This window comes from Allohahella marinimesophila (assembly GCF_039538005.1).
Lineage (GTDB): Bacteria > Pseudomonadota > Gammaproteobacteria > Pseudomonadales > Oleiphilaceae > Allohahella > Allohahella marinimesophila.
Genome location: NZ_BAABBO010000024.1, coordinates 1 through 57,671 on the forward strand (window position 1 = coordinate 1; position 57,671 = coordinate 57,671).

Here is a 57,671-nt window from a genome sequence, read left to right on the forward strand (position 1 = left end):
GGGCTTAACTGACTGGCATTAGCTCTACAAGGAGCCGCTTTTTTTTACCTGATGATATCACTCGCTGTGTTAGCGCTTCGCATCTCGACGCACAGCTGAGGTGGAGAAGTCCTGCTCTTTCAGTCGCGGTTCGAAATCTCTAGGTCGCTCCTTGTTGTCCAGGCCCTCCACGAAGTATCTGCCGCTGTCCAGATCGTAAGTGACCTCTGCGGTGGTCCAGGGTACTGGTACGGTGTAATAATTGATCATATGGCCTTCGGCGAAGCGGGTAAGCTCCCCATCGTCGTTATGGCCTTCTTCCAGTACAACCTGCCAGGAGTCTTCATCGAAGTATAAAGTTCGCTTGGCAAACGCATGTTGTATGCCAGTCCGGCGCTCACCTTCAACTACCCAGACCCGGTGCAACTCGTAGCGCGTAAGGTCCTGATTGATATGACCCTTGCGGATAATGTCGCTTTCTCCGACATTACCTGAGTGCAGCTTATAAGCGTTGTAGGGAATCAAGATTTCCTTTTTGCCAACGAGACTCCATTCGTACTGGTCTGGAGCTCCGTTGTACATATCTATCTGGTCTATGAATTTGAGACCCTGGCTATTGGGAAACTCAGCGTCGTAGGCGAGATAGGGTGAGCGACGCAGACGACGCTCGCCGGCAACATACCGCCAGGCCTTGCGCGGTGAAGCGACCAGGTCGACGGATTCATGGATGAGGTTGATGGTGCCAGCCAGTTTCGCAGGAGCCAGCACTTCTGTCTTCAGCATGAACAGGTTGTTATCAATCTCGCGAATAGTCGCGCCTTCCGTGCTGTAGTTGAACAGGTATTCCTGCGAATACAGGATGGTGTTTGCAGCGCCATCCGGGCCGACTGTCGAAAACCCCGTTCGCATCGCGACTTCTTCTCCGCGAAAGCGCAGAACATGGTTCCAGACAATTTCTACAGCTTCCTGCGGAATCGGAAAGGGCGAAGTGGTGACAGCCTTGCGAACACCTGTGCCTCGCGGCATCAGCTCTGCCGTCGTGGCGTTCTTCTTCAGCGCATCGTAGACAAACTCCGGGTAGCTGGCCGAACGACGCGTAGGGTAGACGGGCATGGTATAAGTCGGATGCTTCTCGAACATGGCCTTGTGGCCTTTGGAGAGCATCGCCGCGTATTTGTCGACATTGTCAGCAGTGACCACAAAGCGCGTGCCGTCCTCTGCGTAGGGGTCGGCTTCGTGCTCGCCTTCTACATAGTTGGCAGGGGGGCTCGTAATCCCGCCTGTCCATGGAGGAATCACGCCATCTTTCGTCCCGCTCATTTCAGCACCGACTGGCGTCAGCGATGTGCCGAGCTTCTTGGCCTGCTCAGCGGACACCTTGGCCTGAACACCAACACTCGATAGGCAAAGCGCCGTCGCCGACAGCATTGCCAGGACAGCACCTTTACGTAACAGCAGCTTCGGCGAATGCGCACCGGCTTTCAAAGCGATCGAACTCATAGCATGTCCTTTCCGATTCATAGTCTGCACCTGCGAGAGGTGTAATGGCTTATCACAGAGTATAGGCAAAGAAAATCATCTTGCTATGAACGGGCAGCGTGAAGATTTTGATATACTTCAACGCAGGCAGGCTTGGCCGTAGCCCACCAATAGAGGATGTTCAGATGGCAGCACCAACCCTTACAGAGTGGCAATCGTTCATCAGCGCAAATATCTTCGGCGCAGAGCAGATGCAATTGCAGCAGCAAAAGGTCGACTCCCGGGCGCTACAGGACATTCATGAACGTGCCGCCTTGTTGTTTTTGCAGATGGCCTGGACCGGGCTGCTGCAATCGCTCGCCCGCCAGCAGGGTCTTCAGCTTGAGCGGCCCTCTCTCGATGCGCTAGAGCAGGAAATTGGACATGGCACTGCCGAAACGGGCGTATTGCGAAACCTGTTGGCAGAGCGGGATTCATGGCTGACGCTGATGCTCGAGGCTATAGCAGAGGTCAGTAGTGCTCATGCCGGCCAGGGCGCATCGAGAGAAAATGGCGTATCATCAGATGAAGAGGGGGGCGATGGTCTCATCGCCATGGTTGATCTTGGCGCGTCGTCGAGAGATCTCGCACGCTGGTCTGGAAGCCTGCGTGCCCTCGTATATCAACTGGAGAGTTCCAGCCTTGAATGCTGAAAATCAGCCCTCATAATGTGTCTACACATGTAGGAGATGACTATGCCTTCAGCACTATTTGAAATCATTCAGCTGTCGAATGGTAGCTTTGCACTTCAACAGATCGGTTCCTCCGGTGAACCCTTGCTGAAAATTGAATTCAGTGATGAAGCCAAGGCATTTCTGGAGAATCAGGACGCTCAGGTTGCTCGCGCCATGATTGGTGCTGCAATTCGGACCGTGGGGCAAATGCGGAGCTATGAGGTCACAGAGGAAACATTGTCTGCTGCGGACCTCGCCAGCAGCGTAGAAGGGTCAGATATCGATCCTGACGACGACACGGCTGTTCGGCGCGAAGCCTTCCGAAGAAAATTGGCCAGCCAGAAGGGTAGTGCGCAAAAGGATGGCAAATCGGATTATCGTCAGGTGAAGCCAGAGTCCCACTGGCTTCATTGATCTTCCGGCCTCCAGCGGACGCCGGAGGTCTGCCTAGATCGTGGTGCGTAACACGCCGATCACTTCGCCTTCAATTTCTGCGGAGCGGCTCGACAGGTCTATGCGCATTGTTTCGAAATCGCTGTTCGCTGGCTCGAGATAGAGGATATTATTTTCCTGCCGGATAGTCTTTACGGTCACTTCGTCATCAATTCGTACTACACCGATCGAGCCATTGCGAATCTCTGATGTCTTTTTGATGGCGAGAAGATCACCCTCCAGTATGCCCACGTCTTTCATGCTCAAGCCCCGTACGCGTAGCAGGAAATCTGGCAGTTGCGAGAACAGTCCTTTGTGGATATCAATGCGTTGTTCGATATTTTCAGTAGCAAGAATCGGGAATCCGGCAGCGACCGATCCAACAACTGGGACGCCGGGCTCCGGCTCATCGAGCAGTCGGATACCTCTGGAAGCCCCTGGTATCATCTCGATGGCACCTTTGCGGGCAAGCGCCTTGAGATGCTCTTCCGCTGCGTTGGCAGACTTGAAACCAATGATACCTGAGATTTCCGCACGGGTAGGCGGACGACCCTCCTCGAGAATATAAGTGCGGATCAGTTCAAGAATCTGGGCCTGGCGTCTGGTCAATCCTGTCATGAGAGATGTCCGTATACTGGTTATATAATCAATACTGTTAATGTATACACATCTCGCATGCATGTAAATACCTGAATATCAACCGGAAGCGGCCCCAAAGCCACTGGCCGTGCGCCTTGAATCCGTATCAACGCTCCTCATCTGGATCTGGATAACCAATGACCTTTCAGCAATTCGAATCCCTCAGCCTGTACGTTCTGGTTGGAGGGCTCATCATTTTCATGGGCTTCATCGTCTGGGACCTCGCCAAAAAGTCCAAGGCGGGGCGTTTTGGCACAGCGATTCTCTTTATCGCGTTGTTTCTGGGCGTGGTCGGCTTTGTGGTAAAGACCGTCCTAGTGGAGATCTTTAATGTCGGGGCTGGCTGATAGCGCAGACCCAACGCTTAGTCCCGCTGCGGAGCACGTTCACCAGGATAAAGCGACTCCGCCAGGCTTGCTGGCTGGGCATCATCGGCAGATTTGGACAGCCACTCTCCCGTGAAGTTGATGATCCTGACTTGCAGCTCGGCAGCTCTCGAATCGGCCGATCCTGTCGGACTGCCAAAACAGTGCTGCTGGAGGGTGGCAAGCTCGGCCTTGATCTTACCCAGCACCTGTTCACTACGCGCAACATTTGAGCGGCTGGTCTGCTTCTGGAGCCAGCTGGAATACACGCTGGCAAAGCTGCAGGGTGTCATGGCTTCGAACGCTGGTCGCTCCCTGCGCGCCCACTGCTGTTGAACGGATAGGCCTTCACGGGTTCCGGGTGCCTTTTCGTGGGGTGCCTGAAGCGCGCGTTGTCTGTAGTGCCAGGCCAGCCAGCCGAGTCCAAGGCACAATATCGCCAGAATCAGGCTGAGCAGTGGCCAGAACCTGCTGTACTCTCCAGCGGCAGTGGCTTCGCCAGGCGTAGCAGAATCAGGAGCCGTCACAGTCTGTCGCTCGGCGTCAGATTCGGCGCTATCTGATATCGGAGGTGGTGCGAGCGCAGCTTCGCCTGAACCACTTCCGCTCACCTCAAGTACGCGCTCAGGAAGAATGGCGACACGTTGCTCATCGTTCACCACGTCCCACCAGGGGATTCTGATTTCCGGCAATACGAAACGGCCTGGTCGTGTAGCGATCAGCGCATATTCCTGAGTTCGGACCCCGGTGATGCCGGCGGCATGCACTTCCTCGCTCGTTTCGGACTGGCCTGGATAAAGTCGCACCCCATCCGGGGTATCTACGTCGATGGGGGGCAGCGTAGCACTTTCAAGCCCGAGTCCCTGCAAGGTAATCGTCCGGGTAACCGACTCGCCGACCTGCAGCTTCGCGGTATCCGGCTCATAGGACTCCGAGACACTGAACCCCATGGCTGGAAGCCAGGTGCTGCCGCTGAATCTGGCTGGAGGATCCTTGATATCCACCGACACAGGTGGACTAGTCACCGTTTCGTAGTTGCCCCGCCCAAAGCGACGATTGACGAACCGGCCTGAAAACTTCACCGCCGGAATAGTCAGTTCACCACTGTCTTCTGCAAAAACAGCGTATTGTCGCTCCACGACCTCAAACCGTTTCCCCGCGCGCGTCTGGTTGTACTCCTTCTGCTTCTCGAGCTGCCGGAACAGCGCCCCTTTCACATTGGGGTGGGCCAGTTGTCCATCCACGAGTTCATTGCTGTAGAGCAGTTTGACGGTGAGGAGCATCTGCTCGCCAACGTAAGCGCTCTCCTTGTCTATCGTCATTTCGACCATCAGGTCACTGTCGGCCGGGTTCTTCGGCGCATCGCTGACCTTGAGCTCTATCGGATCGGTCGACTCGTCTTCAAGGCTCAGAGCGGGAATGGTGATATCGCCAGCTCGCTTCGGGCTCAGTGTATACGTCCAGGCGACCAGCGAATTGTTCACATTATTCTCAAACTGGACGCGATAGTTCTGCTGGCGATCAAGTATCTCGAAATCTTCTTCGAGCACACTGACTTCTGGGGAATCGATGTCCAGGGTATTGAGGTTGAACAGGCTGATGCCCAGCGAGGCATCGAGCTTGCTCGAAATTGTAAGCTGCACTGTTTCTCCCAGCGCCAGCTCGTTTCGATCCACCGAAGCCGTGAGCCCATCCGCAGCCATTGACGGGCTGCCGATCAGCATCAGACAGGACAGCCACAGCATAAGCAAGCCTCGGTGACGGCGGTTCAGGGCACGGTCTGATGTCGAGTAGCCATGACTGCTGCTGTTTCGATAATGCATTCTGTTCATTTCCCGATTCATTTCGCTGGTTGTCTCCCCGTTACCAGGGGTTGCTGCTTGCTGTGCCAGGTGAGGTCCGGGTTGCTGGTGCACCTGCCTCGTCCTGTCCGGATCCCGGTGCTCGCTGATCATATCGGCTGTCAGGGTTGCGGTATTGGTACAGGAACTTTCGTTGCAGCAACTCCCCGGGATCATCCGGAATCCGGCGTAGCCACTGCTCCTGCTGCTGCTCACTGAGATCATAAGTCGAGGCCTCTGCGCTAGCTGCAGCAGCATCGGGTAATTCCTCGCCGTCTCCACCTGACTGCTCGGCGGCGGCCTGTTTTGATTCGTCCTTGCCAGCCTGATCATCCGCCTGCTGCTGCCCTTCGGCCGGTGTCTGTTCGGTCTCATTGTCCTGCTGACCTGGGTCCTGGCTGGCGCTCTGGTCCCCGGGCTTGCCACCCTTCGATGAGTCCTGTTGTGTCCCGCCATCCTGTCCCTGACCGTCCTCTGAGGGCTCACCATCCGGCTTCTGCTCACCCTGGCCGCCTTCCTGCTCGGAATCCTCCTCGCCATCCTGCTGGTTCTTTTGCTGTTGTTGTTGCTGCTGCTTTTGTTGCTGCTGCTGTTGTTTCAGAAGCTCTTCGATCATGGCCCGATTTTCTCTGGCCACGTTCATGTCAGGGTCGAGTTCGAGGGCGGCATCATACGCGGCTATGGCCAGCTCGAGTTCACCAGCATAGGCGTGGGCGTTACCCTGGTTAAAGCGAGTAACCGGGTCAGGCGCCGCACTGGCAAGGGTTTCGGCAGCGGCACCGAAGGCCTTCATCTGATATTGGGCTGCGCCCCGCCTTGCAGCCTCACTATACAGCGCTGCAGCGGTAGCGAATTCGCCGGCCTGGTAAGCTTCGTCCGCGAGCTGGTCCTGACGCTGCCAGAGGCGTTCCCAGAACGATGGCATATTGGGCTGAACCTGTGCTTCGGTATCCGCTGGATTGTCATTCGTGTCCTCCGCTGCAGCATCAGTCGACGACAGTACCAGCACCGACGATGCCAGCCAGAGGCCGCCTGGCACCAGCAGCATTGGTCCGATGGCTGCGAGCAGAGCGCCGCGCCGGTGAAAGATCAGCCCCAGAATTGCCATGAGCGGCAACAGCCAGAAACCCTGGTCGATCCGCTGCTCTATGGTCTGATCACTGTCGGCCGCTTGGGTGGCAGCGGAAGCAGCGTTCAGCTCAGGCACGAGCCGGCGTAGATCACTGTCGTCGAACCGCGCCTCGGCCACACGATCGACGGACTGTGTCGAGACCAGCTTCTTTGCCGCCGCCAGGTCGGCTCGCGCAATGATGACTTCGCCACCGCGCTTGAGAAAGCCCTGATCCGGCAGGGAGATCGGCCCGCCAGACTCGGTGCCGAACGAGAGTACGGAGACGGCTACGCCTTGAGGCAAATCGGTACGAAGCGAGATCAGCGCCTCGAGATTCTCTGCTTCGATGCTGTCGGTCAGCAGCAGAATCCTGCCGCTTTCGAGTCCCGCCTGCCTGATCAGGTTGCTGGCCTCGAGCAGACCGAGACCGGGATTCGCGCCAGGGTCCGGCATGATGGCAGGATCCAGAGCCGGTAACATGGCTCTGAGCGTCTCGCGGTCGTCGGTCAGTGGTGCCACCACGTGGGCAGAACCTGCAAATACCACCAGGCCGGTCAGGCCATCCTGGCGCAGGGCGAGCAGGTCATAGATCTTCTGTTTCGCTCTGGCCAGGCGACTGGGCGATTGGTCTTCAGCGTACATCGACAATGACAGATCGAGCACCACGACCACAGCATCCTTTTTCTGCACGGCAGGCACTGCCTGCTTGATGAAGCTGGGACCTGCAAGGGCCACGATCATGAGCATCAGCAGCAACTGGGCTGGCCACCAGGGTCTTGTAGTACGCTTTCCAGCGTCCGGCGCCTTGAGCAGGCGTTCAATGACAGCAGCGGGCAGATACCGATGCCACTGTGACACTTCGAAGCGACGGCGTCGCAGCAGGGACAGAAATAATACCGGCAGCAGGCACCAGAGCCAGTTCGGGCGCAGAAACATGAAATCTATACTGGTGTCGATCATACGGCTTTTGCCCTCCGCTGCTTGCGAATCGTCGCGAAGGTCATGCGAAGCCAGGCTGGAACAGGTAACAGCGCAATGAGCAGAAGCAAGCACGCGACGATCAACGCAATCCAGTAGTACTCGGTGACAGGACGGAAGATTCGACCATCCTGTACTACCGGCTCCAGCTGGTTGATGGCCTCGTACACGAGTTCGAGTTCGGAAGTCGATCGGGCACGATAGAATTCCCCACCTGTCGACTGCGCAATATATCGTAACAGACTCTCGTCCAGGTCGGCGGAAGGGTTGTATCGTTGACGACCAAACAGCCCTGCTCGGTAAGCTTCATCTGCACCCAGGCCGATGGTGTAAATTCGCAGGCCTGCTTCTTTGGCGAGTTCGGCAGCCTTGATGGGATCGACTTCACTCCCAAGTTCGGCGCCGTCGGTCAGGAGCACCATGACTCGCGCGTCCGCTGGACGCTCCCGCAAGCGCTTGATGCCCAGCCCAATGGCGTCGCCGATGGCAGTCGCATTGCCGGCGAGGCCGATCTGCGATTCATAGAGCAACTGTTCCACAGTCGCGAGGTCGAAGGTCAGTGGAGCCTGTATATAAGGCTTCGCGCCAAACAGTATCAGCCCCACCCGGTCACCGTCCCGCTGTTTGAGAAAGTCGCTCACCACTTGTTTGAGTGCGGTCAGTCTGTCGGTCTGATAACCACGCAGCACCATATCCGGCTCTTGCATGCTTGGTGAAATGTCTACTGTCAGCATCATGTCCCTGGCCGTTGTGTCCAGCGGTACTGGTTCGCCCTGCCACTGAGGCCGGGTAAGCGCGACGCAAAGCATGCACCAGCTGGCAGCCAGCAGCCAGAGTCGCCAGGGCGGTGTGCGGTGCTGGGCCTGGCCAAATCCACGTGATTCCATCACTTGCCTCACAGCAGCAAACTGGGGCATGACCAGCGCAGGCGCTGCTGAGGTCTCGGCGGCGCTTTGTCCAGAGGGGCCTGAGCCAGCACGGCCTTTCAAGAACTGTAAAACAAAGGGCAGGGGCAGTAACAAGAGCGCCAGTGGCCAGGCAAACTGCAGCGCATCTGACAGCGGCAATATGCTATCCATTGACGATACCCCGTTTCTCTGCCAATCCTGAGCTTCCGGGTGATAGCCGTCGGGCCAGCAGCAGAATGGCTCTGGCGAATGCCTTGTCGCTCGGCCCACCGTCGACGTGCGAAGCGGGCGGGCGGTAACTGGCGCTACCGAGTGGGGCCAGTGCATCGGCCTCTGCAGGCTGTAGCTGGGCTTGTGCACTCAGGTAATTCAGCCAGGCTTGCCCCGTCAGCGTTTTACACTCTGTATGGCCCAGGCTCAGCAGGTGGGCCTTGAGAATTCTGTTGATCGACGTCGCTGCCTCCGAGCCGCGGTCACGAAGCAGTGGCAGTATTTCCTGCCGAAGTCGCTTTTTCTGCCGCTGTAGCCGCAGAGCTGGCTGAAGGTAACGACGATAGCCGATGAACCAGAGCAGTAGTCCGGTGACGATGACAAGCAGCACCAGCATCCACCAGCCAAGGGCTGGCGGCCACCACGACACGGGAGACGGATCGATCAAGGGGTTGAGCGGTAACTGTCTGACCGCTTCTACAAGCTGTTGATTCATTCCTTAACGCGCACCGCTTCGACTGCTAATGCTCCGAAGCACCTCAGCTGGATCCTCAGCCGTGGATATAGGCACCACGATGCATTTGAGGGCTTCGAGCTTGCGAATCTTGGCTTCATGACGTTCCCGTAGTGCTAGGTTGATGTCGTCCAGCGCAGCCTGCCGCTCGGGCAAGGTGAGCCGGTCCCCGGAACTGTTGCAGATTTCAAGCGAAGGGCCTGGCAAAGCCAGTTCAAGAGGGTCATACACAAGAAAGGCGAAAATCTGGTTGTGTCTGCGTAATCTGAACAGTATTTGTTCGCAGCTCAGAGCAGGCCGACTGACAGGCTGATCGGCGACGTGACCATCGGCCGGCAGCTCATCCAGCAGGCCTTCAAAATCGGAAATCAGGAGACACAGCGTACCTGGGCGTGACAGGCGGGTGAGCTCATCCAGGGCGCTGTTGAGACTCGAAGCCGCCACCGTCCTGCTTGACGAGGCCTCGTCACAGAGTCTGGCATTGAACCGATCGATGACGTCAAATATGCGTACCGTCTGACGTTTGTGCTGAGCCGGTTTGACATGTTGATGGCTCACATCATCGAAGACCAGGCCGCCAACACGGTCGTTATTTGCCAGCCCCGCCCAAGTGAGGAGTGCGGAGAGCTCGGCGGCGACGACCGACTTGAATGTCTTGTTGCTGCCGAAATACATATTAGAACGCTGGTCGACGAGGAGCTGCACCGGCTGCTGAGTCTCCTCCTGAAACACCTTGCTGTAGGTGTGCTGGCTACGTGCGCTGACCCGCCAGTCGATATGGCGTATATCGTCCCCCGCCTGATACGGTCGGTGTTCGGCGAAGGTCATGCCACGGCCAAGGAGGTGGCTGCGATGGCTGCCAGTCAGCCCCGGCACTTTCCTCGGATCGAGTTTGAGCGTGAGACTGCGAGCTTCCGGCTGCAGGCCAAGCATGGTCAGCAGATCTATGCGATCACGAAGCTGTGTGCTCAAGGCACAGGCACCACATCGAGCAGGCGGGCGAGAATGGCGTCACGGCTCATCCCTTCGGCTTCAGCGCGGAAGCTTGGAATGATACGGTGCCGGAGCACATCGTGCGCTACCTTGCGAACATCGTCGGGAGAGACATAATCATTACCGGCAAGCCACGCAGCCGCTCTGGCACAGCGATCGATTGCGATCGTCGCACGCGGGCTCGCCCCATAATCCAGCCAGCTGGCAATAGTCTTGTCATACAGTCCAGGGTCGCGGGTCGCCTGGATGATCCGGACAATATAGTGCTCGACATTCTCATTCATGAAGACGTCCAGTACGGCCATGCGTGCCGTAAATATATCTTCATGACTCAACTGCACTTCAGCGTCGCCATTTGCTACTGTCCTTTCGGGCGCTGCTGGTTCTGGCTGAAGCACGCTTGCACTGGCAGGCGCCGTCTGGAGCTGACGGCGCGCCTCGTCACGCGTAAGCTGAAGGATCTGCTGCTCGGACTCGACATTGGGATAGTCAACGATGACATGCAGCAGGAACCGGTCGAGCTGGGCTTCCGGCAGCGGATAAGTGCCTTCCTGTTCGATAGGGTTCTGTGTCGCCATCACCAGGAACACGCCCGGCAGGGGATAGGTCTTGTTGCCGACTGTGACCTGTCGTTCTGCCATGGCCTCCAGCAATGCGCTCTGCACTTTTGCAGGCGCCCGGTTGATTTCGTCAGCCAGAATGAGACTGTGGAAAATTGGGCCGGGCTGGAAGTCGAAACTCTGGGTCTCGGGGCGAAAGATGTCGGAGCCGGTGATGTCGGCTGGCAACAGATCAGGCGTGAACTGAATACGCTGAAAACTGCCACTGATGCAGTTTGACAGTGCTTTGATGGCTCGGGTCTTGGCGAGGCCGGGCGCACCCTCGACGAGCATGTGGCCATCTGCCAGAAGGGCTACGAGCATCTGCTCGACCAAAGCTGGCTGACCGATGATCTGAGTGCGCAGGTATTCCGAAACGTTCTGGAAATGTTGCAGAGAGCTCATTGTTGTTGGTTCTTTTGTTGGTTCAAAGATCAGGCAGCGACTACGGGTACCGTACGCCAGACCGTGCCTGACTGGCCCCACAGTGTCCATGCTTATGCGTATATAAAGAGTTGTCGCTCACAATTGACTGGCAAGTTTGCTATAAATTGTGTGTGGAGCCAATTACGGAAGCGTAAGCCCAATATTGACTGACAAGAACATACCCGACCAGATTGACTCATTAATGAACTAAAACAAATAAAGGCGAGTGATGAAGCAGGTCAACGTGGACAACAAAGCACAGTTTCTGGACATGCTCGATGAAGCGTTCAACCAGAAGCTCAGCGCCCAGCAAGCCAGACGTCTCAGCGAGTTTGCAAGACTCTATCTCGAAAATCTACCACTTGAAGAAGTGAATGGGCGCCGGCTCAGCGATATTTACGGCGCGGTCATTTCAAGCTGGCATTTCGTTCAACAGCGAGCAAAAGACGAATTCAAGGTGGCGGTTTTCAACCCGGAACTCGAGGCTCATGGTTGGCAGTCTACCCACACTGTGCTTGGCGTTCTGCATCAAAATGTTCCTTTCATCATGGATTCCATCCGGATGTGCCTGAACCGGCTGAATTTCGATATCCATTCGATTCAGCACGCCGTCTTGTACATCAGACGTGACAAGAACGGCCGGTTCAAGGAGTTGTTGCAGCGTTCTGGGCATCCAGACCGGTCGCTGGCAGAGTCGACAGTCTATATCGAGATAGACCGGCATAACGACCCACAGGTGCTGTCTACCATCCGCGACGAAATCAGCACCGTGCTGCGTCATGTCAGTACCGCTGTGGCCGACTATGAGCCCATGCGGGAACATGCCCAGGTATTGGCAGCGAGTCTGCGTGAAGGCCGGCCAGGCCAGAGTCACGAAGCCACTAATGAAGCGGCAGATTTCATGGGTTGGCTCATCGCAGACCATTTCACCTTTCTTGGCTACGACGAATATGAGTTCGATCGCTCGAAGAAGGAGGTCATGGTCAGACAGGTGCCGGGCTCGGCGCTCGGCATCATGAAGCAATATGATGAGCGGCCGACCGACACACCCTTCAAGAAGCTTCCGTTGAAAACGCGACAGCATCTGCTGAAGCCGGAACTGCTGATATTCGCCCGCTCTTCGAGGCGCAGCCGGATACACCGACCGGCGTACCCTGACTATATCGCGGTGCAAAGGTTCAACGAGCAAGGTGAGGTGGTTGGTGAGCAGCGCTTCCTGGGCCTGTTTACCTCAGCGGTGTACCGGGATCGCCCTCAGGATATTCCAGTGGTTCGCAAGAAAGTCGAGTACGTGATGGAGCGCTCGGGTTTCTACGCGCGTGACTATGCCGGCAAGGAACTTGATCAGATCCTGTCGGTGTATCCTCGTGGCGAAATGCTGCAGGTGGACAGAGAAGTCCTCTTCCGCAACGCGATGTCGATTCTGTATATCCAGGAGCGACGCAAGATTCGCCTCTTCATCCGGGAGGGCGTCTACGGTGAGTTTGTGACAGCGCTGGTGTATGTACCACGAGACGTTTACAACACCACGCTGCGTATACAGATGTCGGACATCCTCGTTGAGGCCACCAACGCTGAAGACGTTGAATTCATCACGTACTTTTCGGAGTCCGTTCTGGCGCGTGTGCAGTTTATTCTCAGAGTGTCGCCGCTCGAAGTACGACACCTGGATTGCGAAGAGCTGGAAGCCAAGATTATCGCGGCTGCACAGTCATGGCAGGATGGCCTTGCCGAATCGCTGATTGAAAGTAACGGAGAGGAACGCGGCAATAGCCTTTACCACAATTATGCCGATGGCTTCAGTGCGGCTTATCAGGAAGCTTTTTCTCCTCGCAGGGCAGTACCCGATATCGATCATATGGAGAGCATCACGGCAGAGCGTCCCATTGCGATGAGCTTTTACCGCGCCATTGAAGAGCCAGAAAGTACTGTGCATTTCAAGCTCTTTCATGCCGCCTCCCAGGTGCCCTTGTCAGACGTGCTGCCCATGTTTGAAAATCTCGGGCTGAAAGTGCTGGGGGAGCATCCCTTCGAGGTGACCAGTCGGGATGGTGACGATTTCTGGATTCATGATTTTGCCCTGCAGAACCCGCTCGGTGATCCCATCCATATTCAGAAAATTCGTGACAATTTCGAAACGCTTTTCACGCGCATCTGGAGCAATGAAGCAGAGAATGATCTGTTCAACAGGCTGGCACTGGTTGCACTTCTGGACTGGCGACAAATTGCGATGTTCCGGTCGTATTCACGCTACATGCGACAGATCCGCTTCGGGTACAGTCAGAATTTCATTGCCAGTACCCTGGTCAATCATACTGGCATTACCTCGCTGATCTGGGAGCTGTTCACGACGCGCTTCGACCCATTCAGCGATCAGAGCGATGTTCAGCGAGGCGCTTCTGAGGAACGCATCGTGCTGGACATCAATCAGGCGCTGGAAGGTGTTGAAAACCTCACAGAAGATCGCGTCCTGCGTCGTTTCGTAGAGCTCATTCAGGCCACTGTGCGGACCAACTACTTCCAGACTGAAGGTGGCGAGCCCAAGCAATACATCTCTCTCAAGATGTCGCCAGCTGCAATTTCGGAAATGCCGTTGCCGCTGCCAATGTTCGAAATCTTCGTCTATAGCCCTCGTGTTGAGGGCGTTCACCTTCGTGGTGGCAAGGTGGCTCGGGGTGGCTTACGGTGGTCTGATCGATTCGAGGACTATCGCACGGAAGTCCTCGGTCTCGTCAAGGCCCAGCAGGTGAAGAACTCGGTTATCGTGCCCGTGGGTGCCAAGGGTGGCTTTGTTGCGAAGCGCCTGCCCGATGGCGACCGGGAGGCCATGCAGAAGGAGGGTATTGCCTGTTACAAGACCTTTATACGCGGCCTGCTCGATCTCACTGACAACCTGGTCGAGGGCAACAAGGTGCCACCACCAGATCTGGTAAGACATGATCCGGAGGATCACTACCTCGTTGTTGCCGCAGACAAGGGTACCGCGACCTTTTCCGATATCGCCAACGCCATAGCCGCGGATTACAATTTCTGGCTTGGCGATGCCTTTGCGTCTGGTGGCAGCCAGGGCTACGATCACAAGAAAATGGGTATCACCGCCAAAGGCGCCTGGGTGTCTGTAGAACGGCACTTCAGAGAACTTGGGCTCAATACTGCCACAGAAGACTTCAGCGTCATCGGCATCGGCGATATGTCCGGGGACGTCTTCGGCAACGGCATGCTGCTGTCGAAGCATATTCGCATGCTGGCTGCCTTCAACCATCTGCACATCTTTGTGGATCCGGACCCGGATCCTGTCCTCAGCTTCGAAGAGCGTAGCCGTTTGTTCAATCTCCCACGCTCCAACTGGACAGATTACAACAGCAAGCTCATCAGTAAGGGCGGCGGCGTATTCCTGCGGTCTGCCAAATCCATCCCGATCAGTGATGAGATGAAGCGTGCTTTCGATATCAAGCAGGATCGCTTGCCACCCAATATGCTCATTAGCGCTCTGCTCAAAGCCAAAGCGGATCTGCTATGGATCGGCGGTATCGGGACTTACGTCAAGAGTTCGGCCGAGACTCATATCGATGTTGGTGACAAGGCTAACGACGGGTTGCGTATCGATGGTCGCGAGCTCAGGGTCCGCGTTATCGGTGAGGGCGGCAACCTTGGCATGACTCACCTTGGACGAGTGCAATACGCCGCGACGGGTGGAAAGTGCAACACCGATTTCATCGACAACGCTGGCGGTGTCGACTGCTCTGACCATGAGGTCAACATCAAGATTCTGCTCAATGGCATTGTGCAGGCTGGTGATATGACGCCGAAGCAGCGCAATACACTGTTGGCTCAGATGACCGATGAAGTGGCTGCGCTGGTACTCATGAATAATTACCGCCAGACCCAGGCCTTGTCGATCGCCACCCACGAATCAGCCGCCAGGGTAGAAGAATACCGTCGCCTGATGAACTACCTCGAGTCGATCGGCAAGCTCAACCGGCAGATCGAATTCATGCCCGATGATGAGGCCATCAGGGAGCGCAAGTCCGAGAATCGTGGCCTTTTCCGGCCAGAACTCTGCACACTGATCTCATACGTCAAGGGGCACCTGAAAGAGGTATTGTCAGCTTCGGATATGCTGGATGACGAATATTATATGGCAGAGCTGCAGTCCGAATTCCCCGCCAGTCTGGTGCGAAAGTTCGAAGACCAGCTCTGGCATCACCGCCTGCGTAAGGAGATCATCGCTACCCAGGTAGCCAACGATATGGTGAACCTCATGGGTATCACCTTCGTCGATCGGCTACGTCAGTCCACCGGAGCCACCATCCCGGCAATCGCGCAGGCCTACGTCATTTCGCGAGACGTGTTCGGCCTCAAGCAATATTGGCGGGCGATAGAGGATCTGGACAACAAGGTACCGGCAGACACCCAGATTTCGATGATGCTGGAACTGATCCGGCTCATTCGACGTTCCAGTCGATGGTTTCTGCGCAATCGTCGGGCTGAGCTCAAGGTCCTCGACAACATGGAGCGTTTCTCGACAGGCATTGGCAATATCAGTGCTGACTTCGATTCGCTGCTGGTAGACCAGCAACACAAGGCGTTCTCTCGCAGCAAGGCCGTGTACGAAGATGTCGGCGTACCATCCGAATTGGCGGCCATCGCGTCGGGAGCCAGTCATCTGTATTCATGCCTGGGTATCATCGAGGCTCAGTCGATTACCGAAGAGCCTCTGGAAACAGTAGCGAGAATGTTCTTCGCCATCGGCTCGTCGCTTGATCTGATCTGGTTCAATCGGCAGATCAACGAGGCGAAGCCGGCGACACATTGGCAAGCGCTCGCCCGGGAGAGTTTCCGTGAAGACCTCGACTGGCAGCAGCGCTCACTGACGGTCGGTATTCTCAAGACGACTGACCCCGAGCGTTCGATAGAGCAGCGTATCCAGCAATGGGCCGAGAAGGAATCGGATATGGTTGAACGGTGGCGCCTGATGCTGACTGAGCTGAAAGCCACGAAGGATCCGGAGTTTCCGATGTACTCGGTGGCTTTGCGGGAGCTGCTTGATCTTGCGCAGACAACGACTCACAAGATCATGCCGCAGGAATGCCAACTCTAGTTCTCGATCTGTCGATCTCGCCTGACGAGTTCCTCAGGGTGTATCAGGGCCATGCAAAGGCTGTGTCAGCGCAGTCGATCGATGGCCGTCGGGTGCAATTCCCGGCGGCTGTGCTTCGTCCGTTCCTGTTACATGACGGTATACAGGGCCGCTTCGAGATTCACTTCGACGGTGATCATAAATTCGCAGGTATCCGCAGGCTGACCTGACTCAGGCGTCAGCCGCTTTCACTGGCGGTCATCAGATTTCGAGTGCCTCGGCTGCTCTGATCATCTGTGCAGCATAGCCCCATTCGTTGTCATACCAGACCATCACCTTGACGAGGTCGTCTGCCACCACCTTGGTCTGGCCCAGGTCCACAATGCCCGCGTGCGGATCCTGCACGATATCTGCAGACACTATCGGGTCGTCAGTGACGCTGATGATCGCCTGATAGCGGTCCGAAGCCTGTTCCTCACGCAAAATGCTGTTGACCTCATCAACGGAGGTGCTGCGCTTCGCAACGAAGGTAATGTCGGCGATTGATCCCACCAGTACAGGCACCCGCACAGCCAGCCCGTCAAAGCGGTCTTTCAGTTGGGGCAGTATTTGCGTAGCTGCCTTGGCTGCGCCTGTACTGGTCGGCACCATGTTCATTGCGCCAGCACGGCCGCGCTCGGGTTTTTTCGCAGGCGCATCGACCATGGATTGCGAACTCGTGTAGGCATGAATGGTATTGAGGACTGCCTTGGCAATACCTATTCGCCGGTCGAGAATCTCCATGACCGGTGCGATGCAATTGGTGGTGCAACTGGCAGCTGAGAAAGCTGCGTCTTCACTACTGTTGATACCGGCTACCACCAGCTCCAGCGGCGTCTCGTCCTTGCCTTTGGGAGGTGCGGACATAATGGCACGTGTGGCTCCCGCCTTCAGATGTTGTTCGATGCCGGAGCGCGTATTGAACGCACCAGTGCATTCGAACACGACATCGATCTTCAGCTCGTCCCACGGCAACTGGCTCGGTTCCTTTTCCTGAAAGCAACGAATCCGCTGCTGCCCAATGAGAAGGTCGGCATTCTCGGTAGAGATCGTTTCGGCAAACCTTCCATAGGCCGTGTCGTACTGCAGGAGGTAGCGCAGGTCCTTGGGTGTCTGCAGATCGTTGACTGCGACAATCTCAAGATCTGGATGCTTGAGTGCCTGTTTCAGAACCGCTCGTCCGATACGGCCAAGCCCATTGATCGCTATTCGAATCATCAGTTCCTCTCCCTGAAATGAAAAGACAGTGTCATCAAGCTGTTATACGAAATCATTTCGGCATTTCCTCAGTCAGGCTAACGATTGGCCCTCCGTTTTACAAAAATCTGGTAAGCCTTTCCGACCGTTCTCGCTTGGTGTTCCACCCGAAAGGCCGGCAAGCCCCGCGTGAGCGGGGTCCAGTCACTTCGCTCTCTGGCGGCACAGGATTTGCAAAAGTCATCGCTAGTCAGCAACCCAAGAGGAAACAAAAAACCATGCATGACAACAGGCTTACTACGGCCGCATTGGCCTTCACCTTGCTAGCCACGCCAGCAGCTTTCGCTGAGCAGAATCAGGAGGCGAAAGCCCAGCCATCTGCTATGTCGGAATCGACGGAACGGACTAGTCCTGTGCCGAGTCTTCCCGACCTGCAAGGGCATCCAAGTCTTCAGAGTGGCACCAGCCGGGTCACCACACAAGAGATTTTCCAGCGTCTCGATACAGATGGGGACGGGAATCTTACAGAGGAGGAGTTGAGCATCTACGGCAGTCCGGCCGCCGGGCAGGGCGATGCGCCAAAAGATCCAGCGACCGCGCAGCAGCTGCTGGAGACTTATGATACCAATCAGGATGGCCAGGTGATCTTTCAGGAAGTCGAAGATGTGCATAACACTTTCGAACGGCAGAGAAACAACCAGTAAGCCGAACAGGAACGAAAAAAGCCGCCAGTGTCCCTTGTGACAATGGCGGCTTCTGTATGCCTGCGCTTTACTTCAACCGCACTTGCTGTCGCCGCAGTTGAGGCAGGTCAGGCAGCCGTCAAGCATGACGACCGACTTCTGCATGCACTTCTTGCAGCTGATGGCGCTGGGTGGAAAGCTGCCTTCAGCTCCACCTGACTCGCCATGAACCGCTTCATAAGCCGCACGTTTCTCCTCTACCAACTTGCGCTGCTCAGGGCTGAGCTTGTCCGACTTGATGATGCCGAGGAACATCAGGTGCTTCTCAATCACTGAACCGATCTCGGCAACGAGTGAAGGCACGAAGATGCCACCCTTCTTGTAATACCCGCCATTCGGATCGTAGACCGACAGCAGCTCTTCAAGCAGGAAAGTGATATCCCCACCTTTCCTGAACACTGCTGAGATAACCCGTGTCAGCGCAATGACCCACTGGAAATGTTCCATCGACTTTGAATTGATGAAGATTTCATAGGGCTGGCGGCTCTCATGATCGGTGCCTTCGTTCAACAGAATATCGTTGATCGTGATGTAGAAAGCGTGCTCCGAAACCGGCGGCTTGATCTTGTAGGTGCTGCCCAGAAGAAACTCAGGCCGCTCTATGGTTTCGTTCATCTCCACCGGCTGCTTCGCGGCGTGAGCCGCTGCTTCTGCGACCACTTCACTCTCGGGCCGCGGCTTGTGCACGGCGTAGCTGACGATTTTCTTTTCTATCTTCACCGGCTTCATTGGCTTCGTAGACATGTTCACGTCCTCCTGCGCTTTAGTACTTTCCATAGGTGCCTTCCTTCAGCGCATCAAACAGATTTGCCGCGGTATGCACTTCGCCGTCATATTCGACGCGCTCATTACCTTTCAGCGTCACCTTCGTGCCGTCGTCCAGCATGAATTCATACAGCGTCTTCTCGAGATCCGACTCTTTCACAAGTACGCCCTGGAATGCTTCGGGGTTGAAACGGAATGTAGTGCATCCCTTCAGCCCCTTGTCGTAGGCATACATGTAGATGTCCTTGAAGCTGTCGTAGGCGAAATCGGTTGGCACGTTAGCTGTTTTCGAGATCGATGAATCCACCCACTTCTGTGCCGCAGCCTGAATGTCGACATGCTGGGTCGGCGTGACTTCATCGCTCACAGTGAAGTAATCGGGCAGCGTCGCTTCTGGATCTTCCGCATAGGGCATGGCCTTGGGGTTAACCAGGTGTCGATAAGCCAGGAGCTCGTAAGAGAAGACGTCGACCTTCTCCTTGGTCTTCTTGCCCTCACGAATGATATTGCGCGAATAGTGGTGCGCAAAGCTCGGCTCGATGCCGTTGCTCGCATTGTTCGCCAGCGACAGCGAAATCGTTCCCGTTGGCGCGATGGACGTGTGGTGGGTAAACCGTGCGCCTTCCTTCGCCAGCGACTCCACAAGCTCGGCATCGACTTCAGCTACACGCTGCATATAACGGCTGTACTTGGCGAGCAGGACCTTGCCCAGCACCTTGTCGCCGACCTTGAAGCCGTCCTTCTTCATTTCGGGACGCTGCAGCAACATCTCCTTCGTGACTTTGAAGGTCTCGTTCATGATGGGCGCAGGACCCTTTTCCCGAGCGAGCTCCAGACCCTGGCGCCAGCCTTCGAGCGCCATTTCGCGGTTAACCACCTCGGTAAACTCGACCGACTCAGGTGAACCGTAAGGCATTCTCAGCATGGCCAGTGTGGAGCCGAGCCCCAGAATGCCCATGCCGTGCCGACGCTTCGAGGTGATCTCGTCGCGCTGGCCTTCTAGGGGCAGACCATTGATTTCAACAACGTTATCGAGCATGCGAGTGAATACACCCACCACCTTGCGGTATCTCTCAAAGTTGAATCGGGCGTGTTCAGTGAAGGGCAGCTCGACAAACTGCGTCAGGTTTACGGAGCCCAACAGACAGCTGCCATATGGCGGCAAGGGTTGTTCGCCACAGGGGTTGGTAGCCCTGATATTCTCGCAGAACCAGTTGTTGTTCATCTCGTTGACCTTGTCGATCAGGATGAACCCTGGCTCGGCAAAGTCATAGGTCGATGACATGATGGCATCCCAGATGGCCCGTGCCTTGACGGTCTGGTAGATGCGGCAGGCTACACGTCCGGTTTCGTCGGCGATGAAGCCTTCCTTGATCGGGAAGCTGCGGTAGAGGAAGTTATCCTTGTCGCTGAGGTCAAGGCCGTCAGCTTCAGCTTCCTTGCGTGTGACAGGGAAGGACAGTTTCCAGTCAGTATCGTTCTTCACTGCCAGGATGAAGTCTTCGGTGACCAGCAGCGACAGGTTGAACTGACGCAGACGGCCGTCTTCTCGTTTGGCGCGGATGAACTCGAACACGTCAGGATGATGCACGTCGAATGTCGCCATCTGAGCACCGCGACGCCCACCAGCTGAAGACACCGTAAAGCACATCTTGTCGAAGATATCCATGAAGGACAGGGGCCCGGAAGTCTTGGCACCCGCACCAGCCACGTAAGCGCCGCGCGGTCGCAGGGTGGAGAATTCATAGCCAATACCGCAGCCAGCCTTCAGTGTCAGGCCTGCTTCATGGTTCTTCAGCAGAATGTCATCCATGGAGTCATGGATGGAGCCTGAAACGGTGCAATTGATCGTCGAAGTCGCTGGCTTGTGTGCTTCCGCACCGGCATTCGAAATAATGCGTCCAGCCGGAATGGCGCCGTTCTGCAGTGCCCAGACAAAACTCTTGAACACTTCGGGACGGATCTTCGCGTCTTCGACGCTGGCGAGTGACTGCGCCACTCGCTGATAGGTGTCCTGGATGCTTGCATCGACAGGCTCACCGGCTTTGGTTCTGAGCTGGTATTTCGTGCTCCAGATGTCTGCGGAAGCGGCTTGCATTTCTATTGGAGAAACGAGTTGTTGAACTTTGGCGTTCATTGATACCCCTCAGGCTGATCTTATTGGTATGTCCACCACGCGGGGCTGATCCACGGCGTCGGCGGTGCAAACAATGCGCTTGGTAATGACCTAAACAGCAGGCAAAAGCAGGCCGAAGCCGGTGCTCACGCTAATGAGCTGACCGGCTTAACTAACTAGATATGGGTCATTGGTGGGAAGTATAACACTATATAGTGTGATGAAAAGCGATTTCAGGCGTTTTTTTCAGCGCCTATCCCAGGCTGCGATACTTCGTCATTCCGACTGCGAAAACCGTCTGCAACTCGCTGTTTTACCTTGTCCTGTTCGACGAGCCAGGCGATACAGGCCTTCAGGGTCTGCTGGGCAGAGCGCGGCTGAAATCCAAAAGTAGCATAGGTTCGGCTCGTGTCGTACCACGCATAGCGTTCCACGACTTCGTGAACCAGATCCTGAGTAAAAGGCGGCGTAAGATGCAACAGACGGCAGATCATTTCAATAGCCTTGGCAGCCACCAGCGTCAGCTTTCTGCCGGTAGGCAAGTGTAAGGGCCTGTTACCGGTCAGCGTCTTGAGCATCCGGCCCAATTCGATGACCTCGATGTTCTCGCCCCCTACTATATAACGACTGCCTGGCTCGCCCTTCGTCAATGCTTCGACGTGAGCTCTGGCAACGTCACGAACATCCACGATATTCATGCCGCCTTTATAGGTCTGGCCGCGTCCATTGAGAAGGTCCATCACCAGACCGTTCGAAGGCGTGATCCGGTAATCGCCAGGGCCGAGCACGATGGCGGGGCAGAGCACGATGAGTTCAACGCCGCTTTCGGCTGCCAGTTTCTGCGCCTGACGCTCACTCTGCGTCTTGGCAACGTAGTAAGGATTCTGCGCATCGTCATTCCAGTCATCCGCCGTACGCATCTCGTCAGGACTATAACCGAAGCCGATCGATGCCACAGAGCTCGTGTACACCACCCGTTTGATAGCAAGTTCCGCTGCGACCTCAAGAACGTTTCGGGCACCGGTGACGGCTGGTTCGACGATTTCCTCGGCGGTTTTCGCAATCGTCTTGTAGACCGCTGCCAGATGAATGATGGCCTCACAGCCCTCTGCGGCCTTTTTCACCGCCGACTTGTCCTTGATGTCGCCGTGAATGATTTCGATTTCGCTGGCCCGTACGCCACGAAGATCCGAGCTCTTCCTGGCCAGCGCACGAACGCCGTGGTTAATGTTCAGTAACTGATCGACAACGTGACCACCAATATGGCCGCTGGCACCTGTAACGAGTACTTTCATTTCGGTCGAAGCTCCCTGACCCAAGAATTTTGAATGCGCAATCATACGGCCTTATGCTCGCTATCAAAAGGAAGGTTTTGATCTAGACTTGGGAGACAGTTGCCGGAAATCCCGGTCCAGGTATTCGAATGGTAGCGTCCTATGTCCAGCATCCTCGACTCAGTTGATCAACGTACCAAACTGGTGGGCGAGAACCGCCTCGAGCTCCTGCTCTTCAAACTCGGAGCCAATCAGATTTTCGCCCTGAACGTGTTCAAGGTCCAGGAAGTCCAGAAGCTTCCGAATCTCACGCAGATGCCGAAGCGGCATCCGTCGGTCATCGGCGTCAGCACCATTCGCCAGCAGACCGTGCCGGTCATCGACCTGTCCCTGGCCATCGGGCTTGGCCCGACGCCGCGCTCGAAGGATGCGACTATCATCGTTACTGAATACAATCGATCGGTCCAGGCCTTCCTGGTAGCGAGTGTCGACCGCATCGTCAACATGACCTGGCAGGAGATCATGTCTCCGCCGAAGAATGCTGGCTCTGCGCACTACGTTACGGCAATCACCAAACATAATGACAAGCTGGTCGAGATCATCGATGTCGAACGGGTTCTGGCCGACATCCTGCCCTACGACACGGAAATCAAGGATCAGCAGCTCACCACCGAGGTGAAGGCGCAGGCAGGAGGCAGGGAAGTGCTGCTGGTAGATGATTCCCCGGTCGCGATAGCACAGGCAAAATCCACGCTGTCACAGGTTGGTCTCGTCGTGCATACGGCTGTCAACGGGCTACTGGCCCTGCAAAAGCTGCAGGCGTGGGCAGATGAGGGCATCGATCTCAATGAGAAGCTGCTCATGGTCATCACTGATGCTGAAATGCCGGCTATGGACGGCTATCGCCTGACGACGGAAATACGCAATGACAGCCGCATGAAGGATCTCTATATTGTGCTGCATACTTCGCTCAGCGGTAACTTCAACAAGGCCATGGTGGCCAAGGTTGGCTGCAACGCTTTCCTGAGTAAATTCCAGCCGGACGAGTTGGCCAGGGCGGTCAAGGCGAGGCTGGACTCAGAGGCGCAGTGATGACCAGGAGGTCTGTTCTTCTCAATGCCTACGATTCAGTCACTCCACTGGTATCCGGTCAAATCCTGTGCCGGACTCAGTGTGGAGCAGCTTCGCTTCGGTAAATCCGGTCCCTGCCACGACCGTAGCTGGATGCTCGTCGATGACGACGCACGCTATCTCACAGCTCGAACACTGCCTCACATGCTCAGGTTGCTACCAGTCGTCAGGGATGGTCTGCTCCTGTTGCGTGTTCCGGTCGAGGGCAGTGCCCCCGAGCTCCTCGAGCTCGCAGCTCTGGACACTGATGCGCCTGCCAACCCCGTCCTGCTGGAGCCGCGCTCCCTGAGCAAGCAGCGGCTGGAGGTCAGCATATGGGGTGATAGCTGTGCAGCAGTCGTGGCTGACGACACGGTCAACACGATTCTCAGCAACTTTCTCGGTACCAGCGTCAGGCTGGTCTTCATGGCGGCAGACACAGTACGCCCGGTCGAGCAGGACTACATCGACCGTACAGCTTTGGCAGGCCAGACCTTTCAGGTCGGCTTTGCAGACGCCTATCAGGCACTTGTCATCGGCCAGGCTTCACTCGACATCCTGAATCAGAAAATGGCGCAGGCCTTACCGATGTCCAGGTTCAGGCCCAATATAGTGGTTAGCGGATCGGAGCCTTTTGCCGAAGACAGTTGGCACCGCATCGAGTCGGACGGTGTTGTACTGTATGGCGTCAAGAAATGCAGCCGCTGCGCCATTACCACCGTCGATCCGGACACAGGCTCCCGTGGCAAGGAGCCGCTGAAAACACTGGCCACTTTCCGCCGGGGCGAGCGCGGCATCATGTTCGGACAGAACCTCGTCTACTCAACGCCATATGAAGACGGGCGCACGCAAACACTGGTGTGCGGTGCCGAGCTCAACGTGGTGTCGCATCTGCCAGATTCGGGCGAGGGATATTGAATGGAGTGGTTCATCATCGCCTTTGCCCTGCTGGGGCCGATCGGCGCGCTTTACTGGCTGAAGCCCTCTCCAGCCAGGCGCATTCTGGAGCGCACCCGGGTGCTGGCTCAGCAGAAAGGCTTCCAGGTAAGGCTATTGCGAAAAGATGAAATCAGCAAGCGCTTCGACGTCGAACCTGACAGGCCGATCGTCGAATATACCTGGCGTGTTCGCGCGACAGATCCGGGAGGTGCCAATGCGCGGCAGGCAAAAACAGAGCCTGTACTGGTAAGCTTCATTAGGAAAGAGAGCGATACTGATCGGACGGCCATGCCAGACATTCTGTCCCAGTACGAGGTGGAGCGGGCGGTCTATGCCTTCACCCTCACGCCCACCAGAGCGGTGCTCATCTGGACGGAGCAGGTCACGCGCGAAAGAGCCGAGCCATTTCTGGACGAGCTCATTTCGCTGGTGAAACGGTCAGCCTCAGCTGGTCTTTGACAGGCTTTCCAGCAGACCGTTCAACTTCTCGACAATCTTGTTCGAGTAGAGGTTGACTACGTACGACACATTGTTTTCGTTGTAGTTGATGTATGAACCTTTGATGAAGAACCAGCTGCTTTCGATCGACTTCAGCGCTTTGGTCGCTTCTGCATTGTTGCCGAGCGCAGCCTTGATGGCGTTCAGCTGTTTGTCGAAATTGACCGCCTGAACATCGATGGGCTCGTCCGTCTGCGCCCCCTGGAAAACCTGGGAAACGGTTGAGGCTGACCGGGCAGAGTATTTGGTCATCATACTTTCCATGAGCAGCGTGGCTTCACGGAGTTGCTCGACCATCACATCCGGCTGATAGCTGGCAGCATCCATGGCACTGCGCTTGGCTGTCTCGGCAGCAGTGAGAAGATTCTGGTTCACCTGCGCCATATCGGCCACGAGACGTATATCGGAATACTGTCGCTCGATAAGATCTGCGATGTTGTCCTTCAGCAGTGCAGCATACTGTCCCTGTATCTCCGGAATGCGCAAGAGTTGCTCGCGTAGCTGGCCTTCCTCCAGGGTAGTGGCCATTTCATTGATCCTGCCCGTAGAACTGGCGAGGGCTTCGGCTCGCTCACTGACTAAGAGACGCTCATCCTTGTCGCCAGGAGCGATGCTGAAATTGTAATAGCTATTCATGACGAGGTTGCCATTGGAACGAACCTTGAATAGTGCGGATAGCAGCTCGGCGGCCTGCGCCTGATCCAGCGCGTGTGCTGGCAAGCTCGACAGCAGACCCACGACCAGTCCGTAGGCTAGCGCTCGCGGCAGAAGGCGGGCGGAGCGGAGCAGGCCGACAGGTCGCTTGTTTGATACGTCTATTGTGATGCTTGAGCTCGGCACAGTCTTCACCAGCATTCGTTTACACTCCCGTCTCTTCGTAAGGCGCTTGAATTCTATTTATTGCGATTTTGAACGATGTCAATTCAGTATAGCTGCTTTCCCAAACAGCACTAGCGCGGCCTGTAGCGGCTCGGACGACTTGATTAGTCGAGGCGACGGGGGCCGCTCCAGAAGCGCGAGCCATTCAGGGATCCTTCTGAAAGGTAAATAGATTCAGAGTCTTAGTCAAAGGGCTTAAGCCGAATGACTTGGTATTCGAGATGGGCGTCGCGACTCAAGGCCAAGGAGAGTTGACTTTCCAGCCGATTTTATCCATCTTAGCGCCCACCTAATTCAAACAAGCGTATGAATTAGCGCTGGGTCGGGCACCACGTCCGATTCGAATTAAAAGCTGCTACGAGTCCCGATAACGGTATACTTCGGGACGTATACGTACTTCGCGTAGGTACCTTGGTCCTCCCTTCATCTAATGGATAGACAAAAGGGGCGCCGCTGGGCCATTAACCCGTGCTCAACAAAGCTTGGAGAAGAGTTGATGATTTACGAAGGTAAAGCCATCACGGTAAAACTGATCGATGACGGAATAGCTGTCCTGACATTTGATTTACAGGGTGAATCGGTAAACAAGTTCAACCGGTTGACCATTGAAGAACTCGGCGAGGCGGCTGCCAAGCTTGGTAACGCCAATGACGTCAAGGGTCTTATCGTCACAAGTGCCAAGGATGTATTCATCGTTGGTGCCGACATTACAGAATTCAAGGAACTCTTCAAAGGGTCCGAAGAAGAGCTGGTGGCCAACAATCTCAAGGCCAACAGCGTATTCAGCGCGATCGAAGATCTGCCTTTTCCAACGCTGACGATCATCAACGGTATCGCGCTTGGCGGCGGTTTTGAAATGTGTCTGGCTACTGACTATCGCATCATGTCTTCGAAGGCGAAAGTTGGATTGCCTGAAGTCAAGCTCGGCATATTTCCTGGCTTTGGTGGCACGGTTCGTCTGTCACGTGTCATTGGTGCAGACAATGCCATCGAATGGATCTGTGCTGGCGGCGAGAAGCGGCCTGAACAGGCTTTGAAGGATAAGGCTGTCGATGCGGTGATTGCACCTGATGCCCTCATGGATGCGGCCAAGACTACTATGAAGCGTCTCATCGACGGTTCACTGGATTACAAAGAGCGCCGAGAAGAGAAGAAAGGCAAGCTGCAGCTCAATGCCATGGAAAGCATGATGACCTTCGAAACTGCGAAGGGCTTCGTGGCAGGCCAGGCTGGCCGCAACTATCCGGCGCCAGTGGAAGCCATCAAGGTCATGCAGAAGCATGCCGGCATGACTCGCGACAAGGCGATCGAAGTTGAAGCCAAGGGTTTTGCCAAAATGGCGAAAACACCCGTTGCCGCAGCACTCGTTGGCCTGTTCCTGAACGATCAGGAACTGAAGAAGAAAGCCAAGGCATATGACAAGCAGGCACTGCCTGTCAATCGTGCCGCAGTGCTCGGTGCTGGCATCATGGGCGGCGGTGTTGCATTCCAGTCTGCACTGAAAGGCACGCCAATCGTCATGAAAGACATCGCTCAGGCGGGTCTGGATCTTGGTCTGAAAGAAGCCAAGGGCCTGCTCACCAAGCGCGTTTCTCGTGGCAAGATGACTGCCGAGCAGATGGCTGACGTTCTCAACAAGATCAACCCTGCGCTTGGCTACGGTGACTTCAAGAGCGTCGACCTCGTTGTCGAAGCCGTTGTAGAGAACCCGAAGGTCAAGGATGCGGTACTACGTGAAGTAGAGGACGTCGTTCGTGAAGATACGATCCTGACTTCTAATACGTCTACGATCTCGATTACCCGTCTGGCGCAGAACCTGAAGCGTCCTGAAAACTTCTGCGGCATGCACTTCTTCAACCCGGTGCACATGATGCCGCTGGTCGAAGTCATCCGTGGCGAGAAGACCAGCGAGCAGGCAATTGCCACTACCGTGGCGTACGCCAAGGCCATGGGCAAGAATCCGATCGTGGTCAACGACTGCCCGGGCTTCCTGGTCAACCGTATCCTGTTCCCTTACTTCGGTGGCTTCAACCTGCTGGTTCGTGACGGCGCTGACTACAAGCAGTGCGACAAGGTCATGGAGCGTTTCGGTTGGCCAATGGGCCCTGCCTACCTGCTCGACGTAGTCGGCATGGACACTGCCAAGCACGCTGGTGATGTCATGGCTGAAGGCTTCCCTGATCGTATGCAGTACAGCGAAAAGACTGCTGTAGAGCTGATGTTCGAAAACGACCGTCTCGGTCAGAAGAACGACAAGGGCTTCTACAAGTACTCGCTCGACAAGAAGGGCAAGAAGCAGAAGGCTGTTGACGAGAAAGTTGAGCAGATGCTCGGCGATGTCGTGCACAAGAAGGGCGAGTTCACCGACGAAGAGATCATCGAGCGCATGATGGTGCCACTGTGCATCGAAACCGTTCGCTGTCTTGAAGATGGAATCGTTGAGACTGCTGCCGAGGCGGATATGGGCCTGGTGTACGGTATCGGTTTCCCTCCGTTCCGTGGCGGCGCGCTGTTCTACATCGACACCATTGGTGTTGAAGAGTTCTGCAGGATCGCTGACAAGTACGAATCACTCGGCAAGCTTTATCATCCTACTGATGGCCTGCGTGAAATGGCTAAGTCAGGCAAGAAATTCTACGGCTGATTGCCGCAATACAGATTAGGACGGAGATAAGATATGAGTCTGAATCCAAGAGATGTCGTCGTTGTCGATTGCGTGCGGTCGCCAATGGGACGTGCCAAGAACGGCATATTCAAGCATACCCGAGCGGAAGATATTTCTGCTCGCCTGATCAACGCGCTGTTCGAGCGCAATGACGTCAATCCAGCTGAGGTCGAGGACCTGATCTGGGGCTGCGTCAACCAGACCAAGGAGCAGGGTTTTAACGTTGCTCGCCAGATCTCGCTGATGAGCGTGATCCCACACACTAGTTCAGCGCAGACCGTGAACAGACTGTGTGGCTCAGCCATGACTGCGATCCACACTGCAGCACAGGCTATCATGACCAACAACGGCGAAGTCTTCGTGGTTGGTGGTGTCGAGCACATGGGCCACGTACCCATGACAGAGGGTTTCGATCATAACCCGGCTGCCAGCAAGTACAGCGCCAAGGCGTCGAACATGATGGGTCTCACTGCTGAAATGCTCGCCAAGATGCACGGCATCAACCGCCAGCAGCAGGATGAGTTCGCTGTTCGTTCACATCAGCGTGCTCACGAAGCGACTGTCGAAGGCCGCTTCAAGAACGAAATCGTTGTCATGGAAGGTCATGACGACGACGGCGTTCCGATGCTGTGCACCGAAGACGAGACTATCCGTCCGGAAACCACGCTCGAGAGCCTTGGTCAGCTGCGTCCAGCCTTCGATCCGAAGTCTGGTACCGTGACTGCAGGTACTTCATCACAGCTCACTGACGGCGCTGCCGCCATGCTGCTGATGTCTGCCGAGCGCGCACAGGCGCTGGGTCTGAAGCCAATGGCGAAGATCCGTGCAATGGCCACTGCCGGTGTTGATGCTGCGATCATGGGCTACGGCCCGGTTCCGGCTACCAAGAAGGCGCTGAAGCGTGCTGGTCTTGAGATTTCCGACATTGATTTCTGGGAACTGAACGAAGCCTTCGCGGCGCAGTCACTGCCAGTCATCAAGGATCTGAAGCTGATGGACGTGATGAACGACAAAGTAAACCTGAACGGCGGCGCGATCGCGCTGGGCCACCCGCTGGGTTGCTCTGGTGCACGTATCTCCACCACGCTGCTGAACATTATGGAAGCGAAGGGCGGTACCTTTGGTGTGTCCACGATGTGTATCGGTCTGGGACAGGGTATCTCTACTGTCTGGGAACGTCTTTAGGTCAAGCTGGGCGGTCTAAAGCCGCCCATTGGTCTATGAAGTGAGTGAAGCCGGCCATTTGCGCCGGCTTTTTCATGCCTGGTATCCTGCCGATGGCATGCTCATTCAATATCGAGTTCGTCGTCGTCGGCCTCTGGCTTAGTGTTGCTCGTAGTCGAACTCTGCGTGCTCTCGGCAGCTTTTATCTGGTCAGTGAGCCGTCGAACGGCTTCATTTTTCTCGGTAGTGCCAAGTGAGCTGCGTTTGTAAACGTCCCGTGCTTTTTTCAATTGGCCGATAGCCTCGCGTCGCTTGTCGGCCTGCAGCAGTTGGTCAGCGTGATATTCATGCGAGCGAATCTGAACCGTCAGCTTGAGCTGCTCCAGGTGCTCGAGCTGTTGTTGATATGCTTCGGCCGACAGGCGCGCTCTGAGCTTGAGTCTCAGAAGCTTGTTCCCAAGCGTTCGCAGACCCTCCAGGGCTGCTCTCATCTGGCCATCGCTGTGCATCACCCGCTCGCCGGATGGTCTGAGTCTGCCTTCCTCCAGAGCGTGGAGCTGGCCTTTCAGGTCTTCCAGTTGCTGCAGTGCCCCTGGAAGACCCAGTGATATCAGCTCTTTCTGAATCTCGATCAGGGCGATAGTCATGGCCACGGCAATATCAGCCCGATCATCGACCTGCAGAATAAGCGCAACGGCATTTTCATAGTCCTGACGTCGCTGCAGCAGGGCCTTGATTTTTGCCGCTCTGTGCTGCGCAGCCTGTTGTCTTGCATACAGAACAGCGCTCACAACTACAGAAACGAACATGATGCCGAGGAGTACAACAACGAGTGTAGTCATAAGAAAGAGGCACGAAAAACAAGCAATTGAGGTAACTGAAGCTTAGCCTCGATTCCGCGGGTATGCTTGATTATTGTAGGCCAACACCTTATATATGACGCCAAATCGAATTAAGAGACCAGTTTCTGAATGGCCAAATCACTCGTCATCGTAGAGTCGCCTGCAAAAGCCAAAACCATAAACAAGTACCTTGGGCCAGACTTTATCGTCAAGTCCAGCGTCGGCCACGTCCGGGATTTGCCGACGGGCGCGAGCAAGACTGACAGGAAGGCGGCAGGTAAGAAAAAGCCTGTGGCCACCAAATCCCTGTCGGATTCGGAGAAGAAGGCCAAGGCCAAGCGGCAGCTCTTTACCAGGATGGGTGTCGACCCGGAACATGACTGGGAAGCTGAGTATGAGGTCCTCCCCGGCAAGGAAAAAGTGGTTGAAGAGCTCAGGCGGCTAGCCAAGACGGCAGACCATATCTATCTCGCAACGGATCTCGATCGCGAAGGGGAGGCCATAGCGTGGCACCTGAGGGAGCTGATCGGTGGCGATGATGAGCGATTCCGGCGCGTCGTCTTCAACGAGATTACCAAGAACGCGATCTCGGATGCTTTCAAGGAGCCTGGCACGCTCAACATTGATCGGGTCAATGCGCAGCAGGCCAGGCGTTTTCTGGATCGGGTAGTCGGCTTCATGGTATCGCCGCTGCTATGGTCGAAAATCGCACGTGGTCTTTCAGCTGGTAGGGTGCAGTCTGTCGCCGTCAAACTGATCGTTGAGCGTGAGCGGGAAATTCGTGCCTTCGTGCCTGAAGAATACTGGCAGATGCACGCCGACCTCGCTGGCGAAGTCACCGACACGCTTGCAGGCGAAGGCAAGCGCACGCGGGCCCAGGCTCAGTTTGAAGTCACTCGAGTAGATGGCAAAGCCTATCGGCCGCAAAACCGCGCGGAGTCCGAAGCGTTCCAGGCTCAGCTCGAAAAAGCCGGCTACAAGATCGCCAAGCGTGAAGACAAGCCGACACAGTCGAAGCCATCCGCACCTTTTATTACCTCGACGCTGCAGCAGGGCGCCAGTAACCGGCTCGGCTTCAGCGTGAGCAAGACCATGCGTCTGGCCCAGAAGCTCTACGAAGCGGGTTATATCACCTACATGCGTACCGATTCGACCAATCTGTCTGCTGATGCCGTGTCGACAGTGCGGGATTACATCGTCGATCAGTATGGCAAGGCCTATTGTCCAGAGAAGCCCAGAGTCTACAGCAGCAAGGAAGGCGCTCAGGAGGCTCACGAGGCGATTCGGCCGACAGACGTAAACGTGAGCGGGGAGCAGCTGCAAAGCCTTGAGCGCGACGCTGAGCGCCTTTACACCCTCATCTGGAAGCAGTTTGTAGCTTGTCAGATGGAAAATGCCCGATTCCAGAGCACCACACTTGTGGTCGAGGCCGGTCAGTTCGAGCTGCGAACCCGTGGTCGGGTCATGGAATTCCCGGGTTTCCTCAAGGTGCTGCCGCTGGTTGTCAAGAAAGACGAAGACGCTCAGCTGCCGCCGTTCAAGCAGGGCGATGTGCTCGACCTCGAGGCACTGAAGCCTACGCAGCATTTTACCAAACCGACAGCGCGTTTCACCGAAGCAACCCTGGTCAAGGAGCTCGAGAAGCAGGGGATAGGGCGACCATCGACCTACGCCTCCATCATTTCCACGATACAGGACCGCGGCTACGTTCGACTCGAGAACAAACGCTTTTTCGCGGAGAAGATGGGCGATATCGTCACCGACCGGCTAACGGAGTCCTTCAAGGATTTGATGAGCTATGGCTTTACGGCGAGTATGGAAGAGCGCCTTGATGCTATTGCTACCGGCAAACTGAGCTGGAAAACGGTGCTCGACGAATTCTATTCGCAGTTCAGCCAGAATCTTGAGCATGCGGAGTCTACAGAATCCGGTATGCGTGCGAATGAAGCTGTACCTACCAGTATTGCCTGCCCGACGTGCGCAAGACCCATGCAGATCCGGACGGCGAGTACTGGGGTGTTTCTTGGCTGTTCAGGCTACAGTCTGCCCCCCAAGGAGCGCTGCAAGACGACCCTGAACCTTACGCCGGGTGACGAAGCCATCGCGGCTGATGATGATGAAGCCGAGGCCCAGGCGCAGCGTGAGAAGCGGCGTTGCCCGGTCTGTTCGACTGCCATGGATAACTACCTGATTGATGAGCACCGCAAGCTGCATGTCTGTGGCAACAATCCGGATTGTCCAGGGCACGAAGTCGAAGAAGGCCATTACAAGATCAAGGGTTACGAAGGTCCGCGTCTCGAGTGCGACAAATGTGGCGCAGAAATGCAGTTGAAGAATGGTCGCTTCGGCAAGTATTTCGGCTGTACCGCCGAAGACTGTAAAAATACCCGCAAGCTGCTGCGCAATGGTGACCCTGCGCCGCCGAAGATGGATCCTGTACAGATGCCTGAGCTGAAGTGCACCAAGGTGGATGATCACTACGTGCTGCGCGATGGCGCCTCAGGGCTCTTTCTGGCCGCCAGTCAGTTTCCGAAGAACAGGGAAACCCGTGCGCCACTGGTGACCGAGCTGTTGCCGCACAAGAACGAAATAGATCCGAAATACGCCTATCTCATGAAGGCGCCAACCAAGGATCCAGAAGGCCGCCCGGCTGTCATCCGCTTCAGTCGCAAGACCAAGGAGCAGTATGTAATGTCAGAAAAGGATGACGGTAAACCCAGTGGCTGGGCAGCGTACTACTCAGGTAGCAAGTGGACAGTCAAAAGCTGAAGACAGGCCAGGGTCGGCGCTGACCAGTCTGGGTCAGCGCCTGATCGCCTCAGTCTTTCCGGCTTGAAAATCTGCTCAGTAGACTTGAAGTATCCCAGCGGCCACCGCCTAGCTGCTGAACCTCACCATAAAACTGATCCACCAGTGCTGCTACCGGCAAGTGTGCGCCATTACGACGCGCTTCATCGAGGCAAATTGCCAGATCCTTCCGCATCAGATCAACCGCGAAGCCGTGCTCGTAGTCGCCGCGGATCATACTGTCATGTCGGTTTTCCATCTGCCAGGACTGGGCTGCCCCTTTGGATATCACCTCAATCACAGCATGTTCATCCAGTCCCGCGACCGTCGCGAAGTGAATGGACTCTGCCAGGCTTTCTATCAGGCCCGCTATCGCAATCTGATTGGCCATCTTGGTCAGCTGGCCGGAGCCTGCCGGGCCCAGAAGACGTGCCATCTTCGCGTAATGTTCGATAATCGCCTGGGCTTGTCTGAAATGAGGTTCCTGGCCACCGCACATGACGGTGAGCGCACCATTGATGGCGCCCTGCTGGCCACCGGAGACGGGAGCATCAATGAACCCGATGCCGCGTGCTTCGGCAGCTGAATTCAGTTGGCGGGCGATATCGGCAGAGGCAGTCGTATGATCGATAACGAGCGCACCGGCCGGAAGATGCGCCAGCAGACCCTCGTCGCCCAGATAAATATCTGAAAGGTCCTGGTCGTTGCCGACACAGGAAATGATGGTGCTCATCTTGCGAGCATCCCGGAGCTCGACAATACTGTGCCCCGGATGCGCCCTCAGCCAGGCTTCCGCTTTGCCCCGGCTGCGATTGTAGACGGCGACCTGCAGGCCGGCTGTCGCCAGGTGACCTGCCATAGGTGCGCCCATCACGCCTAATCCTATGAAGCAGACCTGCCTGCGATCCTCGTTCTGCAGATCGGTGTCAGCCATCAGCTATCAGCCAGGGTAGTCACGCTTGGTGTGCCCGGTGTACAGCTGTCGTGGTCGGCCGATTCTATAGTCGGTGCTCACCATCTCGTTCCAGTGAGAATACCAGCCGACGGTGCGTGCCATGGCAAAGATAACCGTGAACATGGATACTGGAATGCCGATCGCACGGAGAATGATACCTGAATAGAAGTCGACGTTCGGGTACAGCTTGCGCTCTACGAAGTATGGATCTTCCAGGGCAATCTGCTCGAGGCGACGGGCGATCTTGAAGAGCGGATCGTCTTCAAGGCCGAGCTCCTGAAGTACCTGGTCACAGGATTCCTTCATGACCTTGGCGCGTGGATCGAAGTTCTTGTAGACGCGATGGCCGAAGCCCATGAGACGGAAGGAGTCATCCTTGTCCTTGGCACGCTCGATGAATTCTGGAATGCGTGATTCATCTTCGATTTCCATCAGCATGCTCAGCACGGCCTCGTTGGCACCGCCGTGAGCTGGCCCCCAAAGTGCTGCAATGCCTGAGGCAATGCAGGCAAAGACGTTGGCGCCAGAAGAGCCTGCGAGCCTTACTGTGGACGTAGAAGCATTTTGCTCATGGTCTGCGTGCAAGAGGAAAATCTTGTCCATCGCCTTCGCCAGGATGGGGTTGACTACGAACTCTTCGCAAGGGGTACCGAACATCATGTAGAGGAAGTTTGCAGCGTAATCGAGGTCATTGCGCGGATACATGAAGGGCTGGCCGATCGAGTACTTGTAACACATGGCTGCCAGCGTCGGCATTTTGGCAATCAGGCGGAAGGCGGCAATCTCGCGATGCTTCTCGTCAGTGGAGTCCATGGTGTCGTGATAGAAGGCCGAGAGTGCACCGACGACACCACACATGATGGCCATCGGGTGAGCATCCCGACGAAAACCATTGAAGAAATGATTCAGTTGCTCGTGAACCATCGTATGGTTCTTGACCATGGATTTGAAATGACCGAGCTCCTCATTGGAAGGCAGTTCGCCATGAATGAGCAGGTAGCAGGTTTCAAGATAATCTGAATGTTGCGCTAGTTGCTCTATAGGGTAACCGCGATGCAGCAGAACACCGTTAGTGCCGTCGATGAAAGTGATCTTCGATTCGCAGGCGGCGGTAGACACAAAGCCGGGATCGTAAGTGAAGAGCCCCTGCTGGACCAAAGATCGTACGTCGACGACATCAGGGCCGGTTGTGCCCGAATACATTGGTAATTCAATATCTTTGCCATCAACTGTGAGTTTGGCGTGCTTATCCGTCATGGACGACTCCCGTTACTGTACATCGCCGGCCAGTCCAACTGCCCGACGTAGTAGATTAGATGCGGATGCATCCGGCTTCACTCGGTCGGTGGCAGGCTTTGTGACAGGCTGAAAACGACCGAGGCTCTGGATAGGCGCTTATACTAATGACTTGATCAGCAATTGATAAGCCCTTTCTTGCATTTGTATGACGTCGCTCGATTTTGGTGCGCGGCCTCGTTGTCGGCACCCTGAAGAGGCATAAGCCCGGAGATTGAATCCTTATGCCGAATCGGACCGTATCTCAATTGTAATGTGATGCATGCCCTCATATACTATGCGCCCGAAACCAACCCGCTGCGTTTCGGCAGTGTTTCGGAGTCACACGCTTCCTCGCTTCACACGGCCCCCACAGGGCAAAGTATTCAAAGGTGCTACACACTGTGAATAGAAACAGACCGGTCAACCTCGATCTCACGAAGTTCCACTTCCCGCTCCCGGCCATTACATCGATTCTCTTCAGAGTCAGCGGTGTGATCATTTTCGTCATGCTGGGCGTTCTGCTGTACCTTCTGGACTCGTCTCTCGAGAGCAGCGAATCATTCGCCCGGGTCGAGGGCTGGATGGATGGCTTCTTCGTCAAGTTCATTGTGTGGGGCATTCTATCTGCCCTTCTTTATCACCTGGTATCGGGTATCAAGCACCTGATTCAGGACATGGGCTACATGGAAACGATGGAAGGGGCAACGATTGCCGCCAAGGTCTCCATTGTCATATCCATCATTCTTATCGTTCTCGCCGGAGTTCTCGTATGGTAACTACTATCACCAACTTTGGTCGAAGCGGCCCATACGACTGGTTGATCCAGCGTGCCACAGCCGTCATCCTCGGCGTCTATACTATTTTTCTCTTCGGCTACTTTGTCTTCAGTGGCGATATCAGTTACGTCGAGTGGAAGTCACTGTTCGAAGCGACGTGGATGCGCATATTTTCACTGCTGGCTTTGCTGGCGCTTGGCGCACATGCCTGGATAGGCATGTGGACTGTGGCGACCGACTACCTGCATAACGGGTTCGTCAAGTTCATAGCACAGGCAGTTGGAGGCGTTATCCTCTTCGTGTATGTGGTTTGGGGCGTACAAATTCTCTGGGGACTTTGAAGATGGCAGCAGTAAGAACGCTTAAATACGATGCAATCGTAGTAGGGGGCGGCGGTTCTGGTATGCGTGCCGCGCTACAGTTGACGCAGTCAGGTCTGAACACGGCCTGCATCACAAAAGTCTTTCCAACACGGTCACACACCGTATCCGCCCAGGGTGGCATCACCTGCGCCATCGCGAGTGCCGATCCGAATGATGACTGGCGCTGGCACATGTACGATACCGTCAAGGGCTCCGACTATATCGGCGACCAGGATGCTATCGAGTATATGTGCTCTGTAGGTCCGCAAGCTGTTTTTGAGCTTGAGCACATGGGCCTGCCTTTCTCACGAACCGAGCAAGGACGAATCTATCAGCGGCCATTCGGCGGCCAGTCAAAAGACTTCGGTAAAGGCGGTCAGGCCGCACGAACCTGTGCTGCTGCTGACCGTACCGGCCACGCACTGCTGCATACCCTGTATCAGGGTAACCTGAAAGGCGGCACCTCGTTCCTGAATGAATGGTATGCCATTGATCTGGTCAAAAACGCAGCTGGCAAGATCACTGGCGTAACTGCCATCTGCATCGAAACCGGTGAAACCGTGTTCATTCGTGCCAAGGCGACCGTTCTGGCCACTGGTGGCGCAGGACGAATCTACGCTTCTACTACCAATGCCCTTATCAATAGTGGTGATGGTACAGCCATGGCACTGAGAGCCGGCGTGCCTGGTCAGGACATGGAAATGTGGCAGTTCCACCCGACTGGTATCCATGGTGCGGGTACGCTCGTTACAGAAGGCTGCCGCGGCGAAGGTGGCTACCTGATAAATAGTGAAGGTGAGCGTTTCATGGAGCGCTATGCGCCGAACGCGAAAGATCTTGCGGGTCGTGATGTTGTCGCCCGCTCGATGATCCTTGAAATTCTGGAAGGACGGGGCTGTGGTCCAGACAAGGATCACGTCATGCTCAAGCTTGATCACCTCGGTGCCGAAACGCTCAACCTCCGCCTTCCCGGCATCGTTGAGCTGGCCAAGACCTTTGCTCACGTCGATCCAGCGAAGGATCCGATTCCGGTCGTGCCGACCTGTCACTATATGATGGGCGGTGTGCCGACCAACATTGGCGGCCAAGCACTGACTCAGGATGCAAATGGCAAGGATCAATCCATTGACGGGCTCTTCGCTGTCGGTGAAGCGGCCTGCGTTTCGGTCCATGGTGCGAACCGCCTGGGCGGTAACAGCCTGCTCGACCTTGTCGTGTTCGGTCGCGCAGCAGGTCTGCACATCGAGGAACTGCTTCGCGGCGGTTACAGCGCAGATGATCCATCTCAAACAGATATTGATGAGGCCTTCTCGCGATACAACCGTTTGAACGCAAGCACTGGTGGCGAGTCTGTTGCACAGGTGAAGAAGGATCTGCAGAACTGCATGCAGCTCTACTTCGGCGTATTCCGTGACGGCGATAAGATGCAGATTGGTTTGAAGAAGCTCGACGAGATAGGTGAGCGTGTCCACAACCTGCATTTGCAGGATAAGTCGAACGCTTTCAATACTGCTCGAATCGAAGCTCTCGAGCTGGAGAATCTATACGAAGTGGCGCTGGCAACAGCAATTCCTGCCGAAGCCCGGAAAGAAAGTCGTGGTGCGCATGCGCGTAACGATTTCACCGAGCGCGACGACGAGAACTGGCTCAAGCATTCGCTGTATTTTGCTGAAGACCGCTCAGTGCGAAAGCGGGATGTCAATTTCAGCCCCAAGACCATGGAGGCATTCCCGCCTTCGGTTCGAAGTTACTAGGACTCGTTCCCGCCAGGCGCAAAAGGCCTGCAAATAACAGAACGTTGTCTGGTGGAGCCGTCGCTGACCGCTCCACCAAGTGAACATTTGGCGAGTATCGTTTCACGAGTTGTGAGGTGAATTATGTTAGTTAGTGTCTATCGCTATAACCCTGAAATAGATCGTGAACCATACATGCAGGACATTGAGATCGAATTGCCCGAAGGCAAGGATCTCATGGTGCTTGACGTACTCAATCTGCTGAAGGAAAAAGATCCTTCATTAACGTACCGTCGGTCTTGCCGCGAGGGGGTATGTGGTTCAGACGGCATGAACATGAATGGCAAGAACGGTCTGGCCTGCGTCACACCGATCTCCGATATCATAGAAAACAATCAGGTCAGGCTTCGTCCATTGCCTGGTCTGCCTGTTATCCGTGATCTTGTCATCGACATGTCGATCTTCTACAAGCAGTACGAGAAAGTGCAGCCGTTCCTGCAGAACAATACACCGCCTCCAACCATAGAGCGTCTGCAGACTCCTGAAGACAGGGCTAAACTCGACGGGCTTTACGAGTGCATCCTCTGTGCCTGTTGCTCCACTTCGTGTCCTTCGTTCTGGTGGAACCCTGAAAAATTCATCGGTCCAGCTGGTCTTCTCCAGGCCTACAGGTTTCTTAACGACAGCCGGGATACTGCGACTGAGGACCGTCTTTCGAAGCTGGACGACCCCTTCAGCGTCTTCCGCTGCCGTGGCATCATGAATTGTGTAAGCGTTTGTCCAAAGGGTTTGAATCCGACTCGCGCAATTGGCCATATTCGAAATATGTTGATCTCCCGGGCAACCTGAGCCATTGGCGCATTGCAAAAACAGTCGCTGATGTTCTCCTACCGGGGATTGCGGCTGCAGACAGTGCATTTGCAAGCGCTTGCCCGCTGCGCTGTATAGACTATTCTGAGCACGTTGGTCGAGAGGTCTGACGTGCTGTTTAACCTCATCTACCCGACGAGGTTGTTCGAGTGGAAGGCCTACACCAAGGGCTACGCTCACTATAAATAATGGCGGATATATGCAAGAAAGCAGAATGGAAGAGCTTTGGCAGAGCGCCCACCTCGCAGGCGGTAATCTGGCCTATGTCGAAGATTTGTTTGAATCCTACCTGACCAATCCGAATAGCGTTCCTGAAAAATGGCGCGACTTCTTTGACAAGTTGCCAGCCCAGAACCCGGATAGTCAGAACGCGGACGTGTCTCACGCCGTCATTCGAGATCAGTTCAGGGCTCTCGCCAAGCGCAGGCCCAGTGTGGGCGGGACAGGTGGTGCTGATTATCAGACTACTACCGAGCACGAGCGCAAGCAGGTTCGGGTCATCAACCTCATCACGGCCTATCGACTTCTCGGTCATCAGAAGGCCAGCCTCGACCCCCTCGCACTTCAGCCAAGACCTCACGTAGTCGATCTCGATCTCGCCTACCACGGCCTGACCGAGGCAGATAAAGACACGGTTTTTCAGGCTGGCACGCTTCGTTTCGGTGTCGAAACTATGACGCTCGGCGAGCTCATCAGGGGGCTGGAGTTCACGTACTGCGACACTGTTGGCACTGAATACATGCATGTCAGCAACACGGAAGAGCGCCGCTGGATTCAGCAACGCCTCGAAAGCGTGCGTTCGCATCCGGTATTCGGCAAGGAAAAGCAGGTCCATCTCCTGGAGCGACTCACTGCAGCCGAAGGTCTGGAAAAATATCTGAGTTCGCGCTACCCGGGGACCAAGCGATTCGGGCTCGAAGGTGGTGAAGCGCTCATACCACTCGTTGACGAAATCATTCAGCGGGCAGGTTCATATAACGTCAAGGAAATCGTTATCGGCATGGCCCATCGTGGTCGTCTGAACGTGCTCGTCAACACCCTTGGCAAGAACCCGAAGTCACTGTTCGACGAGTTTGAAGGCAAGCATTCCGTTGCGACGGATGATGGTAGCGGTGATGTTAAGTATCACCAGGGTTTTTCGTCCAACGTTATGACGCCGGGCGGCGAAGTTCACCTGGCGCTGGCGTTTAACCCTTCGCATCTCGAGATCGTGTCACCCGTGGTAGTCGGTTCGGTGCGAGCGCGTCAGACTCGCCGCGACGACAGGAAAGGTGATTCCGTGATGCCAGTCATCATGCATGGCGACGCGGCATTCGCCGGTCAGGGCGTAGTCATGGAAACCTTCCAGATGAGTCAGACCCGCGGGTATGGCGTCGGCGGAACGGTCCATATCGTCATCAACAACCAGGTTGGTTTCACGACGTCCAAACGTGAAGACGCGCGGAGTACGGAATACTGTACTGATATCGCGAAGATGGTTCAGGCGCCTATCTTTCACGTCAATGGCGATGATCCCGAGGCGGTGCTATTCGTCACGCAGGTCGCGGTCGACTATCGGAATACCTTCAAGAAAGACGTGGTCATCGATCTGGTGTGCTACCGCCGTCGTGGCCATAACGAAGCCGATGAGCCGGCGGCTACCCAGCCGATCATGTACCAGAAGATTCGCTCACTCGAAACGACCCGAACGCTGTATGCCCAAAAGCTTCTGGAAGACGGTGTTATCGCTGAAGACGAAGCCAAATCCATGGAGAGTGATTATCGCGATCGCCTCGATGCCGGGAGTCACGTTGTCAGCAGTCTGGTGCTGGAACCGAACAAGTCGCTGTTCGTGGACTGGACACCCTTTCTTGGCCACAAGTGGACGGCGAAGGCGAAAACCAATATTGCGATGAAGGCGCTTCAGCGTCTTGGCAAGAGAATCGATCAGCTTCCTGAAGGCTTTACTGCCCAACGGCAGGTATCGAAGATTCTTGAAGATCGTCAGAAGATGACCCAGGGCGCATCGCCGATGAACTGGGGTTATGCGGAGGTCATGGCTTACGCAACCTTGCTGCATGAGGGACATGCTATCCGGTTGACCGGCCAGGACGTCGGTCGCGGTACCTTCTCCCACCGCCATGCCGTTCTGCATAATCAGCAGGATGGATCGAGCTACGTGCCGCTGCAGAATATATCTGTAGATCAGCCCCTGTTCGAGATCTATGACAGCTATCTGTCGGAGGAGGCCGTGCTCGCGTTCGAATACGGCTACTCCACCACCAATCCGAACCCATTGGTTATCTGGGAAGCCCAGTTTGGTGATTTCGCCAATGGTGCGCAGGTCGTCATCGACCAGTTCATTACCAGCGGTGAGCACAAGTGGGGGCGTCTGTGCGGACTCACCATGTTGTTGCCACACGGCTATGAGGGTCAGGGCCCTGAGCATAGCTCTGCACGTCTCGAGCGCTTCCTGCAGTTGGCTGCGCAGCATAATATTCAGGTCTGCGTACCATCGACGCCGGCACAGGTCTTTCATATGCTGCGCAGACAGGTAAAACGACCGCTGCGGAAGCCATTGATCTGTATGAGTCCGAAGTCGCTGCTCCGTCACCGCGAGGCCATTTCGACGCTCGAGGAGCTCTCAGAAGGTCAGTTCCAGACCGTGATCGGGGAAGCCGATAATAGTATCGAACCGAAAAAGGCTTCACGGCTCATCATGTGCAGTGGCAAGGTCTACTACGACCTTCTGGAGAAGCGTCGTGCTGACGAGCGCACAGATGTTGTGCTGGTCCGGATCGAGCAGTTGTACCCCTTCCCGGAAGACGATCTGACAGAAGTGTTCATGCAGTACAAGAACCTCAAGTCGATCGTCTGGTGTCAGGAGGAGCCGATGAACCAGGGCGCCTGGTACAGCAGCCAGCATCATATGAGATCAGTGATCGCACAGACTCACGACAAGATCTACCTGACGTACGCGGGACGCGAGGCATCTGCTTCGCCTGCAGCGGGATATGCTCAGGTGCATGCCGAAGAACAGCAGAGACTGGTGAACACCGCTTTTGACGGCTGATTGCCTGTAAAAGTGCTGTTTGCAACCAAGTAGAGACGACTAAGGATTACGCATGGCCATCGAAATAAAAGCTCCGACCTTTCCAGAGTCCGTCGCAGACGGCGTCGTGGCGACCTGGCACAAGAAAGCTGGAGAGCAGGTCTCCAGGGATGAACTGATTGTCGACATCGAGACTGACAAGGTCGTGCTTGAGGTGGTTGCACCAGCAGACGGCGTGATCGAAAAGATCATCAGAGATGAAGGAGCCGTTGTCGAAAGCGCAGAAGTTCTCGCGATATTTAACGAGGGCGCTAGTGGCACTGCGGGTTCCGGCGATGGCGCATCAGTCAAATCAGAAGATAAAGCGGCTGATGCCCCGAAGGCTGAAAAAGCTGAGAGCCAGGCCCGTCATCAGAGCGGCGGCATTGGGAAGTCCGACTCGGATGGTGAAGTCATTGCGAGTCCAGCTGCCAGGAAGATGCTTGATGAAAATGGATTGAGCGCTTCCGATGTCGAAGCCAGCGGCAAGGGTGGACGTTTGACCAAGGAAGATGTGGTCAGTCATCTTGAAAAGAAGAAGTCGGATACTGGTGCACGCCAGGCCACCGCTGCTGCAAGTCAGCCGAAAGCTGCTGCAGACGATATGCCTGCAGGCGACCGGACCGAAAAACGTGTGCCCATGACCCGCTTGCGGGCCAGTATCGCGCGAAGGCTGCTCGAAGCACAGCACAATGCAGCCATGCTCACGACCTTCAATGAAGTGAACATGAAACCCGTCATGGACCTGCGTTCACAATACAAGGCGCAATTCGAGAAGCGTCACAACGGCACCAAGCTTGGCTTTATGTCATTCTTCGTCAAGGCAGCCACTGAAGCGCTGAAGCGTTTCCCCGCAGCCAATGCCTCCATCGATGGCAGTGATATCGTATATCACGGTTATCAGGACATAGGTGTGGCTGTGTCGAGCGACCGAGGTCTTGTCGTGCCGGTGCTTCGCAACGCGGAGCATATGGGCCTTGCCGATATCGAGCGCTCGATTGGTGAATTCGGCAAGAAAGCAAAAGACGGCAAGCTCGCAATAGAAGATATGACTGGCGGTACCTTTACCATCTCCAACGGTGGTGTGTTCGGGTCCCTCATGTCCACGCCTATCCTGAATCCGCCGCAGACAGCGATTCTTGGTATGCACAAGATTCAGGAACGACCAATGGCTGTCGATGGCGCGGTAGTCGTGTTGCCAATGATGTATTTGGCACTATCGTACGATCACCGCATGATCGATGGCAAAGAGGCCGTGCAGTTCCTCGTCACCATCAAGGAATTGCTTGAGGATCCAGCGCGGATTCTGCTGGACATCTAGAACACGCCGGCCTCAAGTTCGCAGCCAACTCAATAAAGCATTCGGGACATATACAGATGGCAGAGAAATTTGACGTAATCGTAATAGGGTCAGGGCCTGGCGGCTATGTCGCCGCTATCAAGGCGGCTCAGCTCGGTTTGAAGACCGCCTGTGTGGAGAAATGGACGAACGATGCAGGGAAGGCCGTTCTCGGTGGTACCTGTCTCAACATCGGCTGCATTCCTTCGAAGGCGCTTCTGGAGTCATCACACAAGCTGGAAGATGCCAAACACCGTTTCGACGTCCACGGCATCAATGTTGGCGAGGTCTCTGTTGATCTTGGCAAGATGATGGAGCGAAAGAACGGCATTGTGAAGAATCTGACGACCGGCATCGCTGGTCTCTTCAAATCCAATGGTGTGACTTCCATCCAGGGTTTCGGCAAGCTCCTGTCCAACAAGCAGGTCGAAGTGACTGATGCCAAGGGCAACAGTACAGTTTACGAAGCCGGAAACGTTGTTCTCGCAACAGGTTCGAAGCCCATTGAGATTCCACCAGCACCGATCGGTGAACATATCGTCGATTCTGAAGGTGCTCTGAGCTTCGATGAAGTACCAAAGAAGCTCGGCGTCATTGGTGCGGGTGTCATAGGACTCGAGCTTGGTAGCGTCTGGTCGCGGCTTGGGTCCGAAGTCGTCGTACTTGAGGCGCTTGATACCTTCCTGGCTGGTGTCGACCAGCAGCTCGCGAAAGACGCCCTGAAGCAATTTACCAAACAGGGCCTCGACATTCGACTCCGTGCACGGGTTACGGCCACTGAAGTCAGCCGCGGCAAGGTCAAAGTGACCTATACCGATAGCAAGGGTGAGCAGGAAATCAAGGTCGACAAGCTGATCGTTGCCGTGGGTAGAGGCCCCGTCACCGAGAACCTCCTGTCAGCAGATTCCAACGTAAACCTGGACGAGCGCGGCTTCATCTATGCCGACGACAACTGCATGACCAATGTTCCGGGCGTTTATGCTATCGGTGATTGCGTCCGCGGCCCAATGCTGGCGCACAAGGCCTCGGAAGAGGGCATCATGGTCGCAGAGCGTATCGCTGGTCAGAAAGCTCAGGTGAACTATGACACCATTCCATGGGTCATCTATACCCATCCCGAAATTGCCTGGGTTGGCAAGACTGAAGAGCAGTTGAAGGCTTCCGGCGAACCTTACAAGGTCGGAACCTTCCCCTTCGCGGCCAACGGTCGTGCGATGGCTGCAGATGCCACGATGGGGCTGGTCAAGATTATCGCTCACGAAAAGACAGACAGGATTGTCGGTGTTCACATCATCGGTCCGCAGGCTTCGGAAATGATCGCGCAGGCGGTCATTGCCATGGAGTTCGGATCGAGTGCTGAAGATCTGGCGCTGACTGTATTTGCTCACCCGACCCTGTCGGAGGCGGTCCACGAGGCTGCCCTCGCTGTCGATGGGCACGCAATACATATTGCACAGAAGAAGAAGCGCCCTACCGCGTGACCACAACGTCCAGGCGGCCTGATCGTCGCCACGGAGAAGGAAGAGAGTTATGAATTTACATGAGTATCAGGGTAAGCAGCTGTTCGCCCAGTATGGTCTGCCCGTTTCAAAGGGTTTCGCTTGTGAATCGGCGCAGGAAGCCATGTCGGCTGCCGATGAAATTGGTGGCTCGAAATGGGTCGTGAAGGCGCAGGTTCACGCCGGCGGACGCGGCAAGGCCGGTGGCGTGAAGCTGGTCAAGTCCAAGGAAGAGATACGCGAGTTTGCTGAAAAGTGGCTGGGCAAGAACCTTGTCACTTATCAGACCGACGAGAAGGGTCAGCCGGTCAACAAGATTCTCGTGGAAAGCTGCACTGATATCGCCCAGGAGTTCTATCTGGGTGCGGTCGTCGACCGTGGGTCACGACGAGTTGTATTCATGGCCTCCACCGAAGGCGGCGTGGAAATTGAAAAAGTTGCGGAAGAGACACCTGAGAAAATTCTGAAAGCAGTCATCGATCCCCTGGTCGGTGCGCAGCCTTACCAGGGTCGTGACCTGGCTTTCCAGCTTGGCCTGGAAGGCGATCAGATCAAGCAGTTCACCAAGATATTCATGGGTCTGTCCAAGCTTTTCCACGAATGCGACCTGGCGCTGCTTGAAGTGAATCCACTGGTCATCACCAGTGAAGGCAATCTGCACTGTCTCGATGCCAAGGTCACTGTCGACAGCAATGCGATGTACCGCCAGAGCAAGATGCGAGACATGCACGATCCAAGTCAGGAGGATGCACGCGAAGCACATGCTGCCAAGTGGGAGCTCAACTACGTTGCGCTCGACGGCAACATTGGTTGCATGGTCAACGGTGCTGGTCTGGCTATGGGCACTATGGATATCGTCAAGATCCACGGCGGTGAACCAGCGAACTTCCTGGACGTTGGCGGCGGCGCGACCAAGGAGCGCGTGACAGAAGCATTCAAGATCATACTGTCCGATGACAAGGTCAAGGCTGTTCTGGTCAACATTTTCGGCGGCATCGTGCGTTGCGATCTTATCGCTGACGGCATTATCGGCGCGGTCGAGGAGGTCGGTGTAAAAATTCCGGTCGTTGTCAGACTCGAAGGGAACAATGCCGAACTCGGAACGAAGCGACTGGCCGATAGCGGTCTTAACATTATTGCTGCAAAAAGCCTGACCGATGCTGCTGATTCCGTGGTCAAGGCTGCAGGAGGTCAAGCGTGAGCATTTTAATCAATAAAGAGACCAAGGTTATCTGTCAGGGCTTTACCGGCTCGCAGGGTACATTCCACTCCAAGCAGGCGATCGAGTACGGCACGAAAATGGTCGGTGGTGTCACGCCGGGCAAGGGCGGACAGACCCATCTTGACCTGCCTGTATTCAATACGGTTCGCGAAGCTGTAGAGCAGACGGGTGCTGAAGCCTCTGTGATTTACGTTCCTGCGCCTTTCTGCAAGGACTCTATCCTGGAAGCAGCCAATGCCGGCATCAAGCTGATTATCTGTATCACTGAAGGCGTGCCGACCCTGGACATGCTCGATGCGAAAGTGAAGTGCGACGAACTCGGTGTCAGGTTGATCGGTCCAAACTGCCCGGGTGTCATCACACCGGGTGAGTGCAAGATCGGTATCATGCCAGGACATATCCACAAGCCAGGCAAGGTGGGCATCGTTTCACGAAGTGGTACCTTGACCTACGAAGCGGTCAAGCAGACCACGGATGCTGGCTATGGCCAGTCGACCTGTGTCGGTATTGGTGGCGACCCGATTCCGGGTAGCAACTTTATCGATATTCTCAAGCTTTTCGAGCAGGATCCGCAGACTGAAGCCATTGTCATGATTGGTGAAATCGGTGGCACGGCTGAAGAAGAAGCTGCTGAGTACATCAAGCACAATGTCACCAAGCCCGTGGTATCCTATATCGCTGGTGTCACGGCACCTGCTGGTAAGCGCATGGGCCATGCCGGTGCCATTATCGCTGGCGGCAAGGGCACGGCGGACGAGAAATTTGCTGCGCTCGAAAGTGCCGGTGTTACTACGGTCAAGTCACTTGCCGATATCGGCAAGGGGCTGGCAAAAGCCACAGGCTGGAGCTGAGACAGCTCAGACTGCCGCTAACGGTGGTCTGAACTGAACGAAGCACACAAAAAAACGGCGTGTAAGCACAGGATGTTTGCACGCCTTTTTTTATTGTTGCAGGATATCGTCTTTCCATGATTCGACAGGTTTACAAGTGAGTTCGGTAGATTCGCAAAATCGCATCCTTTCGGGCATGCGCTCCACAGGCAAGTTGCACCTCGGCCATTATCATGGGGTTCTCAAGAACTGGGTAAAACTGCAGCACGAGTATGAGTGCTTTTTCTTCGCGGCAGACTGGCATGCGCTGACGACTCACTACGAGTCCCCGTGGGGCATTCAGGATGCTGTTTGGGAAATGATCCTGGACTGGCTGGCCGCAGGGGTCGACCCTGGCTCGGCTACAATGTTCATTCAGTCGAAAGTGCCAGAGCACGCTGAATTGCACCTTCTGTTGTCGATGATTGCGCCCCTGGGCTGGCTCGAACGTGTGCCAACCTACAAGGATCAGCAGGAAGCGCTGAAGGAAAAGGATCTCGCGACTTACGGCTTTCTCGGGTATCCGCTATTGCAGAGTGCGGACATTCTTATCTATCGGGCTGGTCTGGTGCCGGTGGGTGCCGATCAGGTGTCCCATATTGAGCTGACTCGCGAAATCGCGCGCCGCTTCAATCATATCTATGGGCGGGAACCTGATTTCGAAGCTCAGGCTGAAGCCGCTATCAAGAAAATGGGCAAGAAGACTGCCAAGCTGTACGTCAACCTGCGAAAGAAATACACCGAACAGGGCGAGGATATCGCCCTCGAAACTGCTCGAGCATTGGTGCGGGATCAACAGAATATTTCATTGAGCGATCGCGACCGGCTGTTGGGCTATCTCGAAGGCGGGGGCAAGGTGATTCTGCCGGAGCCACAGGCTCTGTTGACGCCTGACTCGAAGATGCCGGGCCTCGATGGCCGGAAGATGTCGAAGTCCTATGGCAATTTCATCAGTCTCCGGGAAGATCCGGAAGAAGTCGCACTGAAGATCAAGACCATGCAAACTGATCCGCAACGTGTGAGACGCAGCGATCCCGGCGATCCTGACAAGTGTCCGGTCTGGCAACTGCATCAGGTGTATTCGCCTGACGCCACCAAGGCCTGGGTATGGGAAGGCTGCACCACGGCAGGCATCGGCTGCATCGAGTGCAAGAAACCTGTTGCCGAAGCGGTCATCGACGAGCAGCAACCCATGCGCGAACGGGCCAAGCGCTTCGAAAAAGATCCGCGTCTCGTGCGCAGCATTATTGCCGACGGTAATGACAAGGCGCGCGATGCCGCGAAACAGACGCTCGAAGAAGTGAGGCAGGTCATGGGCCTGGGCTACGACTGAGCGATACTGCATCGGGCCAGCAAGCCCTGCCACTGGGGATCGTGGATGGAGAGCCCTATCTCGACACGCCCCAGGATCTCTATATACCGCCAGATGCGCTCGAGATCTTTCTCGATCAGTTTGAAGGCCCGCTGGATTTGCTGCTGTATCTGATCCGCAAGCAGAATGTTGATATCCTGAATATCAACCTGACGCATATCACCAGGCAGTACATGCAGTATATCGAAGCCATGCAGGGGCTGCGTTTTGAACTTGCGGCCGATTATCTGGTCATGGCTGCCATGCTGGCCGAGATCAAGAGCCGCTCGCTGTTGCCGCGTCGTCAGGAGGCTGAAGCGGAAGAGGATGACCCACGGGCTCAGCTCCTGCGGAGGCTACAGATTTACGAGCAATTCAAGAACGCGGCCGACCGAATGGATGAGTTGCCGAGAATGGACCGGGATTTTGTGGCAGCTTCTGCCGAAACGCCTGTGTTCAATCTGCACCGGCCACTGCCAGAGGTAGAGCTGGACGATCTGCTCGCAGCACTCAGAACCGTGTTGCACCGTTCCAGTCTGTTCGAACACCATCAGATCAAGCCTGAAAAGCTCTCTACGCGCTCGCGCATGGCGAGCATTCTTGATCTGATTCAGAGCCGGCGTGAGTCAGGGGGGAACAGGTTTGTGGCTTTTTCGGAACTGTTTACCCCTGCCGAAGGGCGTGCAGGTGTGATCGTCAGCTTTGTCGCTGTTCTTGAGCTTGTGAAAAGTCACATGATCAAACTGACCCAGAATGAAGCCTTTGGGCAGGTGTACGTCAGCGCCATCAGTGAGTCTGTTTCAGATGACGCTTGAATACATTGTAGAGGCGCTACTGTTTGCCGCCGACAAACCTTTGTCGATAGCGGAACTGCTTGCGCTGGTGAACTCCCGTGAGCTCAACGCCGATGCCTTGCAGATGCAGACTGCACTGGACACATTGATGGAGCGCTACAATGGGCGCGGGGTTGAATTGCAGAAGCTCGCCAGTGGCTATCGTTTCCAGACTAGTGTGGCTGCCAGTCACCGGGTGTCTGCGCTGTTCGATGAACGGCCGCCGCGATATTCGCGCGCCTTGCTCGAAACGCTTGCCATTATTGCCTACAGGCAGCCAGTGACCCGTGGAGAAATAGAGGATATTCGAGGTGTCGCGGTCAACTCGTCCATCGTGAAAACGCTTCAGGAGAGGGAGTGGATCAAGATTATCGGTCACAAGGAAGTGCCAGGCCGTCCGGCCTTGCTGGGAACCACCAGGCAGTTCCTCGATTACTTTAACCTGCAAAGCCTGGAACAGTTACCTACGATTGCTGATACAGGCGAATCCGCAGATGGCCTGGTCGACAGCCTGACGGATGCATTGAAACAAGACCCCGGAGTTGTCCATTGAGTTCTACCAGTTCTTCCCATACAGCGGCCACTGAAAAGCTGCAGAAAGTGCTAGCGGCAGCCGGTATCGCTTCGCGCCGTCAGGCAGAAGTCCTGATTTCCGAAGGACGCGTCAAGGTTAACCAGCAGGTGGCTGGTCTCGGCGATCGAGTTGGGCCTGATGATGTCATCAGGCTGGATGGTCATGTCATCAACAGGGTCGCCAAGGCTGACGAAGCTTCTGTGCAGGTGCTTGTACTGAACAAGCCAGAGGGGCTGATCTGTTCACGCAATGATCCCGAAGGCCGGCCGACGGTGTTCGACAAGCTCCCGCGCCCCGTCAGTGGCCGCTGGATTGCCGTGGGTCGACTGGATATCAATACTTCAGGGCTCTTGCTGCTGACGACTGACGGTGAGCTGGCCAACCGCCTGATGCATCCATCGTATGAAATTGAACGCTCTTATCTCGTGCGGGTAAACGGCCGCGTCAACGATACCATGATCACTGCCTTGCAAACGGGTGTCGAGCTCGAAGATGGGCCAGCCAAGTTCGACAGCATCCAGGTCAACCCGAGTGATTCGAGTAACCAGTGGTTCATGGTGAGTCTGAAAGAGGGCAGGAATCGCGAGGTCCGACGTTTGTGGGAGTCGCAGGGCGTGATTGTCAGCCGCTTGAAGCGGGTCAGCTACGGGACCCTGTCGCTGCCATCACGGCTTCGCTCGGGTCAGTGGGATCTGCTTGGTCAGAAGGACGTGACCGCGCTCTACAAGGCCGTGTCGCTGGAACCGAAACCAGTGACTGTACTGGCGCCGAAAGTTCAGGAGCGGGTTGATCGTGCCCAGAGGAAGTCAGCTATCAAGGCGCCGGACAAGCGAACTCAGGCACCGAGAGAGAAGTCTTCGAGGAAGAGCTATCGCGCAGACGAAGGCCGCCATCGCTAGAACGCCCGACCTTTCAGCCCAGGTCTATCAGAACCTTGTTCCGACCTGACTGTTTGGCCTTGTAAAGGGCGCGGTCAGCTCGTGAAAGCAGGTCAGAGCGGGTGTCTTCAGGTTTGTAGGCAGAGACACCGAAGCTGGCGGTACAAGGGATCGTGGCGCCGTTGAACGAAAAACGGTGGGACTCGATTTTCAAACGCAGTCGCTCGGCAATGATGGATGCGCCCTCAGCATCAGTTTTCGGCAGGATAATACCGAACTCCTCGCCGCCAAAGCGGAAGGGAAAATCCGATTCCCGACAGACTTCCTGCATGATAGTCGCGGTTTGCATCAATACCGCGTCACCGGCCATATGACCGTAGGTGTCATTGACCATCTTGAAAAAGTCCAGGTCCAGCATAATTACCGACATTGGTTCTGCATGTCGGAAAACCAGCGCGATTTCGCGTTGCAGCTGCCCGTCCATCGCCATCTTGTTCGCGATACCGGTTAGCGGATCGCGCATGGCCAGATCCAGCGCCGCCTGGTAGCGGATGGCATTTCGCAGCGGGTAGATCAGCGCCGAGAGCATGCACTCGAAGTCGTTCAGTTCGTCCGCGCCCAGCTTGCTTGACCGGAAAATAGTGAGTTCACCCAGCTGTTGGCCCTCGAGCTTGAGGCCATAGTTTGCCGAATGTCTGGCTTTCTCGTTTCGTGCCAGCGTCGTATTTCGACCCTGATAACTGTACTTCATGCGATCAATGCTGAGCCAGTCGGCCGCTTCGCTAAAGAATATGTCGAGAAGTTCAGCGAGGTCGAGCGAAGTCTGCAGCTTGCGAATGAGTGATTGATTGAGGCGGTCGAGCTTCAGTGACCTGGGCTCGCGACTGCTTGCAAGTGTGATGATGTTCTTCTCGACCATGGTGGTTCCCGCGTCCTGGGTGTGGCAAAACAACTGTATTCGTTGCCGTTCTGCTGTACATGAAGCGTATTTCATGCCACTTTCCAAAACTCTATATGAAATATAGGCTTGCAATTGCAGGGTTGATGTTCTCGCCAAGAGTCAAGCAAAATCGGCGGCGCCGCGTCAATATATTGCCGCCAAGCCACAGGGCGCTCTGTCACAGGCCAGACGGCACTTTCAAGTGCTCGACCTTGTGATATAGTGGAATGCAGTTTTTCAATCGGAACCATCAATGAGATTTCAGGCCGCAGAAAGCCTGGCCGAGCAGATCGCCCAGTATATCGGACAACAGATCATTACCGGCGCGCTTGCGCCGAAACAACGCGTGCAGGAGCTTAAGGTCGCTGGCGAACTCAATGTCAGCCGTGGGTCTGTGCGTGAAGCCTTGCTACTGCTCGAGCGACGCCACCTGGTCAATATCTTTGCTCGGCGCGGCGCTGTCGTGGCTGATCTGACCGCGAGCGATGCAGAATCACTTTACGATATGTACGCCTCGCTGCTCGCCACCCTGGCGAGGCTGACAGCTCAACGTTGGCAGCCAGATGAACTCGCTCCGCTCGAGGCTCATCTTCGTCATCTGGAGCGGCTCTCGAGTCAGGTGGAAATTAACGCCGAGCAGCTGGTAGAAGAAGGTTTCGGTCTTATGGATCTGTGTCTGCCGATTGCAAACAACCCATTCCTGACGGAGACGCTGCAGAATTTTCGCTTCGCGGTCAGTCGAATGTATTTTTTGGCGACAAAAGACAATCCCCAGGAGTTTCGTTATTCCGTACGCTTCTTTTCAGGTGTGGTAGAAGCGGTCCGACTCCGCGATCCAGACACCATCAATCGTCTCGTTAGCGAATTCGCACAGCACCAGAAACAGCTGCTCGTCTCATTTCTGATCGCATCAGAAGGTGGTAGCAGTCGAAGTGCGTGGCAATCTGCTCCAGTCCCACAGGCCTGATCCGGCAGCATGCGACTCAAGTCCATCAAGCTGGCTGGTTTCAAGTCATTCGTCGATCCTACTACGGTACGCTTTCCCGGTAACATGAGCGCTATCGTGGGTCCGAATGGTTGCGGCAAGTCCAATATCATCGACGCGGTACGCTGGGTCATGGGCGAAAGCTCGGCCAAGCATCTGCGAGGCGAGTCGATGGCGGATGTCATTTTCAATGGTTCTACGGCCCGCAAGCCAGTCTCGCAGGCGTCCATCGAGCTCATCTTCGACAACTGCCTCGGCCGCGTGACTGGTGCCTTTGCGCAGTATGATGAGCTCGCCGTGCGGCGCATGGTCACCCGTGATGGCGTCTCGGCCTATTACATCAACGGCCAGAAAACCCGCAAGCGTGATCTCACGGACCTTTTTCTGGGCACGGGTCTGGGGCCGCGCAGTTACGCCATTATCGAGCAGGGCATGATTAGCCGTCTGGTGGAGTCGAAGCCGGAGGACCTGCGCGTGTTTGTCGAGGAGGCTGCGGGCATCTCCAAGTACAAGGAGCGGCGCAAGGATACTGAAAGCCGTATCCACCGCACCCGCGAAAACCTCGAGCGCCTGCAGGACGTGAGAGACGAGCTCGGCAAGCAGTTACAGTCACTGCAGCGCCAGGCGCGAAATGCCGCGCGTTATCTTGAATACAAGGCGAGCGCGAAACAAGCCGAAGCCAGGTTGGCCGCCATTCGCTGGCAACAACATCAGGCGAGAGCCGAACAGCTGTCCGCCTCTGTAGAAGCCTATAACGACCGGATCAAGGACAGACTGCTGGGCCGTCAGGCGACCGAAGCCAGTCTCAGCGCAGGGCGCGAGCGACTTTCGGCGCTGCATCAGGCAATCGACGCAGGGCAGGCAGCCTTCTATGGTGCGAGCGGCGAAGTGGCTGAATGCGAACAGGCACTGAATAGTCGCACTCGCGAACGCAGCACACTGCAGCGTGAACGCGAGACGCTGGCTCTGGAGCTTGCCGCACTAGGTGAAGAGATTGAACGCGAACAGGTCCAACTGGAAGAGTTGCTCGAGGAGCAGGAAGCCATTGTCGAAGCTATCGAAGTGCTCGCTGAAACGGTACATGAGGCAAGTGCCGAGCGGCAGGCTCACTCGCAGACGCTCAGAAGCGAACAGTACACACTGACTGAAATGCAGACGCGGCGCCGGGAGTTGCAGCGGGAAGCCGAGCTCAAACAGTCGCTTCAACAACAGTCCGAACGCCTTCTGGCTCAACTCGAAGATCAGCTCGAACAGGCTCGCGTTGCGCTGCAGCAGGACAACGACGATCAGGGCGATGAGCGTGCGCTGGTCTTGCGTGGTCAGTTGGCTGCGGCACAGGCTCGAATCGAGGAAGTGGAGCAGGCGCTGGAGGATACTCAGACGCAGATTGCAGCGCTACGAACCCAGCTCGAGGAAGTCCGGCGCGAAGGGCAGCTGCAGCAGCAGAAGCAGCAGGCCGCCGAAACCGAGACGCGGATGCTTGAGCAGTTGGAAAAGGATGCGCTGAAACGGCAGTCCGGATCCATCCGTGACTGGATCGAAAAGGCACAGAAAGCAGGGCTGACATTGACGCCGCTACGTCAGCTCGTCAAGGCCGACCCCGCGTGGGAACATTGCATCGAGGCGCTACTGCAGCAACGCCTGAGTGGCTACCATATCGATTCGCACGAGACGCTACAGGGTGTCGATCCTGCGCTGCTGGCCAATCTACCGGCCGGCCTGGTGCTGACGACAGCCAAAGCGGCATCGGATGCCGTTATTGATCAGCCCAACGCGGCCTTCGAATTGAAGGCACCTGCGGGGGTGCTTGAATGGTTACAGGGGGCTAGACCCGCTGGCGGTCTTCATTCGGCATTGGCAGACGTCGCCCAGCTGGGCGCGGGAGAATACTTCTGTACCGTTGACGGCGTCACGGTTGGCCGAAGCTGGATCTGTGCTGACACCGTTGGCGCCAGTTCAGCCGACAGCAGCACCAAAGGCGCGACCGACAGTCTTCATGGTGCGCTTGGCCGACAGCGTCGCCTGGCCAGTCTGCAGGTGGAAGTAGAAGCTGGACAGATGGGACGCGAGGCGGCGGACAGCGCCTTCAAGTCCCTGCAATCAGAACTCGACAGGCTTGAAGCCGCCCAGCGTGAGTTCAATCAGGTTCTACGTGAAACCGGGCAGGAAGAGAGTCGCCTGAAGACATCGCAGACCGCGCTCGAGGAAAGCCGCAAAAAGGCTGAAGCGGCGCGCGACCGGGCTCGCCAGCAGATCGAGTCCATACAGGAAAAGCAGGCCCGTGAAGAAGCTCACCGGCAAAGCTGTAAAGTAGCCTGGAGCGATGCGCTGCAGTCACTGGATACGCTCATTCCCGAACTGGATGCGTTGCAGAGCGATGTGACCACCTTGCAACAGCAGCATGACAGTGCCGCGAGCGAGGTGCGCCAGCAGGAGATACGCCTTCAGGAGTTGAGGCTCGCGCAGGAAGGTCTCAAGGGCCGGGTTGGAGGGTTGCAGACTAGTCTCGCCAAGAGCCAGCAGGCCGAAGCGCGAGGCCAGGCACAGCTGGCGCAGATGAGTCAGACGCTCGAAAAGGCTCAACAGAGCATTCCCGAACTTGAAGCGGCCCTGCCTGGCCTGCTCGAAATACGGAACCAGCAGGAGCAGGCGCTGGCTAAGCTGCGCGCTACGCTGAGTGAGCTCGAAAGCGATATTCGCGAAGAGAACACTCGCTACGGCTCTCTGGACGAAGAGCTCCAGTCTCTGCGCGGAGAACAGGAAAAGCAGCGACTGGAACTCGTGTCATTGCAGCACGGTATGCAGACGCAGATCGACGTGCTCGACAGGTTGGACGAAAGCTTGGGCACGCAACTGGAACTTCTGGCCAACGACGAACTGGAAGTCAGCGACCAGGCTGGTCTCGAACAGTCACTCATGGGGGAGCTACGGCAGACCGAAGAGCGCATTCAGAAGCTCGGCGCCATCAACCTGGCGGCGGTGGAAGAGTATGAGGCACAGCAGCAGCGAGCAGAATACCTCCAGGCCCAGCAGGAAGATCTTGAAACGGCGCTGACTACGCTGGAAGATGCGATCCGGAAGATTGACCGGGAAACCAGGCAGAAGTTCCGGGAAACCTACGACGCCATCAATGAGGGGCTGCAGCAGCTGTTCCCGAAAGTCTTCGGCGGCGGCGAAGCCTATCTAGAACTTACGGGCGATGACCTCCTGAACACCGGCATTGCTATCATGGCCCGACCTCCCGGTAAAAAGAACAGCACCATTCATCTGCTGTCGGGCGGCGAGAAAGCATTGACTGCAATCGCACTCGTGTTTGCCATCTTCAGGCTGAATCCTGCGCCCTTCTGTATGCTGGATGAAGTCGATGCCCCGCTGGACGACGCAAACGTGCTGAGGTACTCGAATATCGTCAAGGAAATGTCAGAACATGTTCAGTTCATCTATATATCTCACAACAAGATAGCAATGGAGCGCGCAGATCATCTGCTCGGCGTGACCATGCACGAGGCTGGTGTCTCAAGAATGGTGGCAGTCGATGTGGAAGCGGCGCTGGCGATGGTGGAAGAGGCTGGTTAAGATGCAGTTCATATTCCATCTTTATTTTTTATGCATGACAAGAAAGAAGGCAGCTGAATGGACATAAGTCTCCGTGAATGGCTCATCATCATTGGTGTCCTCATCATCCTCGGTGTCATCATCGATGGCCTGAGGCGTATGCGCCTCGGTCGCAAGGATCAGCTTCAGATGAGCAGGCGCCTTGGCGGCGATCTCGGTGATGCCTCCCCGCTCGATGAGATGGAAAATCCCGAGCTGCCTACCCGCGGCTTCCGGGTTATTCGTCGAGGCGAGGATTCAGCCAAATATGCAGAAGCAGCCCGGGCTTTCGAGCAGGAGCAGGCGCAGGCGCGAGAGCACCACGAACGTGTCGAACCAGGCTTTGATGAGGATGGCGGATATGACAAGGCTGATGAGCGCGAAGGCGATCCGCTCGGTTACAGTGAGCAAGTCGAACTAGATGAGCAGGTAGAGGATGACGAGCGTTCAGGTCGGGCCTATGCCAGCGATGAGTTTGAAGAAGGCGATTACGGCCGTGGTAACGACAGCGATGACGATGATATTGACAGCGATGATCGCTACGACAATGCCGAGACTGACGCCCATGAACCGTTGATGAGTGAGGCCGACAGCGCTTTCACGACGGCAGGCGAGCGTGAAGCCGTCGAGCAACCCATGCATGCCGAAGACGATGAAGATGATCGTGGCAGCCGCTCTGGCGGTGTTGGTCGTAAGGCGTCGGGGCCGGCAGGTCTTTCCTCGGCCTCTGGCAAGACCGCAGCCCCGAAAGAAGAAAGCCGGTTCAAGGAGCGCTTTCTGCAGAAGATGGAGCCAGTTCGTCGGATGACGGAAAAAGTGCAGTCGATCAGTCGCGCCAAGCAACAGCAGCAACCTGCGAAGCCTGCGTCGAAGCTTCAGCATCTGACCGTAGTCAACGTCGTATCGAAAGACGAGCAGGGCTTTGATGGCGCCACACTGGACAGAATTCTCAAGGCTGTCGGCATGCAGCGAACCGCGCAGGACACCTTCGTACGTCATGAGGATGATTTTGATGAAGGCGAAGTGCAGTTCACGCTGGTCAATGCGGTCGAACCCGGCACCTTCCCGAAAGACATGATCAGCTTCAGAACGCCGTGTCTCGCGCTCATCCTCGTGTTGCCGGGACCCGACAATACTATCCAGGCCTTCGACTACATGATCGAGATTGCGCAGGTCATCGTGAAAAACTGCAACGGCGAGCTGCTCGATGCTGATCATAGTGCGATGACGAGCCAGACTATCGAGCACCATCGCCAGT

At 55.8% G+C, this 57,671-nt stretch carries 45 protein-coding genes (1 of these 45 running past the window's edge); 28 read left to right on the forward strand and 17 right to left on the reverse strand.

Annotation, left to right across the window (positions count from 1 at the left end; translation table 11 throughout):
* Positions 1-69: 69 nt before the first annotated feature.
* On the reverse strand, positions 70-1,479 hold the full coding sequence (locus ABD735_RS19685; RefSeq protein WP_344809723.1) for a DUF1329 domain-containing protein: 1,410 nt from the start codon (positions 1,477-1,479) through the stop codon (positions 70-72).
* Between the two features lie 164 nt (positions 1,480-1,643).
* On the opposite strand from ABD735_RS19685, the gene ABD735_RS19690 reads away from it, so the two are divergent.
* Together ABD735_RS19690 and ABD735_RS19695 are read left to right on the forward strand one after the other, a co-directional pair.
* A complete protein-coding gene (locus ABD735_RS19690) occupies positions 1,644-2,150 on the forward strand; it encodes a DUF6586 family protein (RefSeq protein WP_344809725.1) in 507 nt (168 codons plus the stop codon).
* Between the two features lie 42 nt (positions 2,151-2,192).
* The gene (locus ABD735_RS19695) at positions 2,193-2,585 is read left to right on the forward strand and encodes a hypothetical protein (RefSeq protein WP_344809727.1); all 393 of its coding nucleotides are present in this window, start codon (positions 2,193-2,195) and stop codon (positions 2,583-2,585) included.
* A 33-nt stretch (positions 2,586-2,618) separates the two neighbouring features.
* On the opposite strand, the gene lexA is transcribed toward ABD735_RS19695, so the two are convergent.
* A complete protein-coding gene (gene lexA / locus ABD735_RS19700; protein WP_344809729.1) occupies positions 2,619-3,221 on the reverse strand; it encodes a transcriptional repressor LexA in 603 nt (200 codons plus the stop codon).
* Between the two features lie 158 nt (positions 3,222-3,379).
* Here lexA and ABD735_RS19705 point away from each other — a divergent pair, with 158 nt between their 5' ends.
* The gene (locus tag ABD735_RS19705; RefSeq protein ID WP_344809731.1) at positions 3,380-3,589 is read left to right on the forward strand and encodes a DUF2788 domain-containing protein; all 210 of its coding nucleotides are present in this window, start codon (positions 3,380-3,382) and stop codon (positions 3,587-3,589) included.
* Positions 3,590-3,606: 17 nt separating this feature from the next.
* Here the strand turns inward: ABD735_RS19705 and ABD735_RS19710 are convergent, their stop codons facing one another.
* The 6 genes from ABD735_RS19710 to ABD735_RS19735 are packed head-to-tail and all read right to left on the reverse strand — an operon-like array spanning position 3,607 to position 11,166.
* Positions 3,607-5,439 (reverse strand): BatD family protein, encoded by a 1,833-nt coding sequence (locus tag ABD735_RS19710; RefSeq protein ID WP_344809733.1) that lies wholly within the window; start codon positions 5,437-5,439, stop codon positions 3,607-3,609.
* A 31-nt stretch (positions 5,440-5,470) separates the two neighbouring features.
* Complete coding sequence (locus ABD735_RS19715) at positions 5,471-7,519, reverse strand: VWA domain-containing protein (protein WP_344809735.1); 2,049 nt, start codon at positions 7,517-7,519, stop codon at positions 5,471-5,473.
* A complete protein-coding gene (locus tag ABD735_RS19720) occupies positions 7,516-8,616 on the reverse strand; it encodes a vWA domain-containing protein (protein WP_344809737.1) in 1,101 nt (366 codons plus the stop codon). The genes ABD735_RS19715 and ABD735_RS19720 overlap by 4 nt, the downstream gene beginning before the upstream one ends.
* Positions 8,609-9,151, reverse strand: a complete 543-nt coding sequence (locus tag ABD735_RS19725) for a DUF4381 domain-containing protein (RefSeq protein WP_344809739.1) — start codon at positions 9,149-9,151, stop codon at positions 8,609-8,611. The genes ABD735_RS19720 and ABD735_RS19725 overlap by 8 nt, the downstream gene beginning before the upstream one ends.
* A 3-nt stretch (positions 9,152-9,154) precedes the next feature.
* Entirely contained in the window at positions 9,155-10,141 is a 987-nt protein-coding gene (locus tag ABD735_RS19730) for a DUF58 domain-containing protein (RefSeq protein WP_344809741.1), read from the reverse strand.
* Positions 10,138-11,166 carry an AAA family ATPase gene (locus ABD735_RS19735; protein WP_344809743.1) on the reverse strand — a complete coding sequence of 343 codons (1,029 nt, stop codon included), beginning with the start codon at positions 11,164-11,166 and terminating at the stop codon, positions 10,138-10,140. The genes ABD735_RS19730 and ABD735_RS19735 overlap by 4 nt, the downstream gene beginning before the upstream one ends.
* 265 nt (positions 11,167-11,431) lie before the next feature.
* Between ABD735_RS19735 and ABD735_RS19740 the strand changes: the two genes are divergently transcribed.
* Positions 11,432-16,288, forward strand: a complete 4,857-nt coding sequence (locus ABD735_RS19740; protein WP_344809745.1) for an NAD-glutamate dehydrogenase — start codon at positions 11,432-11,434, stop codon at positions 16,286-16,288.
* Positions 16,276-16,497: a DUF2835 domain-containing protein gene (locus tag ABD735_RS19745; protein ID WP_344809747.1), complete on the forward strand. Its 222-nt coding sequence runs from the start codon at positions 16,276-16,278 to the stop codon at positions 16,495-16,497. Before ABD735_RS19740 ends, ABD735_RS19745 begins: the two co-directional genes overlap by 13 nt.
* A gap of 31 nt (positions 16,498-16,528) precedes the next feature.
* Here ABD735_RS19745 and ABD735_RS19750 read toward each other — a convergent pair whose 3' ends face one another.
* Positions 16,529-17,524 (reverse strand): type I glyceraldehyde-3-phosphate dehydrogenase, encoded by a 996-nt coding sequence (locus tag ABD735_RS19750; protein WP_344809749.1) that lies wholly within the window; start codon positions 17,522-17,524, stop codon positions 16,529-16,531.
* Positions 17,525-17,781: 257 nt separating this feature from the next.
* Between ABD735_RS19750 and ABD735_RS19755 the strand changes: the two genes are divergently transcribed.
* Complete coding sequence (locus ABD735_RS19755) at positions 17,782-18,207, forward strand: EF-hand domain-containing protein (RefSeq protein WP_344809751.1); 426 nt, start codon at positions 17,782-17,784, stop codon at positions 18,205-18,207.
* Between the two features lie 72 nt (positions 18,208-18,279).
* On the opposite strand, the gene ABD735_RS19760 is transcribed toward ABD735_RS19755, so the two are convergent.
* The 3 genes from ABD735_RS19760 to ABD735_RS19770 form a co-directional block, all read right to left on the reverse strand.
* On the reverse strand, positions 18,280-19,023 hold the full coding sequence (locus ABD735_RS19760) for a TSCPD domain-containing protein (protein ID WP_344809753.1): 744 nt from the start codon (positions 19,021-19,023) through the stop codon (positions 18,280-18,282).
* Positions 19,010-21,148 (reverse strand): adenosylcobalamin-dependent ribonucleoside-diphosphate reductase, encoded by a 2,139-nt coding sequence (locus tag ABD735_RS19765; RefSeq protein WP_344809755.1) that lies wholly within the window; start codon positions 21,146-21,148, stop codon positions 19,010-19,012. Before ABD735_RS19765 ends, ABD735_RS19760 begins: the two co-directional genes overlap by 14 nt.
* A 212-nt stretch (positions 21,149-21,360) precedes the next feature.
* The gene (locus tag ABD735_RS19770; RefSeq protein WP_344809757.1) at positions 21,361-22,422 is read right to left on the reverse strand and encodes an NAD-dependent epimerase/dehydratase family protein; all 1,062 of its coding nucleotides are present in this window, start codon (positions 22,420-22,422) and stop codon (positions 21,361-21,363) included.
* A 141-nt stretch (positions 22,423-22,563) separates the two neighbouring features.
* Between ABD735_RS19770 and ABD735_RS19775 the strand changes: the two genes are divergently transcribed.
* The 3 genes from ABD735_RS19775 to ABD735_RS19785 are packed head-to-tail and all read left to right on the forward strand — an operon-like array spanning position 22,564 to position 24,909.
* Positions 22,564-23,493, forward strand: coding sequence for a chemotaxis protein CheV (locus ABD735_RS19775; protein ID WP_344809759.1), 930 nt, complete (start codon positions 22,564-22,566; stop codon positions 23,491-23,493).
* A 24-nt stretch (positions 23,494-23,517) separates the two neighbouring features.
* The gene (locus ABD735_RS19780; RefSeq protein WP_344809761.1) at positions 23,518-24,429 is read left to right on the forward strand and encodes an MOSC domain-containing protein; all 912 of its coding nucleotides are present in this window, start codon (positions 23,518-23,520) and stop codon (positions 24,427-24,429) included.
* On the forward strand, positions 24,430-24,909 hold the full coding sequence (locus tag ABD735_RS19785; RefSeq protein ID WP_344809763.1) for a hypothetical protein: 480 nt from the start codon (positions 24,430-24,432) through the stop codon (positions 24,907-24,909).
* Here ABD735_RS19785 and ABD735_RS19790 read toward each other — a convergent pair.
* On the reverse strand, positions 24,895-25,803 hold the full coding sequence (locus ABD735_RS19790; protein WP_344809765.1) for a hypothetical protein: 909 nt from the start codon (positions 25,801-25,803) through the stop codon (positions 24,895-24,897). The genes ABD735_RS19785 and ABD735_RS19790 overlap by 15 nt on opposite strands.
* Before the next feature lie 520 nt (positions 25,804-26,323).
* Here ABD735_RS19790 and fadB point away from each other — a divergent pair.
* Positions 26,324-28,471, forward strand: coding sequence for a fatty acid oxidation complex subunit alpha FadB (gene fadB, locus ABD735_RS19795; RefSeq protein ID WP_344809767.1), 2,148 nt, complete (start codon positions 26,324-26,326; stop codon positions 28,469-28,471).
* 33 nt (positions 28,472-28,504) lie between these two features.
* On the forward strand, positions 28,505-29,677 hold the full coding sequence (gene fadA / locus ABD735_RS19800) for an acetyl-CoA C-acyltransferase FadA (RefSeq protein WP_344809770.1): 1,173 nt from the start codon (positions 28,505-28,507) through the stop codon (positions 29,675-29,677).
* A 101-nt stretch (positions 29,678-29,778) separates the two neighbouring features.
* On the opposite strand, the gene ABD735_RS19805 is transcribed toward fadA, so the two are convergent.
* A complete protein-coding gene (locus tag ABD735_RS19805) occupies positions 29,779-30,498 on the reverse strand; it encodes a hypothetical protein (RefSeq protein WP_344809772.1) in 720 nt (239 codons plus the stop codon).
* A 129-nt stretch (positions 30,499-30,627) separates the two neighbouring features.
* Here ABD735_RS19805 and topA point away from each other — a divergent pair, with 129 nt between their 5' ends.
* Complete coding sequence (topA, locus tag ABD735_RS19810) at positions 30,628-33,267, forward strand: type I DNA topoisomerase (RefSeq protein WP_344809774.1); 2,640 nt, start codon at positions 30,628-30,630, stop codon at positions 33,265-33,267.
* Positions 33,268-33,316: 49 nt separating this feature from the next.
* Here topA and ABD735_RS19815 read toward each other — a convergent pair whose 3' ends face one another.
* Both ABD735_RS19815 and gltA read right to left on the reverse strand, forming a co-directional pair.
* Positions 33,317-34,219, reverse strand: a complete 903-nt coding sequence (locus ABD735_RS19815; protein ID WP_344809776.1) for an NAD(P)-dependent oxidoreductase — start codon at positions 34,217-34,219, stop codon at positions 33,317-33,319.
* A 6-nt stretch (positions 34,220-34,225) separates the two neighbouring features.
* Positions 34,226-35,497 carry a citrate synthase gene (gene gltA / locus ABD735_RS19820; protein ID WP_344809778.1) on the reverse strand — a complete coding sequence of 424 codons (1,272 nt, stop codon included), beginning with the start codon at positions 35,495-35,497 and terminating at the stop codon, positions 34,226-34,228.
* A 422-nt stretch (positions 35,498-35,919) separates the two neighbouring features.
* Between gltA and sdhC the strand changes: the two genes are divergently transcribed.
* The 13 genes from sdhC to rluB all read left to right on the forward strand — a co-directional run bounded on the left by sdhC (position 35,920) and on the right by rluB (position 50,915).
* The gene (sdhC, locus tag ABD735_RS19825) at positions 35,920-36,294 is read left to right on the forward strand and encodes a succinate dehydrogenase, cytochrome b556 subunit (RefSeq protein WP_344809780.1); all 375 of its coding nucleotides are present in this window, start codon (positions 35,920-35,922) and stop codon (positions 36,292-36,294) included.
* Positions 36,288-36,635, forward strand: a complete 348-nt coding sequence (gene sdhD / locus ABD735_RS19830; RefSeq protein WP_344809782.1) for a succinate dehydrogenase, hydrophobic membrane anchor protein — start codon at positions 36,288-36,290, stop codon at positions 36,633-36,635. The genes sdhC and sdhD overlap by 7 nt, the downstream gene beginning before the upstream one ends.
* 2 nt (positions 36,636-36,637) lie before the next feature.
* A complete protein-coding gene (sdhA, locus tag ABD735_RS19835; RefSeq protein WP_344809784.1) occupies positions 36,638-38,410 on the forward strand; it encodes a succinate dehydrogenase flavoprotein subunit in 1,773 nt (590 codons plus the stop codon).
* 123 nt (positions 38,411-38,533) lie between these two features.
* Complete coding sequence (locus ABD735_RS19840) at positions 38,534-39,238, forward strand: succinate dehydrogenase iron-sulfur subunit (RefSeq protein ID WP_344809786.1); 705 nt, start codon at positions 38,534-38,536, stop codon at positions 39,236-39,238.
* A gap of 220 nt (positions 39,239-39,458) precedes the next feature.
* Complete coding sequence (locus tag ABD735_RS19845) at positions 39,459-42,311, forward strand: 2-oxoglutarate dehydrogenase E1 component (protein ID WP_344809788.1); 2,853 nt, start codon at positions 39,459-39,461, stop codon at positions 42,309-42,311.
* A gap of 52 nt (positions 42,312-42,363) precedes the next feature.
* Positions 42,364-43,650, forward strand: coding sequence for a 2-oxoglutarate dehydrogenase complex dihydrolipoyllysine-residue succinyltransferase (odhB, locus tag ABD735_RS19850; RefSeq protein WP_344809790.1), 1,287 nt, complete (start codon positions 42,364-42,366; stop codon positions 43,648-43,650).
* A 56-nt stretch (positions 43,651-43,706) separates the two neighbouring features.
* The gene (gene lpdA / locus ABD735_RS19855; protein ID WP_344809792.1) at positions 43,707-45,149 is read left to right on the forward strand and encodes a dihydrolipoyl dehydrogenase; all 1,443 of its coding nucleotides are present in this window, start codon (positions 43,707-43,709) and stop codon (positions 45,147-45,149) included.
* A gap of 49 nt (positions 45,150-45,198) precedes the next feature.
* Entirely contained in the window at positions 45,199-46,368 is a 1,170-nt protein-coding gene (gene sucC, locus ABD735_RS19860) for an ADP-forming succinate--CoA ligase subunit beta (RefSeq protein WP_344809794.1), read from the forward strand.
* A complete protein-coding gene (gene sucD, locus ABD735_RS19865; RefSeq protein WP_344809796.1) occupies positions 46,365-47,240 on the forward strand; it encodes a succinate--CoA ligase subunit alpha in 876 nt (291 codons plus the stop codon). Before sucC ends, sucD begins: the two co-directional genes overlap by 4 nt.
* 136 nt (positions 47,241-47,376) lie before the next feature.
* A complete protein-coding gene (locus tag ABD735_RS19870; protein WP_344809798.1) occupies positions 47,377-48,591 on the forward strand; it encodes a tryptophan--tRNA ligase in 1,215 nt (404 codons plus the stop codon).
* A gap of 41 nt (positions 48,592-48,632) precedes the next feature.
* Positions 48,633-49,424, forward strand: coding sequence for a segregation and condensation protein A (locus ABD735_RS19875; RefSeq protein WP_344809800.1), 792 nt, complete (start codon positions 48,633-48,635; stop codon positions 49,422-49,424).
* Positions 49,399-49,995: an SMC-Scp complex subunit ScpB gene (gene scpB, locus ABD735_RS19880; RefSeq protein ID WP_344809802.1), complete on the forward strand. Its 597-nt coding sequence runs from the start codon at positions 49,399-49,401 to the stop codon at positions 49,993-49,995. The genes ABD735_RS19875 and scpB overlap by 26 nt, the downstream gene beginning before the upstream one ends.
* A complete protein-coding gene (gene rluB / locus ABD735_RS19885) occupies positions 49,992-50,915 on the forward strand; it encodes a 23S rRNA pseudouridine(2605) synthase RluB (RefSeq protein WP_344809804.1) in 924 nt (307 codons plus the stop codon). Before scpB ends, rluB begins: the two co-directional genes overlap by 4 nt.
* A gap of 13 nt (positions 50,916-50,928) precedes the next feature.
* On the opposite strand, the gene ABD735_RS19890 is transcribed toward rluB, so the two are convergent.
* Positions 50,929-51,888 carry a GGDEF domain-containing protein gene (locus ABD735_RS19890; RefSeq protein WP_344809806.1) on the reverse strand — a complete coding sequence of 320 codons (960 nt, stop codon included), beginning with the start codon at positions 51,886-51,888 and terminating at the stop codon, positions 50,929-50,931.
* Between the two features lie 199 nt (positions 51,889-52,087).
* On the opposite strand from ABD735_RS19890, the gene ABD735_RS19895 reads away from it, so the two are divergent.
* The 3 genes in view from ABD735_RS19895 to ABD735_RS19905 are tightly spaced (at most 57 nt apart) and all read left to right on the forward strand, a layout consistent with a single transcriptional unit that may run on beyond the window.
* A complete protein-coding gene (locus tag ABD735_RS19895) occupies positions 52,088-52,801 on the forward strand; it encodes a GntR family transcriptional regulator (protein WP_344809808.1) in 714 nt (237 codons plus the stop codon).
* A gap of 9 nt (positions 52,802-52,810) precedes the next feature.
* Positions 52,811-56,395 carry a chromosome segregation protein SMC gene (smc, locus tag ABD735_RS19900; protein WP_344809810.1) on the forward strand — a complete coding sequence of 1,195 codons (3,585 nt, stop codon included), beginning with the start codon at positions 52,811-52,813 and terminating at the stop codon, positions 56,393-56,395.
* Positions 56,396-56,452: 57 nt separating this feature from the next.
* Positions 56,453-57,671 carry the 5' portion of a cell division protein ZipA gene (locus tag ABD735_RS19905; RefSeq protein WP_344809812.1) on the forward strand. Its footprint extends 44 nt past the window's final position, so 1,219 of the gene's 1,263 nt are visible here — the first part of the coding sequence; the start codon lies at positions 56,453-56,455; its stop codon lies beyond the right edge, outside the window.

Coding starts and splice junctions, on each gene's coding strand:
- ABD735_RS19685 (WP_344809723.1), bottom strand. CDS start 1,479: ATGAGTTCGATCGCTTTGAAAGCCGGTGCGCATTCGCCGAAGCTGCTG.
- ABD735_RS19690 (WP_344809725.1), top strand. CDS start 1,644: ATGGCAGCACCAACCCTTACAGAGTGGCAATCGTTCATCAGCGCAAAT.
- ABD735_RS19695 (WP_344809727.1), top strand. CDS start 2,193: ATGCCTTCAGCACTATTTGAAATCATTCAGCTGTCGAATGGTAGCTTT.
- lexA (WP_344809729.1), bottom strand. CDS start 3,221: ATGACAGGATTGACCAGACGCCAGGCCCAGATTCTTGAACTGATCCGC.
- ABD735_RS19705 (WP_344809731.1), top strand. CDS start 3,380: ATGACCTTTCAGCAATTCGAATCCCTCAGCCTGTACGTTCTGGTTGGA.
- ABD735_RS19710 (WP_344809733.1), bottom strand. CDS start 5,439: ATGAACAGAATGCATTATCGAAACAGCAGCAGTCATGGCTACTCGACA.
- ABD735_RS19715 (WP_344809735.1), bottom strand. CDS start 7,519: ATGATCGACACCAGTATAGATTTCATGTTTCTGCGCCCGAACTGGCTC.
- ABD735_RS19720 (WP_344809737.1), bottom strand. CDS start 8,616: ATGGATAGCATATTGCCGCTGTCAGATGCGCTGCAGTTTGCCTGGCCA.
- ABD735_RS19725 (WP_344809739.1), bottom strand. CDS start 9,151: ATGAATCAACAGCTTGTAGAAGCGGTCAGACAGTTACCGCTCAACCCC.
- ABD735_RS19735 (WP_344809743.1), bottom strand. CDS start 11,166: ATGAGCTCTCTGCAACATTTCCAGAACGTTTCGGAATACCTGCGCACT.
- ABD735_RS19745 (WP_344809747.1), top strand. CDS start 16,276: ATGCCAACTCTAGTTCTCGATCTGTCGATCTCGCCTGACGAGTTCCTC.
- ABD735_RS19750 (WP_344809749.1), bottom strand. CDS start 17,524: ATGATTCGAATAGCGATCAATGGGCTTGGCCGTATCGGACGAGCGGTT.
- ABD735_RS19755 (WP_344809751.1), top strand. CDS start 17,782: ATGCATGACAACAGGCTTACTACGGCCGCATTGGCCTTCACCTTGCTA.
- ABD735_RS19760 (WP_344809753.1), bottom strand. CDS start 19,023: ATGGAAAGTACTAAAGCGCAGGAGGACGTGAACATGTCTACGAAGCCA.
- ABD735_RS19765 (WP_344809755.1), bottom strand. CDS start 21,148: ATGAACGCCAAAGTTCAACAACTCGTTTCTCCAATAGAAATGCAAGCC.
- ABD735_RS19770 (WP_344809757.1), bottom strand. CDS start 22,422: ATGAAAGTACTCGTTACAGGTGCCAGCGGCCATATTGGTGGTCACGTT.
- ABD735_RS19775 (WP_344809759.1), top strand. CDS start 22,564: ATGTCCAGCATCCTCGACTCAGTTGATCAACGTACCAAACTGGTGGGC.
- ABD735_RS19780 (WP_344809761.1), top strand. CDS start 23,518: ATGCCTACGATTCAGTCACTCCACTGGTATCCGGTCAAATCCTGTGCC.
- ABD735_RS19785 (WP_344809763.1), top strand. CDS start 24,430: ATGGAGTGGTTCATCATCGCCTTTGCCCTGCTGGGGCCGATCGGCGCG.
- ABD735_RS19790 (WP_344809765.1), bottom strand. CDS start 25,803: ATGCTGGTGAAGACTGTGCCGAGCTCAAGCATCACAATAGACGTATCA.
- fadB (WP_344809767.1), top strand. CDS start 26,324: ATGATTTACGAAGGTAAAGCCATCACGGTAAAACTGATCGATGACGGA.
- fadA (WP_344809770.1), top strand. CDS start 28,505: ATGAGTCTGAATCCAAGAGATGTCGTCGTTGTCGATTGCGTGCGGTCG.
- ABD735_RS19805 (WP_344809772.1), bottom strand. CDS start 30,498: ATGACTACACTCGTTGTTGTACTCCTCGGCATCATGTTCGTTTCTGTA.
- topA (WP_344809774.1), top strand. CDS start 30,628: ATGGCCAAATCACTCGTCATCGTAGAGTCGCCTGCAAAAGCCAAAACC.
- ABD735_RS19815 (WP_344809776.1), bottom strand. CDS start 34,219: ATGGCTGACACCGATCTGCAGAACGAGGATCGCAGGCAGGTCTGCTTC.
- gltA (WP_344809778.1), bottom strand. CDS start 35,497: ATGACGGATAAGCACGCCAAACTCACAGTTGATGGCAAAGATATTGAA.
- sdhD (WP_344809782.1), top strand. CDS start 36,288: ATGGTAACTACTATCACCAACTTTGGTCGAAGCGGCCCATACGACTGG.
- sdhA (WP_344809784.1), top strand. CDS start 36,638: ATGGCAGCAGTAAGAACGCTTAAATACGATGCAATCGTAGTAGGGGGC.
- ABD735_RS19840 (WP_344809786.1), top strand. CDS start 38,534: ATGTTAGTTAGTGTCTATCGCTATAACCCTGAAATAGATCGTGAACCA.
- ABD735_RS19845 (WP_344809788.1), top strand. CDS start 39,459: ATGCAAGAAAGCAGAATGGAAGAGCTTTGGCAGAGCGCCCACCTCGCA.
- odhB (WP_344809790.1), top strand. CDS start 42,364: ATGGCCATCGAAATAAAAGCTCCGACCTTTCCAGAGTCCGTCGCAGAC.
- lpdA (WP_344809792.1), top strand. CDS start 43,707: ATGGCAGAGAAATTTGACGTAATCGTAATAGGGTCAGGGCCTGGCGGC.
- sucC (WP_344809794.1), top strand. CDS start 45,199: ATGAATTTACATGAGTATCAGGGTAAGCAGCTGTTCGCCCAGTATGGT.
- ABD735_RS19890 (WP_344809806.1), bottom strand. CDS start 51,888: ATGAAATACGCTTCATGTACAGCAGAACGGCAACGAATACAGTTGTTT.
- ABD735_RS19895 (WP_344809808.1), top strand. CDS start 52,088: ATGAGATTTCAGGCCGCAGAAAGCCTGGCCGAGCAGATCGCCCAGTAT.
- smc (WP_344809810.1), top strand. CDS start 52,811: ATGCGACTCAAGTCCATCAAGCTGGCTGGTTTCAAGTCATTCGTCGAT.